The sequence below is a fragment of the Oceanotoga teriensis genome (assembly GCF_003148465.1).
GTDB classification, from domain to species: domain Bacteria; phylum Thermotogota; class Thermotogae; order Petrotogales; family Petrotogaceae; genus Oceanotoga; species Oceanotoga teriensis.
Genome location: NZ_QGGI01000021.1, coordinates 1 through 41,028, shown reverse-complemented (window position 1 = coordinate 41,028; position 41,028 = coordinate 1). Strand labels below are relative to the sequence as shown.

The following is a 41,028-nucleotide window of genomic DNA, read 5'->3' as shown; positions in this document are numbered from 1 at the left end:
TTGCTATATCTACTCCCACTACTAATGTTTTTTCATCCACTTGTTTTATTTTATTATTTTGTGTATAATTCATTTAGGTTCCTCCTTTGTAAAATATTTGATGGATTCTTGTTACACTTTTATTTTACGGGGAGGTTCCTTTTTTTTCAACCTCTTTCTTTTTTTATTTCAGGAATGCTCCTTAAATGAAAAAACTCCTGTCCATTTAAATATAGACAGGAGTCATTAGCATTTTAATTGCGGTTAAAGGCGAACTCCATCACCTAAAATATATTCATTTAAAAGAATTATAGTATAAATTGATTGAAACAATATTAAGATATATTAAAAATTATCCTTCTACTGGTGCTTCAAACTGACTCTTATAAAGATCTGCATAAAAACCATCTCTTTCAAGAAGTTCTTTATGATTTCCCTGTTCAACAATATCACCATGATTCATTACAAGAATTAAATCTGCATCTCTTATAGTAGAAAGCCTATGAGCAATTATAAAACTAGTTCTATTCTTCATGAGATTTATCATAGCTTTTTGTATTTGAACTTCTGTTCTGGTATCTACAGAACTTGTCGCTTCATCAAGTATCAATATTTTTGGATTTGCAAGTATAGCCCTTGCAATTGTTATCAACTGTTTTTGTCCTTGAGATATATTTGAAGCTTCTTCATTTAAAACCATATCATATCCATCTGGTAAAGCATGAACAAAGCCATCGACATGAGCAGCTTTAGATGCCTCATAAACTTCTTCATCAGTTGCATTCAAATTACCATATCTTATATTATCTTTTATAGATGCATTATAAAGCCATGTATCTTGTAGAACCATTCCAAAATAAGATCTCAAATCTTTTCTTGTAAAATCTTTTATATTATTATTATCTATCAAAATTTCTCCACTATTTATATCATAAAAACGCATCAACAACTTCACCATAGTAGTCTTACCTGCACCAGTAGGACCTACTATAGCTATTTTTTGACCAGCCTTAATATTTGCAGAAAAATTATTTATTATTATTTTATCTGAATCATATCCAAAATGTACATTTTTAAATTCAACATTTCCTTCTATAGTTTCAGGCTTAACTGGGTTTAAAGTATCCAAACTTTCTTCTTCTTCTTCAAGAAATTCAAAAACTCTTTCTGCCGCAGCTGCTGTTTGCTGAAATATATTAGAAATATTAGCGAGCTGTGCTATTGGTTGTGTGAAAGATCTTACATATTGTATAAAAGCTTGAATATCTCCAACTTCGATCATTCTTTTTGCTGCAAGCCAACCTCCTAAAACACTTATTCCAACATAACCTATATTACCAACAAAATTCATTATAGGCATCATCATTCCAGATAAAAACTGTGATTTCCATGCTGCACCATAAAGTTTTTGATTAAACTTATCAAAATCTTTTATACTTTCCTCTTCACCATTAAAAGCTTTCATAACAACATGTCCACCATACATTTCTTCAATATGTCCATTAACATTACCAAGATAATCTTGTTGTTGTTTAAAATATTTTTGAGAATATTTAACTACAAAAGCTATTAAAATCATAGAAATAGGAATTATTGCAAGAGCTACTAATGTCATCTGCCAACTTATAGAAAACATCATAAATAAAACACCTACAACAGTAGTTATAGAAGTAATCAATTGTGTAAGACTCTGATTAAGCGTTTGACTTATAGTATCAACATCATTGGTAACTCTTGATAATACCTCACCTTGATTTGTGTTATCAAAATATTTAAGCGGAAGTTTATTAATTTTTTTAGAGATTTGATCACGAAATCTATAACTTATATCCATAGAAACTCCAGACATTACCCATCCTTGGATATAACTAAAAATAGAACTTATTAAATAAATTCCAGCAAGCATAAGTAATATATTCCCTATATATACAAAATCAATACCACTACCAGTTCCAGTTATTTTAGTCATAATACCTTCAAAAAGTTTAGTAGTTACTTTACCAAGAATTTTAGGCCCTATTATCATAAATATAGCACTTGCCATCGCAAATATAAAAACTACAATAATCGAAACTTTATAATCACTCATATATTTTAAAAGCTTTTTCATAGTTCCTTTAAAATCTTTAGCCTTTTGACCACCTCTCATAACAGCAGGTCCATGTCCAAAGCCTTCATTATTACTCTTTTGTTTGTTTTTACTCATTACAATTCCTCCCTTGATAATTGGGATAAAGCTATTTCTTGATATGTTTTACAACTCTCCATCAACTCTTTATGAGTCCCTTTTCCAACTATATTTCCTTCATCAAGGACAAGAATCTGATCTGCATTAACTATAGTAGAAATACGCTGTGCCACTATTATAAAAGTACTATCAGAAGTTTCCTGTTTTAATTTTCTTCTCAACATAGAATCTGTTTTAAAATCTAAAGCTGAAAAACTATCATCAAAAATATATACTTTTGGTTTTTTGACTATAGCTCTTGCAATAGAAAGCCTTTGTTTTTGACCACCAGAAACATTAGATCCACCTTGTGAAATAGGTGATTGAAATTTCTCCTCTTTTTCATCTATAAACTCCATAGCTTGGGCTATCTCTGAAGCTTTTAAAATTTCTTCATGAGATGCATTTTTATCTGCATATTTCAAATTAGATTCTATCGTTCCACTAAATAATATACCTTTTTGAGGCACATAACCTATTTGATCTCTTAACTCTTTTTGATTGAGTTTTCTTATATCAACACCATCTAAAAGAATTTCTCCTGCAGTCACATCATAAAATCTTGGTATCATATTTATAAGTGTTGATTTCCCGGAACCTGTAGATCCAATTATAGCTGTAGTTTGACCTGGTTTTGCAATAAATGAAATATCTTTAAGCATGTTTTCTTCTGCACCAGGAAATTTGAAACAAACATTTTTAAATTCAATTTCTCCATCAACTTTATCTATATGAACAGGATTATCAATATCTTTTATCTCTGGTTCAACTTTTAAAACTTCATGTATACGATTTGCAGATACTGAAGCTCTTGGAATTAAAATAAACATAATAGACATCATCAAAAATGAAAATATAATTTGCATAGCATATTGCATAAATGCCATCATATCTCCAACTTGCATACTTGATTCTGCAATCTGATGTGCTCCAACCCAAACTATTAAAAGTGTTATTCCATTCATTATAAGCATCATAGCTGGCATCATAACAACCATCAATCTATTTACAAAAAGATTAGTCTTTGTAACATCTTTATTGGCTTTATCAAATCTATTTTCTTCAAAGTTTTGAGTATTAAATGCCCTTATAACCATCAATCCAGAAAGATTCTCACGAGTAACTAAGTTTAATTTATCTATGAGCTTTTGAATCCTTTTAAATTTAGGAAGTGCAACTGAAAATACTATCATAATAAGTCCAAGAAGTATTATAACTGCAAGAGCTATTATCCATGACATAGATGTACTCTTGTCTAAAGCTCTTATTATTCCTCCAACACCCATTATAGGAGCATAAAATATCATCCTTATCATCATCACAATAACTAATTGTATCTGAGTTATATCATTTGTCGTTCTTGTAATAAGTGATGCTGTTGAAAATTTTACAAATTCAGAATTAGAAAAATTCTCTACTTTTGTAAAAACATCTCTTCTTATGTCTCTTGCCGAACCAGCACCTATTCTTGCTGCTAAAAGTCCAACCATCACAGTACTTGCAGCGCTTAAAAAAGCTATTAATAACATATATAACCCCGTTTTAGTTATATATGAACTCTGTATCTTATCAGTATCAATACCAATAGCCATATATTCTTCTTTAACAGCAGCTACACCCATTTGATTTATCATACTTGTACCCATAGCTTCTATTTGTTTATCAACATTTTCCATCATTTTAATTCTTTGATTTTCTGGTAAAGTTTTAATAATATTAAATATATCTATATTAGCTGGGATCTTCATACCATTGAGTTCCATAAATCCATTTTTAGCTTCAGTTTTTGCTTTTTGAATACCTGAAACAGTTATAAAAGCTTTTCCTATTATTATATTCAATTCGCTTTTTAATTCTTCATCAATATCTTTCAATAAATATATATCCTCATCTTTCAACGCTGGATAATCTTTAAGATATTCAACATCATCAGAAGATATCAATTCATAACTATTTATAACTTTTTCACTCTGTTCATTAGTCATAAACAATTTGATTTTTTCAAAAGAACTTTGTCTAATAACTTCTGGAACAGAGTCAATAATTCCTCCTTGTTGAATTCCAGTGTTAACTATTCTAGACATATAATCTGGTAAAGCGAGTTCACTCATAGCCTGCACAAAAAGTAATGCGATAGCAACTAATAAAAATACTGTATACGGTTTTAAATACTTTAATAGTTTTATCATTCTTTGCTCTCCTCAGTATTGATTTCAATTATCTTTTCCAATTTTTTTAATCCTTTTAAGATAAATTTCAAATCTTTTTCCTCAACATTTTCAAAGATCTCTGAGAATCTTCCTTCTATTTTTTTGTAATGTGTATTAGAATTCTTCTTAAAATCTTCAGTAATACTTACCTTTACAACCCTCCTATCTTTTTCATCTCTATTTCTTTCTACTATTTTCTGTTTTTCAAGTCTATCAACTATCCCAGAAACAGTACTATTAGAAAGTTCCATATATTCACTTAAATCACTTATTTTACATTCTCCTTTTTGAAACAAATAACCAATTAACATCCCTTGAGGTCTCGTTAAATTTATTTCTTCAAATTCATTTTTCATATTTTTATGAAATAAATCCATTATCCTTTTCATCTGTTTTAAAATTAAAATCCCCTTAGATTTTTCATCCATAAATATTCTCCTTTGAAATATATTTCGCTCCCTAACATTTCGCTTACTAATATTTCGTGTACGAAATACATTTTACTCTCCCTATGTTTACAAAATATATAAATTTAGTTTCTGTTTTTTAACAATCAATTTTGTTTTTTATATTATACTATTAATATAGTATATACTGTATATACAATTATAAATTAGAGGTGAGAAAATGACTCTTGATAAAGTAATAGATGAAAGTATAAGTTCAGGAAAAAGAAAATTATTATTATTTATAACTTCTTTGGGATGGGCTTATGTTGCCGCAGGTGTTATGATAATGCCTTTCGCTCAACCAATGGTAATGACAGAATGGAATTTAAGTAGAAACTTTGCAGCCTCTTTGAGCAGTTCCGGATTTATCGGAATGTTTTTAGGAGCTTTAATAGCTGGACTCCTTTCAGATAAATTTGGTAGAAAAATAACTTCAATACTTTTTCTAACTATTGCGACTCTTTTTTCATTTGCAAATGGATTTGCAACAACTCCATTTAATTTTATAATGTTTAGAGTAATATCAGGATTCGGACTTGGAGGACTTTTACCGGTTTTAAATACTTATTTAACAGAATTTTTAAATGTTGGCATAAGGGGAAAATATCTAGTATTACTCGAAGCAAGTTGGGCTTTTGGTAGTATATATATGGCCATAATACATATGATATTTGGAAGATATTTAGGTTGGAATTATGATTTTATATTTATGGGAATAGGATTATTGCCTTTAATATTATTATTATTCGTTCCAGAATCTCCAAAATACCTATTAATAAAAGATAAAAAAGAAGAATTTAAAAAACTTTTTAAATATGATTTAAAAGATATATCATTCAAAAAGCAAGAAAAATCTTCTTTAAAAAATATACTATCCAAAAAATACTATAAAAGAACAATACTCGTTTGGCTTCAATGGTTTACTATGAGTTTCGGATATTATGGAATATTTATTTGGATAAAAGGCATTCTTTTCAATAAAGGTATAGACTTTGTAAAAGCTGATTGGTATACTTTTTATATGTATATAGCTCAGCTTCCTGGTTATCTACTTGCAGCATATTTTATAGAAAAAATTGGTAGACGTAAAAGTGTATTATTCTTTATGATAGGAACTGGAATTTCAAGTATAGCTTTTGCTTATAGTTCCCAGAACACAATTGTATTATTGATGAGTTTAATAGTTTCAATATTTACACTTGGTGCTTGGGGATTAACATATGCATATACTCCGGAATTATATCCAACTCAATATAGAGGCACAGCAAATGGTACTTCAAGTGCAGTGACAAGATTCTCAGGTTTTATAGCTCCTTATTACACAGCATTTTTTCTTGAAAAAAATATAATTTTTTCTGGTATTATAGGAATAGCAATATTATTTATAATAACAGGATTTTTAAATTTTATATTTTTACCTGAGACAAAGAATGTGGAGGTTAATTAGTTGAACAAAGAAAAAAGACTTGAAAAGATAATAGAAATATTAAACAGATCACCAAAACCTATTTCTGGTAGCAATCTTGCAGATATGTTTGAAGTGACAAGACAAGTCATTGTAAAAGACATAGCAATTTTAAAAGCTGCGGGAAAAGATATCAAATCCAATTCAAGAGGATATTATATAAGCACAAAAAATAGAATAATAAGAACCATTGCTGTAAAACATACCTTTGAAGAAATAGGTTCTGAACTTTTAACAATAGTAGAAAATGGTGGAAAAGTTCTTGATGTGAGTGTTGAACATCCAATATATGGAGAAATAACTGCAACATTAGATGTTGAAGATAAAATGGATGTAGACTTCTTTTTAAAAAAAATAAATAATGCAAAGCCACTATCTTCATTAAACTATGGAATTCATCTACATAAGATAGAAGTAGATGATGAAAAACAATATAAAAAAATAATAACTGAATTAAATAAAAAAGGATTTCTTCTATAATATGAAGAAATCCTTTTTAAAAATCTTTACCCCTGAATTGTAAAAATTAAAGTTATAAAATTATAAATAGAATGTAGTCCATACATTTTTAAAAAATTTTTTTCTGTAAAATAAATTTGACCATTAATATATGCAAGATTAATAACCAATATGCCATAATAACCTTTATTCACAATAAAATGAATCATAATAAAAATTAAAGTTTGAAAAGAATTCAAAAGTATAAAATGAAATTCTTCATTTACTTTGATACTTTCAAACAATATCACTCTAAAAATTAACTCTTCAATAAAAGGCACTAAAAAAACTATCAATAGAAACTCAAAAAACTTATATTTAATATAATTAAGACTAAAACTTTTATATTCATAACAAGCACTAAATATTAATAATACAAAAAAAAATATTATATATCTTGTATTTTCTTTATAATGCTTATTATTCCATTTAAACAATTCAATATAATTTTTATCTTTAAGCATATAAAAAATTGTAAAACATAACATAATGATCAAATAAAATATATTGTTCAAATAAATCGACATAAAAACAGAAATAATATAAAATGACAAATATAAATAATTTATAGAAAACTTCATAATAAAAACCTTTCTAATCTATATTTTCTTTAAAATTTTTTGTATTTCATCAAGACCTAAATCTTTAGAATAATCATAAGCCGTTTTTCCTTTAAAATCCTTTATATTTTTAACTGCTCCTTCTGCTAACAAAGATTCAACAAAATATTTATTATTACATAAGACAGCATATATCAAAGCAGTTTTACCATCATTATCTCTAATATTAAGATCACCCTTTTCTTTGATATAATTAAAACATGATTTATTATTAGATAAAACCGATGCTATTAAAGGAGTTATTCCATATTTATTTTTAAAATTTATATCAAAATTATATTTTTCCAATGTTTTTAAAATTTTTGCGTCGTTAAGATTCAATATATATATTATAAATATATTATTACCACTATTATCCAACTTTTTAGGATTCAATCCTTCTTCTACAAGATAATCAAAAACTTCTTGGTCTAAAACATAAAATAATAAATTTTTACCATCTAAACTTTCATTTTTTATATTTAATTTCTCATCATATTTTAAAAATTTTTTTAATGTATTTAAATTCATTATTCTTATATTAGATGCCAAAAAAGATATATTAAAATCAGTCCTCCAATAAGTTTGTTTAGTATTAATATTATTTTTTATAAAAAAATCAACAATTTCATCATAATTGTTATTATTGTTAGCAGAAAGATAAAATGTACTATATTCATTATCGGTATTATTAAATTTCAATACAATTTTCTGATTTAAATTTGCTCCATTATCAACTAAAAATTGCATAATTTTAATTCTATCTTCGGTTAAATTTTTTGTTGAATTTATAAAAGGAGTCTCAAAAAGATCTACTTTTCCTTCAAGATTTATTTTATATTTATAGTTTATATTTATTTTATATTTATTATCAAAATAAAATTTTTCAATTTCATCATAATTTGAAACTTTGCACATATTATAAAATTTAATGCTCATATCATCTCTTTTTGCATAACTTAATATATAAATACCAACAAAAAAAATTAATAAAATTGTTATTTTTAATTGTTTTTTATTACTCAATATTACACCTTCCTTTTATAAAGTTATTATATAAAATTATTTCAGAAAACTCTATTTCTTTATTTATAAATATTAATACATTAATACAACACAAATTTTATATCTTTTTACCTATTTTACACATAAAAGTTAAAATTTGAATTACTTTTATATTATTTAAAAGTAATTTTACATTTAATATTTAATCATTCGATTTTATTTAATCTTTTGTTTTTTAAATATCTGATTTAATTATAAATTAAAAATATCTCTATATTTTTTAGGTGTAACACCATACATTTTTCGAAATAAGCCAGTAAAATGGCCAGTATTAGAATAACCAACCATACTCGAAATCTTTTTAATACTATAATTCGAATTATTTAATAATAATAAAGCTCTATTGAACTTTAACATTTGAAAATATTTATAATAAGTCGCACCATAAATTTTTTTAAATGCCATTTGAAATCTATTTTTACTCATATTAGATATTTCTGCCATATCTTCTATTGAAGGATAAGCATTCAAATTATTTTTCATATAATTTAAAACATTCTCTAAATATTTTTTATCTTCAGGAGTTATTTTTACACTTAATTTATTAATGTTATTTTTTTCTTCATATATTTGGGTAGATATGGAAAGTAATTCGAGTATTTTACTTTCTATGTATATTTTTTTTGACAATCCTTTAGCTTTACAGCTTTTTATTTGTTGAAATAAAAAATTAATTTCTGGTAGAAAAGGATTCAAAGAAACAAATCTCATTATTGATTTCACATTTTCAAAATCTTTTTCAAATTTATCTTTTAAAAATTTATCATAATAATCTTCAGTTAAGATTATTTTAGTAAATTTAACTGGTTCATATTTTTTACAATAAACAGAAACTTTTTTACTATTATTTATATATGAAAAAATTCCAAACCCTACATTTATACTATCCTTATTTTCTTCTTTTAATATACTTGAATCACTTTCAAATTGAGAAATTTCAACATAATCTTCTTGTATTTCAGAAATTTTTTCAAAATTTTTTTTAGGAATATAATTTGCATTAATAACCATAAAATTATTTAACAAATATATTTTCAAATAACCTTCTCCACATTTAGTTATCATCTTATAATAAAAGTCATCTTTCATAGACAATTCAGGAACTAATATAAACATTCTTGAATCAATAAAATCTTTATAATAATCTATTATATTTTTAAAAATATAAATCACTCCTTTTTAAATTTTTGGAATATTATGATATTAAAAAGTAATTTTGTGACTATAAATAATACTATAATGATATTATACGATAAAAAGGAGCGTTTATAATATGAATAATAAAAAAATAGAATTAATAAAAAATGGAAACATTTTAAAAGGTCTTTTTATTCTCGGAATTCCAATGATAATTTCAATGATGGTTTCAGCACTTTATAATGTTATAGATACGTATTTTGTATCTGGTTTAGGTACTATAAATGTTGCATCGGTTTCTATAGCTTTTCCAATATCTCTTATATTTTCTGGAATTGGTTTAACTTTTGGAACAGGTGGTGGATCTTATATCTCAAGACTTATTGGACAAAAAAAATATAAGAAAGCCAACGAAGTTTCTTCTATATCATTTTTTAGTTGCATATTTACTAGTTTTTTATTTATAATAATATTTTTTATATTTCTCGATAAAATATTAGTTTTAATCGGAGCTAATCAAGAAATTTTACCAATTGCAAAAAATTATACAAAAATATTTTTAATAAGTATGATATTCACTTCTTTAAATATTACTCTTGGCAATATTGCAGTTTCTCAAGGCGGGGCAAGTATTTCTTTAATTGCTATGCTATCAGGATCTATTCTAAACATAATATTAGATCCTTTACTTATATATAATCTTGATTTAAAAGTAATTGGGGCTGGAATTGCTACATTAATATCTCAAATAATAACCTCTATTATATATTCAATTTTTTTTATATCAAAAAAAAGTATCATAAAAATTCAAATTAAAAATTTTAAATTTGATATCAAAATATATTCAGAAATAATAAAAATTGGAATATCTATGTTTTTATTACAATTATTGACAAGTATTTCTATGAGTTTAATATCTAAAAAATCTTCAATATATGGCTCACAAGCAATTGCAGCAATGGGAATAGTTTTAAGAATTAATACACTTGGAATGAATATTATTTTTGGTTTTATGAAAGGTATGCAACCAATGGCTGGTTTTAATTATGGTGCAAAAAACTATAAAAGATTGAAAAGTATAATAAAACATAGTATAATTTCAACCACCATATTTTGTATGATATGGACAATATTTATAATATTATTTTCAAACTCTATACTATCTTATTTTTCAAACGATTGTGAAGTATTAAAAATCGGAATTAAAGCATTAAAAATAAATACTTTATTATTTTTCACACTCGGATTTCAATTCACTTACTCAACACTTTTTATATCTATTGGAAAAGGATTTCAAGGTTTAATATTAAATATTTTAAGGCAAGGCATTTTTTTTATTCCTTTGATTTTAATTCTTCCAAATATTTTTGGTTTAAATGGAATAATATTTTCTCAACCAATAGCTGATTTTTTTGCAACACTTATAACATTTTTCTATGCATTTAAATTAAAAAAAACAATCAAATAATTATATTAAAAAAACAGAGACAATAAATTATATTTATTGTCTCTGTTTTCCTTCAAATCAAAGTTTAACATTGAATTATTATCCAAAAAATATTACACTAAAAACAAAGCTAATATTTTGATCACCAACTCTCTTAAAAGATTATTTAAATTATATAAACTCTTTTAGCTTAAGTCTAACATTTTTGGCATTATCAAAATGAATAGCTTTTATTCCAATTTCAGATGCACTTTGAACATTTTCTTCATAATCATCTATAAAAAAAACATCTTTAGCTTCTATATTTTCCTCATTTAGAATATATTTAAAAAATTCTTTATCTGGTTTTACAAGATGAATTATATGAGAAGCATAAACATAATCAAAAACATCATAATCTCCATTATTTTTATGTATATTATAATGAGCTTGCAGTGTATTAGTTCCACATATTACTCTATAATTTTTCTTAAGATCTTTTATCAAATTTATAGTATCTTTTTTTAAAATTGGTTTAAAAAATTTTCCCCATATATTACCTTTATTTTCAAGTTTTGCAATATCACAAAATTCTATCCAAAAATTTTCTTCTGATATTTTACCAGCCATTATAAGATTAAAAAGCTCATGAAATTTTTTATCCTTAAAAAAACTTTCATCTTTTCCAAAAAATTCTGCAATTTTAGGCCTAACATTAAAATTATCTACAACAACTCCGCCCATATCAAAAATAAAAAGTTTCAAAATGATCACCTCTAAAATATATTTTATTTTCTTGAAGAGTGCAAATTTGCACCACTCAAAAAATATTTAGATAAAGTAAAGAATAAAATAAACATTGGTATGCTTGCTATCGCAGCAACTGCCATCATAGCCCCTTCATCTGTATTCATTTCTGCTGTAAATTTTACTATATAAAGAGGTATTGTTTTCATTTCTTCACTTTGTATTACAAGTAAAGGCCATAACATATTATCCCATTGAGCTCTAAAAGTCAATATTCCAAGTGTTGCAATTACAGGTAGACTATTTGGAAAAACAATCTTCCAAAATATTTTAAATTCATTCGCTCCATCTATTCTTGCTGCATCTAAAAGTTCATCTGGAAATGTAATTAAAAATTGTCTCATCATAAATATTCCAAAAGCATTTGTTAAAAAAGGTACTATTAATCCCATATAAGTATTTTGAAGATTTAATTTTGTTATTACTAAGTATAAAGGAACCATTATAGCTTCAAAAGGAATCATCATTGTAGCCATTATACATATAAAAACTATATTTCTCCCTTTAAATGGAAATTTTGCAAGACCATATCCAGCAATTGCAGATAAAAATATAGTAGATATAGTTACTACAGTAGAAACTATAATTGAATTCAAAATATTTCTTATATATATATAATTACCAGAATTTCCAGCAATTGCTTTTTGATAATTTTGAAAATAAAATTCTTCCGGAATCCAACTAAAAGGCATTCTTAATATTTGATTTGATTTCATGAATGAAGCACTAAACATAAATATTATTGGAGCAATTATTATTATTGCAAAAACAATTAAAAATATCCATATTAAAGTATCTGATAGTTTTTCGCCAAAATTATTTTTTTTATAATTCATATAATCACCTCAATTAAAATCCACATCATCATTTTTTGAAATTTTAAATTGTATTATAGTTAAAATAAGCATCAACAAAAAAAGAACTATACTCATAGCAGATGCTTTACCAATAGAATGGTCTCTTATTGCAGTATTATAAATATTCAAAGTAATCACATTTATTGGTTCTGTAGGTGCTCCAGATTGAGTAAATAAATACTGTGTACTAAAAGTTTTAAGACATTGAAGCATTGACATGATAGAAACCAATACCGTTGTAGATTTTAATAAAGGTAATGTTATATATTTAAAATCTTGATAAGATGTTGCTCCATCAATTTTAGCCGCTTCATGAACACTTTGAGGTATACTTGCAAGTCCTGATATAAAGATTATTGTAAAATACCCTATATACTTCCAAAAGTATACTATTATAGTAGCAAGCTGTACCATTCCTCCTGATGAGAGCCATCTCCAATCTTTACCACTTGAACCTGTTATAAAATTTATAAATTGATTTGCAAGACCCCTTGGTTCAAATATCATCAACCATATAACTGCCGCTGTAACTGATGACAAAACAGCAGGTGAATAAAAAGCCATTTCAAAAAATTTTTGAAACTTTTTTCTTGACATTATGAAAGTAGCAAGCAATAAACTTATTATAACTATGGGAACAAAAGTACCAATAGTAAAAATTATTGTTGCTCTAAAAGAATTCCAAAAATCTGGAGAAGAAAATATATATTTATAATTATCAAATCCAACAAACTTAGGAGGTCTTAAAGATAATAAATTTTTTTTAAAAAAACTTGTATATGCTGCATTTATTATGGGATAAAAGCTAAACAGTGCAAAAAAAATCAAAGATGGAAATACAAAAATCCATCCCCATTTGGCTTTTTTCTTTTCAATTCCATAAACCCTATTTTTCATGATCTTTCCCCCTATTATTTAAATGATGCCATCTAATTAAATTAGACAGCATCTTAAATTTTTAATAAATCATATCTAATCCTTCTTTATAAGATTCTTCAACTTTTCTTTTTAATATCTCTAAGGCTTCTTTTGATGTTTTTGTTCCAAACATAACAGATTGAACGGCTTCTTCCATATGTTTTTGTATTTTCGCTGAATTAGCTTGATAAAAAACAACTTCAGCCTTTTCAAGATCTTTCAAAAAAACATCTGAATATGGATAAGATTTAAAGAGGAATGATTCTAATAATTCTTTTTTTGGTTGAATAATAGCAACTTTTTCAAGATATTCTTCTGGATGACTCAACATAAAAGAAACAAATTTCCACGCCATCTCTTGATTTTTTTTAGGTTTTTGGGAGTTAACCATATAATAATGACCATAATATTTTGCAGGAACATCTTTTTTTGCATTTTCAAATTTTGGGAATGGTACTACCATCCATTCTTTACTATTATAAAAATCAGGATTTTCTGCTTTTATTCTTGCTATTTGATAAAGTCCACTTGAACACATAGCTATATCATTATTGTCTTTATTAAAGACTTTTCTTGCTGCAGTACTCGTTGGCGAACCCAAATTTAATCCCGATGGACCAAATTCAGCCATATAATCTAAAAATTTTAACCATGCTTCATCATTAACTATTACTTCTTTTCCATCGTCACTTATAAGCTTTCCACCTAACTGTTCAACCAAAGGAAGCATTTCTACAAGATAATAAGGATATCTAAAATCAAAGCCTCTTCTTTTAACTATTTCTCCATCTTTTATAGCTATTTTTTGAGATAAATTGACAATATCTTCCCACGTTTTTGGATAATCTTTTTCTGGATCAAGACCTGCATCTCTAAAAACTTTCTTATTTATAAAAATACACCAATTAGTTATTTCAAGAGGTAATCCATAAACTTCATCATCAAAAGTAACAGGATCGAGCATTCCTTCCATATAAGAATTTAAAAGATCATCTTTGTTTTTATATCCAGCAGCTTTATAATCAACGGGAGAAACTCTACCATTAACTATATATGCATATTCGTCTTCGATTGACATATTAAATATATCTGGTCCTTGCTTTGCAGCAAAAGCTGTTAAAATTAATTCTTGAATTTTAGTAGAAGAATATTCAACTCTTTTTATTTCAACATCAGGATAAATCTTTTGAAACTCTTCTATATACCTTAACTCAATTTCTTTTCTATTAGGATCTTCATGTGTCCAAAACATTAGTTCTATTTTTTTTGAAAATCCCATAACTGATAATAAAAATACAAATAATAGTATAATAAAAAACTTCTTTTTCATAACTATCCCTCCCAAGTGATTTATAATAAAGAATCATATTGATTAAATATATTATAGTACTATATTTCTTTATTGTTAAATCTTCAAACTCAATATTAATATGTTTTAAAGGTATATACGCTTATTTAATTATCAAAATCTTAAATAAAGTCATTATTTTAACATTTTTTTATTAATAAAAAAACAAGCAGATAATGAATCTGCTTGTTTTTTGTTTATTTTGTTTATTTTTGTTTTATTATTCTCGTATAAGTTGCAACAGTTAAAAAATAGAAAATTATATATATTACCGAATATGAAATTGAAGTTATCAAATAAGGTTTTACAAGTGATAATCCCAACAATTGAGATAATTTACTTATTGCAACGGTGCTATGTATAAGTCCAATTATAAGCGGACTCAAAAAAATAGTAAGTATTTGAGAAGATATAGATTTTTTTATATCTTTAAAACTTATTCCTATATTAGATATTATTTTATATCTCATCTTATCTTCATTGGCTTCATTTAACTGTTTAAAATAAATTATACTTCCCGTACTCAATAAAAAAACCAAACCTAAAAATGTTCCACTAAATATTAAAACTCCATTACTCTCCATTGTACCCTTATAAGGTCTGTAATAATCAACAAATTTGATATTATTATTCTTCGTAAATTCTACAAGCTCATTTGTTAATTTTTCACTATTAGTTTGATCTGATATATCATAAGAAGATGTTTTTATTATTTTAGAACTATCTTTAAGATTTTCGTACATATTATCTTTTACCACTAAAACTCTATCGGCAAATGAAGCACTTATAATAAATTTTTTATAAGGATCTTCAATTATTTTTAAATTTATATTTCTATCATTAGGCATCAAAGTTACATCAGTATCTTTAAAAGAAAAATCTCCGAATCCAATATAATAACCATCAAATAAAATAGTATCTTTATCATTCTTCAAATTTATTTTTGGAAAATGTTTTATATCAGCTATTTTATTATAATCACTTTGTTTTATAAGCTGTACATCACTTTTATTTTGAAAGAAGAAAAAACCACTTGAATTTTTAGGATTAAATTTTGCTTCTAATTTTAATATTTCCAATCCTTCTACACTATTTAAAATCTTATGATTATTATCTTTTATTATATTTTTTAAATCATTTTGTACATTTTCATTTTTATAATCTACAGTGAATGAAAATGGAGAAGCTATTTTTGCAGCCGTATCTGACATATAAACAAAGCTAAAAACAGTTCCTATAGCCGTTATAGTAACAGCACTTAAAAGAGCTAATGTTGCAAGAGTTACTGCATTGGTTTTTACTCTGTAGAGTACTTGGCTCGTACTTATTATATTAGTACCTTTATAAAATTTATTCTTATTTTTCTTATTTCTCTTAAGAAACCAAATTAAACTCGACCTAAAAAAGATATATGTACCCAAAATTGCAAGAAATAAAGAACCAAAAAAAGCTGACATAAATTCTAATTTAACCCCAGCATTTATAGCCACATAATAACATAAAGCTAATATTAAAATACCTAAAAAAGTGAAAAACAATGAAGGGTTCGGCTCTTTTTGTTTTTTTGAATCTGCTTTAAAAAGATCTATAAGTTTAAATCTATATATTAATGAATAAGAATGTATAGATGCTATGAAAATAAATATTAAAAATACTATAGTAGTTTGAATTATTGCCTTTGGTACTATTTCAAATTTTATATAAACAAAAGTCCCCATCATATTTAAAAGAATCATAGAAAAAAGTTTTGACAAAAGAGTTCCTAACAGTATTCCAAATATAAGTGCGAGTATTCCCATAACTATATTCTCATAAAATAACATCCTTGCTATCTGTCTTTTTCTCAATCCAAATAAAGAATATAATCCAACTTCTTTTTTACGTTTTTTAGTAAAAAATGAATTAGAATACCATATAAATATAGCTGAAAAAATAGCTAAAATAACTGCTGATGATTGAAAAGAATAAAAAACTGTTGCCGATGCAGCAGAAGCAGTCGCCACTTGCTGATTATACTGTAAAGAAACGAAAGTATAGTATATAACTATACTAAAAATCATTGAAAAGAAATACACAAAATAATTATAAAAATTCTTCTTTATATTTTTTATGGCTATGTCAAATAATGTCATTTGATTCACCGCCAATTACTGAAAGAACATCTAGAATCTTATGAAAAAACTCTTTTCTTGTACCTCCTCTTACAAGTTCTGTAAAGATCTGTCCATCTTTTATAAACAAAATTCTTTTACAATAACTTGCAGCAAAAGCATCATGCGTAACAACTAATATAGTAGATTTATTATTATTGTTTAAATCTGTAAAACATTCTAAAAGTTCAGAAGAAGATTTTGAATCTAAAGCTCCAGTAGGTTCATCTGCAAGTATAAGACTTGGATTATTTATTATAGCTCTCGCTGACGCAGTTCTTTGTTTCTGACCTCCAGAAATCTCCCAAGGATACTTATTCAATATATTATCTATACCAAGAATTTTAGAAATTCTTATTAATCTTTGATCTATTTCTTTAGGTGAAACTTTTGAAAGTGCCAAAGGTAATATTATATTTTCTTTTACAGTCATAGTATCTAATAGATTAAAGTCTTGAAATATAAAACCTAAATTATCTCTTCTAAAAGAAGTTAATTTATCTTCCTTCATATTTATTATATTTGTTCCATTAATTACTACTCTTCCAGAAGTTGGTTTATCTATAGTTGAAATTATATTCAATAAAGTAGTCTTACCAGCACCTGATGGTCCCATGATCCCTGTAAATTCACCTTCTTCTATCTCAATATTTATATCCTGTAAAGCAACATAAGAAACTCCTCTCGAGCCATATACTTTCTTTAAATTTTCTGTTTTTAATACTGTAGACATTAAATAAACACTCCCTTTTTTATTTTATTCTAATATAATTTTAATCTTTAAAAAATTTTTTAGCTATTTAACTTCATTACATAAAAAATTCAAAACTTACTTTTTTGTCACATTATTAATTATATTTAAAAAATTAAAAATATTTTACTATTTTATATTTTTTAATTTATACGACTATTTAAAAGATTTATATTTCTATTTAAAAATATTCAAAAATAAACACTTTATTACTACATTGACAAAAAATTAAAAAAAGTTTTATAATATAAATACATAATAAAAGTATTTTATAAAGTATAAAATAAAGTATAAAATAAAGGTGGTGAATCTTATGGAAGGTAAAATGAAAGTCGCTGTAATGCTTGGAATAGGTAAAATGGGATTTGAAGAACGTGATATTCCTAAAGTCAAAGACAATGAAGCTTTAATAAAACTTGAATATATCGGTGTTTGTGGTAGTGATTTACATTATTACGAAACGGGAGCTATTGGTGATTACGTAGTTAATCCACCATTTGTTCTTGGACATGAGCCTGGAGGAATTGTCGTAGAAATTGGTAAGAATGTAAAGAACTTAAAAATTGGAGATCGTGTTGCATTAGAACCTGGAAAAACCTGTGGTCATTGTGAATTTTGTAAATCAGGAAAATATAATTTATGTCCAGAAGTTCAATTCTTTGCTACTCCACCTGTTGATGGCGTATTTCAGGAATATGTTGCCCATGAAGCTGATCTATGTTTTAAATTGCCAGAAAATGTAAGTACTATGGAAGGTGCTTTAATTGAACCTTTAGCTGTTGGTTTTCATGCAGCAATACAAGGAAATGCAAAAATAGGTCAAACTGCTGTTGTTATGGGTGCTGGATGTATTGGATTAGTAACAATGATGTCATTAAAAGCTATGGGTGTGTCAAAAGTATATGTTGTAGATTTAATGGAAAAACGTCTAAAAAAAGCACTTGAATTGGGTGCAGATAGAGTTATCAACGGAAGTAATTCTAATGTTGCAGAAGAAATAGGAAAATTAACAGGAAAAAAAGGCTGTGATTTAGTAATTGAAACTACTGGTTCAGAAATAGCAGCCTCACAAGCTATAGATATCACCAAAAAAGGTGCAACAATAGTATTTGTTGGTTATAGTAAAAATGGTGAAATGACTTTACCAATGAGTATTGCCATAAATAAAGAATTAACATTTAAGACTGTATTCCGTTATCGCCATATATATCCATTAGCTATAAATGCTGTTTCTACAGGAAGAGTAAATTTAAAAGGTATAGTAACAAATACTTATAATCTCGATGAAATACAAGAAGCTATGGATTATAGTATAAGCAACAAAGCCGATATAGTAAAAACAGTTATACGAGTTTCTGAAGAAAAATAATTATTATATTTAACATTCAAAACACCTTCGGAATTATACTTCATAAAAGTTTCGAAGGTGTTTTTTAAAATATATATGTATTGGGTATAGTTTAGAACACAAATATAGGATATTATGGGGAGGATTAGATGATGAGCAAAGAAACTAACATTAAAGTACCTTTTATCAGTAAATTTGCTTATGGTATGGGAGATGTAGGATGTAATTTTAGTTGGATGTTTGTAGGAAATTTTCTCATGATATTTTATACTGATGTATTTGGAATAGATATGAAAGCTGTAGCTGGTCTTATGTTATTTTCAAGATTTTGGGATGCAATAAATGATCCAATAATAGGAAGTCTTACAGATAAAACAAATACTCGTTGGGGTAGATACAGACCTTGGCTCTTGTTTGGAGCTCCTTTAACTTCTTTAGTATTAATTTTAACCTTTTGGGCTCATCCAAATTGGCAATCAACATCAAAAATTGTATATATGGCTATAACATATTGTGTGTTAGTTTTAGGATATACCAGTGTTAATATACCTTACGGAACTCTATGTGGTGCTATGACACAGGATATTGAAGAGCGTGCAAAAATAAATACATTTCGTTCAGTCAGTGCCATGGCAGCTATTGGAATAATAAATATAATAACTGTTCCTTTGATAAACACATTCGGAAAAGGTGATGAAAAAAACGGTTATCTTCTTACGGCAATCTTATACGGTATTATATTTTCATTATGTCATATATTTTGTTTTGCCAAAACAAAAGAAGTTATAGAAATACCAAAAAAACAAAAAATTCCTTTAAAAGAACAATTAATAGCAATTAGTAAAAATAAACCTTATTTGATAGCTCTCATAGGACAATTTTTATTTGGTATAACTTTTTATGGAAGAAATGCCGATGCATTATACTATTTTACCTATGTTGAAGGTAATAAAGCATTATTTAGTATTTTTTCATTATATATCATTATTCCATCCATTATAGGTGCGGCTTGTTTTCCTATACTATTTAAAATGACTAATAATAAGGGAAGAGCAGCTTCTATATTTGCATTTTTTACGGGAATAAGTATGTTTTTAATGTATTTTTTTAATGTAAAAGATTCTCCTGTTCCATTTTATTTACTATCTTGTGTTTCACAATTCTTCTTTTCAGGTTTCAATACTGCTATTTATGCAATTGTTCCTGATTGTGTTGAATATGGTGAATGGAAAACAGGTCTCAGAAATGATGGATTTCAATATGCTTTTATATCCTTAGGTAATAAAATCGGAATGGCTGTAGGTACAGCTTTATTAGCTGCTATAATGGGAAAATATGGTTATATTGCAAATCAACCACAAAATGAAAATGTAATTTCTGTTATTAAACATTCGTTCACAACGGTTCCAGGAATTCTATGGATAATAACAGCATTAGCTTTATTTTTTTATAATTTAAATAGAACTTCTTATAATAAAATAATATATGAACTTAAAAATAAAAAAAACGAAAATTAAATTAACTTACCAGAATTAAATAAAATTATTTTGGAGGTGCTTTATGTTATACATAGGAATTGATCTTGGTACATCAGCGGTAAAACTTTTATTAATAGATGAAAAAGGAAATATACTTAAAACTGTTTCTAAAAAATATCCTTTATATATTTCAAATTCAAGTTGGTCAGAACAAAAACCAGAAGATTGGTATTTGAAAACAATTGAAGGAATTAAAGACTTAGTATCAAATTGTAAAAAAGAAGATATTTGTGGAATAAGTTTTGGTGGTCAAATGCATGGATTAGTTACTTTAGATGAAAAAGATAATATAATACGTCCTGCAATTTTATGGAATGATGGTAGATCTACACAAGAAACTGATTATTTAAATACCACAATTGGTAAAGAAAAAATATCTCAGTACACTGCAAATATTGCTTTTACAGGATTTACCGCTCCTAAAATACTTTGGATGAAAAAAAATGAACCAAAAAAATTCTCAAAGATATCTAAAATAATGCTCCCAAAAGATTATTTAGCTTATAAATTAAGTGGTAATCATTGTACAGATTATTCAGACGCTTCTGGAACTTTATTACTCGATGTAAAAAATAAATGTTGGTCAAAAGAAATGCTTAAAATATGTGATATAACAGAAGAACAATTGCCTAAAATATATGAAAGTTATGATATTGTTGGAATTCTAAAAAAAGAAATCGCAAAAGAATTAAACTTATCACCAAAAGTTAAAATAATTGCTGGTGCTGGAGACAATGCTGCAGCTGCAGTTGGAACTGGAACAGTTGGTGAAGGAATGTGTAACATATCTTTAGGTACTTCTGGAACAATTTTTATATCAAGAAAAACTTTTGAAGTTGACAAGAACAATGCTTTACATTCTTTTGCACATGCAGATGGATATTATCATCTAATGGGATGTATGCTCAGTGCAGCCTCATCAAATAAATGGTGGATGGATGAAATCTTAAAAACAAATGAATATTCAAATGAACAGATGAAGATTAAAAAACTTGGTGAAAATAATGTATTCTATTTGCCTTATTTAATGGGTGAACGTTCACCACATAATGATCCAAGAGCGAGAGCAACTTTTACAGGAATGACTATGAATACTACTCGTGAAGATATGATTCAAGCGGTTCTTGAAGGAGTAACATTTGGATTAAGAGATTCATTAGAAGTTGCAAAAAGTCTTGGTATGAAAATTCAAAGGACTAAAATTTGTGGAGGCGGTGCAAAGAGTCATTTATGGAAAAAAATTCTCTCAAATATAATGAATTTAAAATTAGATATTATAGAAAATGAAGAAGGACCTTCTTATGGTGCAGCTATTCTTGCTGCAGTTGGTTGTGGAGAATTTTCTTCTGTAGAAGAAACGAAGAATATAATAAAAATAATAGATACCGTAAACCCAAATAAAGAATTAGTAAATAAATACGAAGAAAAATATCAAAAATTTCACCAAATTTATCCTGAAATGAAAAACTTGTTTAAAATAATAACCTAATAATTTTTTTCATAAAACACCCATATATTACTCTATAAAATTAATTAGTTGCGATATAAAATTCAAAATGATATAATAAAGAAAACACTTTAATAAAGTATAGAGGTGTGTTTAATGAATAAAAATCAAATTACAAATATCGAAGTCAAAAAAAATAATCGAAATAGAATTTTCAGATATATTTGTAAAAAAGAAAAAACTTCAAACCCTGAAATTTCTTATGATTTAAAAATGAGTTTACCAACGGTAACTCAAAATACAAAAGAACTCATTGAAAAAGGCTTAATTCAAGAAGTTGGAGAACTTCAATCTACTGGTGGAAGAAGAGCAAAAGCATTATCAGTTATTTCAAACTCAAAATTAGCCATAGGTCTTGATATAACTAAAAATCATGTGGGAATTCTATTAACAAATCTTAAAGGTGAAATAATTAAATATGAACGATTTAATAATCCTTTTAAAGATGAAGATAATTACTACATTGAAATTAATAAAAAAATAAAAGATTTTTTATCTGAAATCGTTAAAAACGACAAAAATATTCTTGGTATGGGAATATCATTTCCTGGAATCATAAACTTAGAAAAAGAAATGGTCTCATATTCACATATGTTAGGTTTAAAAGCATTGCCTTTCAATTCTATAAGCAAATTCTTCTCATATCCATGTTATTTTATAAATGATGCGAATGCTGGAGCATATGCTGAAGGGATCAATAAAGAACAAAAAGATGAATTTTTCTATTTATCTTTAAGTAATACAGTAGGTGGAGCTATTTTTAATTCAAATGAATTAATTTATGGAAAAAATTATAGATCTGGAGAAGTTGGACATATGACAATTGTACCAAATGGAATTAATTGCTATTGTGGAAAATCTGGATGTTTGGATGCATACTGTTCAGCTAAACGTCTTTCAGATATAACAGATGGTAATTTAGACCTTTTCTTCAAACGATTGGAAAATAATGATAAAAATATAAAAGAAGTTTGGGATGATTATACTACATATTTATCAATAGCAATCAATAATATCAATATGATATTAGACTGTGATGTAATAATAGGTGGATATGTTGGAAGCTTTATAGAACCTCATATAGATAGTATTAAAAAAAAGGTTGCAAAAAGAAATACATTTTCAGATGACAGTTCTTTTATAAAAAATTGCAGTTATAAAGTTGCTACTGCTGCTTTAGGGGCTGCTTTAAATGTCATAGAAAAATTTATAAAACAAGTATAAAAAAGATTCCAAATTTTTTGGAATCTTTTTTATTTAAAATTATAATAATCATTTAATCTTGGAAAATGAATCATTATTTTTGTATAATTACCAAATTTAGATTCTACTGTTATTTTATGTCCAAGTTTATTCAAAAGTTTTTTAGATAAATAAAGTCCCATACCTGTAGATTTAGAATAATTCCTTCCATTATAACCTGTAAATCCTCTATCAAAAATTCGTTTAATATCTTCTTTTTTTATACCTACTCCATCATCTTCTATAATAAGTATTTTTTCAAATTCAGAATTCAAAGAATAAAATTTTATGCTTCCATTCTTATCAGTATACTTAAGAGAATTACTAACTATTTGATTTAAAACAAAATCAAGCCATTTTTTATCTGTCTTTACATCATAATCTAAATTACTAATATCAACAGAAATCTTTTTAGAAATAAATGTTTTTGCGTTTTTTTTGATTATATCTTTTATAATCTTTTCAATATTTACATCAGATATAAAATAATCCTTAGAAAAATCATCTGATTTTGAATAATAAAGAACCTGCTCTATATAATTTTCTATTCTTTCAATCTCTTCAAATATACTTTTTGATTTATCATTTACAACATCATTTTCAAGTGTAAGTTTTATTATTGAAATAGGTATTTTAATTTCATGAACCCATGTAGCTATAAACTCATCATAGTCTCTTTTCTCTTTATAAAGAGCATCATATTTTAAATAATTTAAATAATTCAAATGAGATATTAAATCATTTATAATTATTTCTTCATTTGATTGTGGTTCCGGTAAAGCTGTTATTATATCTCCAGTATACTCATCAAGTTCTTTTAACATATCAAAATATCTCTTCTTGAAAGAAAATTCTACAAGAAGATAAATAATCATCAAAATAAATGATAAAATATCTAAATACAATATATTACCTGAATGTATTCTACTATTAGGATCTAACAACATTATTAAATTAATTATTATCATTAAAACAACAAAAAAAGTTAAAAATAACTTTTTATCTTTTAAATATTCTTCAAAATTCATGATAAAATATACCCCTGCCCTTTTTTAGTTTTTATAACATCTTTTATACCATATTCTTCAAGTTTTTTTCTCAATCTATTTATATTAACAGTTAAAGTATTATCATCTACAAAACTTTCATCTTCCCATAAAACACGCATTATATCATCTCTTAAGACTATTTTATTATTATTTTTTATTAAAACATATAAAATTTTATATTCATTTTTAGTAAGTTCAATTTTTTCATCTTTATAAATTAAAATATTATCTTTCATATCTAAAACAATTCCATTATATTCAATGACATTAGTCTGAGTATCATGATATGAATAAGTTCTTCTAAGTAAAGCATTAATTTTAGCTATTAAAATTTCTGTAGATAAAGGTTTTTGAATAAAATCATCTCCTCCCATATTTATAGCCATTATTATATCCATATTTGAATTTCTTGAAGAGATAAATATCACAGGAACTTTAGATATTTCTCTTATTTTGGAACACCAATAAAAGCCATCAAATGCAGGAAGATTTATATCAAGTAATACTAGATTAGGATCATAATTTATAAATTCATTTATAATATTTGAAAAATCTTCTACCTCTTTAGTTATAAAGTTCCATTTTTCAAGATTTTGAGATAAAAGAGCACTTAATTTTTTATCATCCTCAATTATAAAAATTTTAAACATAAACTACACCTCCATATATTAAACAATACTATTATATAACAAAAATAAGTCATGAATACTCATGACTTATTCTATTGGATAATAAATATAAATAACAGAATCATCTTCATCATTCTTATAATCTTTACCATAATACTCAAAATCACCATCAGTATTGACTTTACTACAAAGACCTATTTTATCTTTATTTATGAACTCCTTATATTTTTTAATTTCTAAATAAAATTTTGTCCATAAATCAGAAATTTCATTATTTTCATTTTTTCCAAAGTATCTAAACCCTAAAACATTAAAACTTTCTAATTTCACAAATTTTGGTGACATATTCATAAAATCAAACCTCCTCATAAATTATATTAATATTATACAAAAATATACAAATTTATTCTTGATATTTTTTGCTATTATTATATTTAAAAATTTTATTTTAATAATAAATTATCTTTAAAGTATCAAAAAATTTATTGACAATATTCATTTTTTATGATATAATTGAATTATATAAATAAAAATACCGGCTTAAAAAGCCGGATTTTTTTTATTTATAATAATTTTGTGAATTTCAAGACTTAAAGAAATACAGAAAATATATTACAAATGAATTATAGTGATTGTAGATATAATATAATATGAAATGAAATAAAATAACCTACACAGCTTAAGCCGTGTAGGTTATTTTAATATAATTATATTAAAGAATTTATATTTTTACATTTAAAAATTATAATATTAATATAAAAATTTATAATAAAATAGCAATTACAATCAAGATTTAAAAATTGCAAAATGATATTATTATTATAAATGAGGTGAAAAATGAGTAAAAAAATGAATACTATAAAAAAAATTCAGGTATATATTGAAAAAAATTTAAATTCAAATATCACATTAAAAAATATTTCAGAAATTTCCGGATATTCTCCTTGGCATACAGAAAGATTATTTAAAGAAATCATAGGTAAAAATCTCTTTTGTTATATAAGAGATCTCAGACTTTCTAAAGCTGCCTTAAAACTAAGAGACAATAAAATAAAAGTTATAGACATTGCTTTTGATTTTGTCTTTGATTCTCCGGAAGGATTTACACGTGCATTTTCAAAAAAATTTGGAATTTCTCCTAAAAAATACAGTAAAAAACCTGAACCTATTGAACTCTTTATCCCTTATTTAGCTTATGAAAAAAAATCTAAAAATAAAGGAGAGATTAATATGGAAAAAGACGTAAAAGCTATTTTTGTACAGATTATTGAAAGACCTGAAAGAAAAGCTTTAATATTAAGAGGAAAAAAAGCAAAAAAATATTTTGAATACTGTGAAGAAGTTGGATGTGATGTATGGGGTGTACTCACAAGTGTAAAAGAAGCTTTATACGAACCTATTGGAATGTGGCTTCCTGACAATATGATAAAAGAAGGAACTTCAAAGTATGTTCAAGGAGTTGAAGTTCCTTTGAATTATAATAATAAAATACCAGAAGGTTATGAACTCATAACTCTAAAACCCTGCAAAATGATGGTTTTTCAAGGAGAACCATATGAAGATGAAAATTTCAATGAAGCTGTATCTGAAGTAATGGAAAAAATAGATAAATTTGATCCAGAAATATACGGATACAAATGGAATTATGAATCAGATCCTTCATTTCAACTCGCACCAATGGGATATCGTGGCTATATTGAAGCAAGACCTGTAAAAGAAAAAAATAAATCTTAAAAAACAAAAAAGATCTCTTTTTAATTCATTTATAAAGAGGTCTTTTTCAATATATTTAAAATAATATTAATCTCAAACATGATCAATACTTGATGATATTAAATTAAATTAAGTTATAATATAATTAATAACTATGAAAAGAGGGATTAAAAATGGAAAAAAACAACTATATGCAGTCCATAATGAACATATATTCAAAATTAAAAGGGGCTGAAAAAAGAGTTGCAGACTATATACTAAAAAATCCTTTTGAAATAATTCATATGACCATAACTGAACTCTCTGAAAAATGCAAATGTGGCGAAGCTACGGTATTCAGGCTCAGTAAAAAACTTGGTTATACAGGATTTCAACAATTAAAAATCAGCATAGCAAGTGAAAATGTTGAACCAATAAAAAATGTACATTGGGAAATAAAAAAAGATGATGATATAACTATAATAAAACAAAAAGTATTTAATTCAACAATAAACTCATTGAAAGAAACTTTAAATCTAAATGATTCTAAAAATTTAAATGAAGCTATAAAAATACTTTCTGAATCTAATAAAAAAGTATTCTATGGTATGGGAGGTTCATCTGCTATAGCTCTCGATGCCTATCATAAATTTTTAAAAATAGACAAAGATTGCATATATCATTCCGATTCTCATTTTCAAGCAATGCTAAGTGCATCTTTAAATGAAAAAGATTGTATTTTAGCGATTTCAAATACAGGAAGTAATAAAGAATTAATAGAAAACCTAAAAATTGCAAAAGAAAATAATACAAAAATAATATCAATTACTTCAAATATAAAATCCCCAATTGCAAAGGTCTCAGATATAATATTAATCGCTTATGGTAAAGAAAATGATTTCAAAAGCGAAGCTTCAGAATCAAGAATAAGTGCTTTGACCCTTATAGACACTATTTTTGTTGGAAGTTGCCTTAAGAAAAAAGATGATTATTTTTGTAATTTAGAAAAAATAAGAAACTCAATATCAAAAAAAAGATTTTAAAAAATGACTTTACAAAGTCATTTTTTTATTACTAATAAACTACAAAAATATATCTTTAATTTCTTTTATTAAATTTAATCTATTTATTAAATCACAAACGTTTAATTAATATTTTTGTAACCAAAAAAGATTACAAAGGAAATATTTTGTACTTATAATATGTTTTGTACACGTAAAAATATATTATATAGGGGGTAATTCTATGAAAAAAAGTATTTTTGTAATATTAGTTTTAACTTTGGGGATTTTATTTGTTAGTTGTACAAAACCAGCAGAATCTGAAAGTTCAGCTGCTGAAAAACAGTTTAACAATGTTATAAAAGATTTACAAAATAAATTACCTGGTTCAGAATTCTGTGACAAATATGTTTATATGGAAAATTTAACTGAAGAAGAAAAAAATACTGGCAAAAACGAACTTTCCCTTATATTGGGTTTTCTATACAGTACTTCAGATATAAAAAGTTATAAAGTTGAAAATATAAAAATATCTTCTAAACCAGCTGATGCTCCTGCAAAAATAGAAAAAATAGCTACTGCAAACATTACAATAACTTTAGAAAGTAAAACTGATCCCGTGGAAACCGAAACTGAAACTTCAGAAGAAAATTTAATTTATATTAATGGAAAATGGTATGGAGTATACTTATACAAAGAAGGAACTGAAGTAAAATCTTATCCAGAAATGTCATAAAAATAAAAAAAAAGAGACAATCATTTCGATTGTCTCTCATTTTTTTATTATCCAACTATTTTTTTTACTAAAATAGACTTCCAAATTTTTTCCTATAACGGGAAGTTCTTTCTCAATTATATTATATTCATTTACATGTAAAAGTTTTCCATTTTTAAGTCTTATATCCAATTCTATATTTGAACCTAAAAAAACATATTTATCTATTATACCTGAAATATAATTTTCTCTATTTTCTTTTTTTGTATTTATCCCTTCTGGTCTCAAAACTATATAAACTTCATCATCTTTTTTCAATTCTTTATCAGAATAACCTATAAATTCTTCATTGAGTTCTTTATTAAAAACTTTAATATAATCCTCACCTATATAGCTTATTTTACCTTCCAAAAAATTTACATTTCCTATAAAATCCGCAACAAATTTATTTTGAGGTTTAGAATATATTTCATATGGAGAACCAATTTGCATTATTTTTCCTTTATCCATTATAACTATCAAATCTGATATACTCATAGCTTCTATCTGATCATGAGTCACATATATACTTGTTATATTCAATTCTTTTTGTATTCTTCTTATTTCAAGTCTCATACTTTCTCTAAGTTTCGCATCAAGATTTGAAAGAGGTTCATCAAATAATAAAACTTTAGGCTCCATAACTAAAGATCTTGCGAGAGCTACTCTTTGTTGTTGACCACCCGAAATTTGATCTGGTCTTCTTTTTTCCATACCACTTAACCCAGTTAATTCTATTATTTTATCAGCTTTTTCTTTTATTCTTTTTTTACTAAATTTCTTTAGTTTTAATCCAAATTCTATGTTCTCTCTAACATTCATATGAGGAAATAATGCATAACTTTGAAACATCATAGATATATCTCTTTTATTTGGTGGATCATTTGTTATATCTTTTTCATCCAATATTATATTTCCAGCTGAAGGATTTTCAAATCCAGATACCATTCTTAATGTAGTTGTTTTACCACAACCAGATGGGCCAAGAAATGTAACAAGTTGTCCCTCTTTTATATCAAGATTAAAATTATCAACAGCTATATTTTCTACTCCATCACTTTTAAAAATTTTTTTTAAATTTTTCAAATTTAATGACATAAACTCACCTCTGACTATTATTTACGAGTGATATTTTATTTTTTAAAAATAATTTTAATATTCCCATAAATACAAATATTATTATTATCAAAATTACAGAAAAAGCACATGCTTCTGAAAGTCTTCCAGAATCACTCTGAGAAAGAATTTGCACAGTCATAAGATTCCAATTTGCTGAGACTAAAAATATAGCCGCACTTATGGCTGTCATAGATCTAACAAAAGAATAAACCATCGCTGAAAAAAAAGCAGGAATTATTAGAGGTAAAGTTATTTTAGAAAAAACAGTTTTATCATCTGCCCCTAAAGTATATGCCGCTTCTTCAATTGCAGGATCAACTTGACCTAAAAGAGCCATTCCAGATTGAATTCCAACAGGAACATATCTAAAAACAAAGTTTATTACAAGTATTATAAAAGTTCCAGTCAATAATATTGGTTTTGAGTTAAAGGCCAATATATAGCCTATACCTATTACAGTACCTGGAACTGCAAAATTCAATAATGATGTAAATTCCATAGTTCTTTTTAAAGGAAATGTTTTTCTGACTATTAAAAAAGCGATTATCATACCGAGCAATGCCGATATAGGTGTAGATGTAAGAGCTATTATCAATGTATCTATTATAGATTGTCCACCAACATCAAAAACATATTTAAAATTATCAAATGTAAATTGATTATTCATTCCCCAAACTTTTGTAAATGCTCCCCAAAAAATAGTTACATATATTAAAAGTATAAAAAGAGAAATTATAACTATAATTGTAAATAATACCCATTTTGTTATAGGACCAACACTTTTTATAGTTGAAGTATTTGGTTTTCCAGTAACTGTTATGTATTTTTTCTTTCCTATCCAATATTTTTGAACTACAAAAGCTATTATGGAAGGAATTAAAAGCCATACAGCTAATGCTGCTCCAGTCTTCAAATCAAACATTCCCGTTATTTGAAGATAGGCTTGAACAGATAACACGGGAAATCTTGAACCTGCAAGTATTAATGGATTTCCAAAATCAGCCAACGATTCTATAAAGAGTATTAACATAGTACTTGCTATTCCAGGAACTGATAGAGGAAGAATTACCTTAAAAAATACTTGTTTTCTATTGGCTTTTAAATTAAAAGCTGCATCTTCAAGAGTTGGAGAAATAGTAGATATCACCCCATCAAGAGTTATAAAAGCAACGGGGAAAAATGAAACTATTTGAGCTATCATAAGTCCCCATAACCCATAAACTGGAAAATTTCTTATACCAAAAATTTTTGCTGTTATAAGGCCATTAAATCCGAATAACATTATTATTGCTAAAGCTCCAATAAATGGTGGAAAAACCATTGGTATAACTGCTATAGTTTTAAAAAGCTTTTTAAATGGTATATCTGTTCTATTCAAAGTATAAGCAAATAAAAATCCTAATATCGTACCTATAATAGCTGTTAGAGAAGCTATTAATATTGAATTAAAAAATCCTTTTTTCATATAATTGTTTCCAAATACATCTTTATAAATTTCTAAAGATATATTACCCTCTGAATTTGTAAAACTAACTTGTAAAACTCTAATCAATGGATAAATAATAAAAAGTGCTATTAAACTAAATATAATAATTATTAATATCATTATTATGGGATTTTTGAAAAGTTTTTTTGCTTTATTTTTATTTTCTTCACTGAACATATAAAACCTCCTAAATAAAACGAAAGGGGGATTTTTCCCCCTTAAATAATTATTTTACAGGAAGAACTTCATTTACCCAATCATCTATTATTCTCTTTTTATTTTCTGCTGCCCATTTTTCATCTACACTTATCAACTTTATTGTTGATAATGGTTGTAAAGTTCCAAAATCAACATCTTTTCTAACTGGATAAAAATATGTTTTTTCATCGACTATCGCTTGTTGACCTTGTTTTGACAATATCCAATCAACAAGTTTTTTTGATTCATCAATATTCTTTGTTCCTTTAACTATTGAAAGACAAGCTGACTCATAAGGAACTCCTTTTGCAGGAAATACTACATCAACTGGATATCCTTGTTCTTTAAATTGGAAAAAGGCAGGAGTGAATTGAATACCTATACCGGCCTGACCAACACCTACTGTTTTAGATGGACCTGTTCCTGATTGTGTATATGATTGAACATTAGGAGCTATTTGTTTTAAATATTCCATAGCACCTTTTTCTCCATATATACTTATAAGACCTGTTATTAAAGAATAAGCAGTTCCAGATGATTGTGGATTAGGATACTGTATCATATTTTGATATTCTGATTTTGATAAATCTTCCCATGTTTTAGGTATATCTGCTTTTATCTGTTCCATAACACTCAAATTTACTCCTATTCCTATTGGATTCATATAAAAAGCATGATAATATCCTTCTTTATCATAAAAAGTACTTTCTATAGCTTGAAATTGAGATTTATAAGATATTGTCAAGTCTCTTTCTTTTGCTATTATATGATTTGACATTGGAGCCCCAAACCATATATCTGCTTGTGGATTATTTTTTTCTGCTTCAAGTCTTGCTAAAGCTGGTCCTGATGATAAAAATATATACTTTACTTTTATACCAGTATCTTTAGAAAACTTTGTAAGTATTTTTCTTGCATTAGCTTCATCAACACTCGTATAAACTATTAATTCACCAAAAAACATAATTCCAACAAGAATAAAAGTTAAAACTGATAATAATTTTTTCATACTATCCCTCCCTATTTTTAAATAAATTCATATATATTTTATAGTAGAAAAAACATATAATATTTTCTAAAAAGTATTAAAATTGTATCAAAATACAAAAATGTAATTTCAAATTAATAAAAAAGAAGTATAACAAAATAAAAAAGATATTATTTCTTTTAAACAGAAATAATATCTTCTATTTGCATTTAATCAATTTCAATAATGGATTTTTCATAATATTTCATGAGATTACTCTTAAAATTTATTATAAAAGTATTCTTTTCATTTCCATAATAAAGATCTTCAATCTTTAAATCTTCATCTAGAATAAAATTTTTATACTCTTCATTCAAAAATATAAATTTTCCTTTTATAGCATTTTCACCAATTTTACTTATAGTACTTTCTGTATAATATGGAAGTTTTTTTATTTTATTCCATGAGTTTATTATAAACTCTGAATCAACTATATCTATTCTTTTATCATTATACTTAAAAGATATTTTATAAGGTATTTGTTCAAAAATCATATTACTCTCAAAATTTTTTTCTGTATTTTTGGGAAAATATGGTTTATTATACCAATTTGATATACCCTTTGACCCTAAATATACTATAAAAAAAACTATTAAAATATAAATTATCAAAAATATATAATTTTTTATATTTTTCATATTGATTCACTACTTTCAAACTTTAGAATTACTTTTGTATATTCATTTTCAACACTCTCAATTTTTATATCTCCATTTTGTTTTTTCATTATATCTTTCACAATACTCAAACCAAGTCCTGTACTTTTTATTTCTTTAGACCCTGAATAAAATGGCTCAAAAATTTTATCTATATTCTTTTCATCTATACCTTTACCATTATCTTTTATCTCAATTATCTTATATTCTCTATCAATTAAAATTCTGAACTCCAAAGTACTACAATTACTATGTTTAATGGAATTATCTATTATATTTAAAAAACATTCATAAGTTTTTTCATAATCGCATCTAACAATCGTATCCTCAAATTGTTTGATTATATTTATAGAAAATTTTTCTATTCTTGGTCTTAAAGTGTTTAAAGCATCTTCCAGTATTTTTTTTATGCTATGATTTTTTAACACTACATGTATAGAATTTTTATTCAATTTTGAAATATAAAGCATTTCTTCTACTAGAATTAAAAGTCTTTTTCCCTGATTATTTATATACTCCAAAGATTTTTCTATATCTTTTGAATCTTTTAATTTTGGTAAAATTTCTGAATATCCTATTATAGATGTTAATGGTGTTTTTAATTCATGGGCAATATTATCTACAAATCTTTTTTGTTTATCTTTTTCATCTTTTAGATTTCTTATATATTTATTTATATTTTCAGACATTTTATTAAATGAATTTGTTAACTCTTCTATTTCATCTCCAGTATTTATATTTATTGTAGAGTTAAAGTCTCCTTCTGAAATTTTTTCTGCCTCATCTTTTAATTTTTTTAATGGATTTAATATTTTAAAAGAATAAATATAACTCATAAAAAATACCGCTATAAAAGACAAAATACCAGTTATTATAAATATTAAATTATTTTTAGCAATTATTTCAAATTCACTTATTAATGGATAAATATATCTTATACAGCCTATTACTTCATTATCATAAAAAATTGGTGCTGAGAAAAATAATAATTTTATTCCATCATCATTTTTTATTATATAAGTTTTTTTACCATTTACAGCATAGTGAACATCCTGATAAACATAATATTTTTTATTCGGTAAAGTTTGACTCATCATTTCTTTTCTATTATTATATATTTCAATCTGTATATCAAGTTTTGAATGCATATATTCGCTTATAATAGGACTTTTTTCTTTTAAATAATCATAAATATTTAATCCATCAAAACCCTTTATCGTTTCGTCTATATAATACTTATATTCATCAACTCTTTTATCAACAAATTCAACAGACTTATTAAGTATACTTTCATAAAGTACATTCATCATAACAAAATATATTATCAAAAAAACTATCAAAAATATCATAATATTTTGTATTATGAGTTTAAATCTAAGATTTAAAGTCATTTTACACCTCAAATTTATATCCTATTCCATAAAGACTTATTATCTTTTCTCCATAAATCCCCATCTTTTTTCTAACTCTTTGAATCAACATATCTACAGCTCTCGTATCAACTGGTATTTCATATCCCCATATTTTTTCGAGTAAAACTTCTCTTGAAAATACTCTATTGGGATTATTCGCAAATAAATTTAAAATTTCAAACTCTTTTTTTGTAAAATAAATTTCTTTTTTATCTATGAGTATAATCCTTTTAGAAATATCTATTTCAAGATAATTTGGCAATATATTCGCTTCTTTTTCTTTTTTCATTCTCTTCTCTATAGCCTTTATTCTAAGTATTAATTCACGACTATCAAAAGGTTTTGTTATATAGTCATCAGCACCTAAATGCAATCCTATTAATTTATCATTTATTTGATTTTTTGCAGTCAACATTATTATGGGAGTATCTTTATCTATGCTTCTTATTTCTTTTAAAATAGAAAAACCATCTGTATCGGGTAACATTATATCAAGTATCAAGAAATCTGGTCTTTCAGATTCAAAAATTTCAATTCCTTTCTTTCCATTATCAGCAACTAAAACATTATAATCTTCAAGCATCAAATTCATTCTTATCAAATCTAATATACTTTCTTCATCATCTATAACAAGAATTTTCATAATTTCACCTTCTATTTAATTCATTCTATTCATTTGTTCCTTTACTCTAAATTTAGTTATATCTTCTATTAGATCATAAGGAATTGGTTTACCATATGAAAACTTTATAGTTCCTTTAGATGTTTTAAACCCCTCTAATTTATCTTTAAAGTATTCAACTGCTTCAGGACCTGGATATATACCCAAATGTTTTTGATTAGCTGCAAAATGTATCAAATTACCTTGAAGATAAAAAGTAGGTATACCATAACTTATTTTTTCAATACTTTCTGGAGCTGCTCTTTTTATAGTATTCCTAACTTTTTGAAGTATAGCTTGTATCTCCCGCGGATATTGATTTATATATTCCTCAACAGTTTTAAACATTAAATCCCCCTCCTTTTTACAAATTCCTTTATTTAATAATATCATAAAAAATTAACTCTTATAATTATTGAATATTATTTAATTAAATGATATTATATATAATAAGATTATTAAATTCATTAATAATCCAAATCATACAAAAAGGAAGGGTTTTATGTCAAAAAACTTTAGTACAATGGAACCGGTATTATTGTTGGAGGTTTAACAACAATAATAAACCTCCAACATTTATTCTAAAAAATCATATTAGATAAATTGGAGGAAAAATAAAAATGAAAATAAATATTAGAAAAGAAACAATTAAAGATTATAAAAAAGTTGAAACTGTTGCAAGAGAAGCATTTTGGAACTTATACTTTCCAGGTTGTTGTGAGCATTATATAATACATAAAATGAGAAATCATCCCGATTTTATAGAAGATCTTTCTTTTATAATAGAAGTTGATGATGAAATCATTGGTGGAATTTTTTTTGCCAAAGCAAAAATTATATCAAATAATAAAGAATATGATGCTATTAATTTTGGTCCTGTATTCATACACCCAAAATATCATAGGATGGGTATTGGTAGAAAATTAATAACTCATTCTATTGAATTAGCTAAAAAAATGGGACATCGTGCTATTTTAATTTTAGGAAATCCCAAACATTATGAAACTTATGGGTTCTTAGGTGGAAAACATTATAATATTTCAATGCCTGATGGAAAGTTTTATAAAGGTTTATTAGTTCTACCTCTATATGAAAATGCTCTCAAAAATATTTCTGGATATGTTTCATTTTCAGAGGTATTCGAAATAAATGATGATGAAGTTGATTCTTTTGATAAAAACTTTGATTATAAAGAAAAAAAATATCAAGAAAGTCAAAAAGAATTTGAAAAGACAAGTACTATGCTCGATGATTGATCAAACTTTAATCAATTAAATTTTTATAATAAAAAATAAACGGATGCATGACTATTGTTTTTTAATAAGTCATGCATCTTTTTTATCATTTATTTTCAATTATAGAATGTCCACCAAATTCATTTCTTAAAGAGGCTATTAATTTTCCAGAATATGTATCTTCTTGTTTAGATCTATGCCTAACCATAACAGATGCTGTAATAACTGGTGCTGGTATTCCCATTTCTAAAGCTGTTTGAGCTGTCCAAAGTCCTTCACCATTTGCATCTATCACACCTTTTATTGTATCTAAATTCTTATCTTTATTAAACACATTTTTTGTCAATTCCATAAGCCAACCTCTTATAACAGAACCATGATTCCAAAGATCTGCAAGAGATTCCATATCATAATCAAAATCACTTTTTTCAAGTATTTCAAATCCTTCTCCAATGGCTTGAAGCATTCCATATTCTATACCATTATGTATCATTTTCGAAAAATGACCGCTACCAGATTTTCCAGTATATAAATAACCATTTTCAATAGATATATCTTTAAAAATTCTTTCAACCTTTTTAAACGTTGATTCTTTTCCTCCGATCATGGCACAAATTCCATTTAAAGCTCCATCTTGTCCACCGCTTATTCCAGCATCTAAGTAATCAATATCTATATTTTGAAAATTTTCAAATCTTCTCATAGAATCTTTATAATTAGAATTCCCAGCTTCTATTATTATATCTTTTTTATCGAGATAATTTTTTAATTCATTTAATACATCTTCCGTTGGATTTCCAGAAGGAACCATTATCCATAAAATTCTATTTTCTTTAAGTTTTTTGCATAAATTTTTTAAAGATATGCAACCTATAGCCCCTACTTTTTCTGACATTCTTATTCTTTGAGAATCTTTGTCAAATGTATAAACTTCATAACCTTTGTTTATCATATTTTTTGTTAGATTTAGTCCCATTTTTCCAAGACCGACAAGACCTATTTTCATATTTTTCCTCCTATTTCATCAAATAAATATATCTAATATCAAAGCAACACTCAAACCAACTAAACCTATTATAGTTTCCATAACAGTCCATGATCTCAATGTATCTTTTTCATTTATACCAAAATATCTATTAACAAGCCAAAATCCACTATCATTAACATGAGATAGAGCAGTTGATCCAGAAGCTATCGCAATAACTATTAAAGCTGGCTCTACACTAAAATTTGAAAGCATAGGTGCAACAATTCCACCTGCAGTCATCATAGCAACAGTAGCAGATCCTGCAGCTACTCTAACTATTAAAGCTATTATAAATGCCAATAAAATGGGACTCAAATTCAAAGAAGATACTGATTGGGCTAATACATCACCAACTCCACTATCTATGAGAATCTGTTTAAAGACTCCTCCAGCTCCAGTTATTAATATAATAAGACCTGAAGAATTTAAAGCTGATGTTGAAACCTTATTTATATCTTCTTTTGATAATCCTCTAAACCGCCCCAGAACTATAAAAGAAAGGATTGTAGCCACTGTAAGTGCTGTAAATGGATGACCTATGAATTTCAACAATTTTGCAAAAAATGTATTAGGATCTAAAAATGTACTTGAAATAGTATTTAAAACTATCAATACTAAAGGTATTAATATTAAAGGTATTAATATTAAAGAAAAAATAGTAGAAAAACTCGGTAAATCTTTTTCATCTATTTCTTTTTCAATACCTTCCATCATATAATCTGGAACACCAACATTTATTTTTTTACCTATATACTTACCAAAAACAGGTCCAGCAAGTATCGCAGAAGGAATTCCAGCAATTATACCAAATAATATCACCTTACCAAGATCGGCATTCACAAGTTGTGCTACCGCAACTGGACCTGGTGTTGGTGGAACAAAAGCATGAGTAACTGCTAATCCTGCAAGTAAAGGTATTCCATAATGAAGTACAGATTTTTTAGTCTCTCTTGCCAAAGAATAAACAATAGGCACTATCAATATAAATCCTACATCAAAAAACACCGGTATTGCAACAATAAATCCAGTCAATGCAAGTGCATAACTTGCCTTTTCTTTTCCAAATTTATTTATGAGTGTTCTTGCTAGTCTCTGTGTCCCGCCAGAAACTTCAAGCATTTTACCAAACATAGATCCAAGACCAACAACCACAGCTATAAATCCAAGTGTTCCACCCATACCATTTGTCATAGAAGTTATGACTTTATCAAGAGGCATTCCAGAAAATATACCGACTCCCATACTAACAATTAACAAAGAAATAAAAGCTTGAACTTTAAGTTTTATAACCATGAATAAAAGAACAATAACTCCAACGACCATAACAATCCCCAAATAAGCTGCCATAGACATCAATATCCCCCCATATTCTCTATATTTTTTTATTAAATTTATAAAGTAAGTTTATACCTTCTTTATATAATTCAAATCTCTTTTTATAAAATTCATGTTTTTCTGAATTAAAACAATATTTTTTTATCTCAGATATATCAAAAGAAAAATCATTTAAATCTTTTATTTCTCCAACAGCCTTTTTACCAAGAATAATTGCTCCTAAAGCAGAACTTTCATGTGTTTCATACAGATTTAATTCTATTCCAGATATATCAGAAAAAGTTTTTATCCATTCTTCACTTTGAAAAATACCACCATTTAAATTTATCTTTTTTATACCATTAGATAATGAACTAATAGAATTTAAAACATCTTTTATACTAAAACATATTCCCTCTACACAAGCTTTTAAAAAATGATCTTTAGTATGATTGTTTTTTATACCAAGAAAAGATCCTTTAAGTGATGAATCCCAATAAGGTGCTCTTTCTCCAAATATAAAAGGTATAAAAATTAAGCCATCAGAACCTTCTTTCACAGATTTTAAACGATTATCGAGATCTTTATAATCTTTATCATCTGAAAATAATTTTTGAATTATCCATTCATAAGCTATTCCACCGTTATTAATAGCTCCGCCTATAATATATAAATTTTCATCTAAATAATAACAAAATGTTTTCCCCTGTTCATCAGTATAAGCTTGATCACAAGAAGTTCTTATAGCTCCACTTGTTCCTATGGTAACTGATGCAACATTTTTATTTATCGAATTAGAGCCTAAATTAGCTAAACATCCATCACTTGCACCCACTATAAAATCAACATTTTTAATATTTTCAAGTTCTTTATAATCAGAATTTATTCCTTTCAATATATGAGTAGTTGGAACAACCTCAGATAAATTAGATTTATCTATACCTATTTCATTAATTATTTCTTCAGACCATTTCAAAGTTCTTATATCAAATAACCCAGTTGCAGATGCTATAGAATAATCTGTTATATATTTTCCAAATAATTTAAAAAATATATAATCTTTTATAGAAATAAATTTTTTAGTTTTCATAAATAAATTTTTTTTATTTCTTTTAAACCATAAAATTTTATAAAAAGGTGACATTGGATGTGCTGGCGTTCCTGAAATAGCATAAAATTTATGAGCCTTATAATTAGTTTTATACTCATCTGTTATACTTTCACTTCTGCGATCAGCCCAAATTATACAATTAGAAATAACTTCATCATTATCATCAATCAGTATTAAACTATGCATCATGGCACTAAATGAAATAAATTTTAAATTTTTTTCATTTAAATCATATTTTTCTTTTAAATTTTTAATAACATTCAATACCCCATAAAATATTGTTTCTGGATCTTGTTCTTGAAATCTATCATCTTTATTTTTTATTATTTTGTATCCAAAACTTTTAATATCTATTAAATTATTCTTTTCATCAAATAAAACAGCTTTTGTATTCGTCGTTCCTATATCCACTCCCATATAATACATAATATTTTACATCTCCTTTTGAAAATAATTTCTATTTTAATTATAAAAAACATAAAATAACATAAAAAACGAAAATAATTTTCATATTTTTATTTTATAATGATATTTTAATAAAGTAAAGTTCCATATAAAATGATTAAATAGATTTATTTATAAATAATTTATTTTTTTAAAGATTATTATCAATAAATTGGACTTTTTAAAGATTTTATATTTTATAAAACACTTAATGTAATTTTTTGAATTCAAATCGTTACATAAACCATTTGACTTTTTGTTTCAAAACATATATAATTTTAATGTAATATTTAAAAACTGATATTTGTAAATGACATCTCAGTTTATTTTGGAGGTACTATCTTGAAAGGTACAGTTAAATGGTTTGATTCAAAAAAAGGTTATGGTTTCATTACTACAGAAAACGGAGACGATGTATTCGTACATTTCTCAGCAATTACAATGGATGGTTTTAAGAACTTAGAAGAAAATCAAAAAGTTGAATTCGATGTAGTTGACGGAGCAAAAGGTCCTCAGACTGCTAACGTTAGATTAGTTTAACCATAATTACCCATTAGGGTTTCAACGAAAATGAGAGTCGTTTAAAACGACTCTCATTTTGTTTTTATATTTTAAATAATTTAATTTTTTGAATCAAATCTTCAGATATTTTAATGAGATTTTCAGAGTTAGAATTAACACTTTCAGCAGTT

General features: G+C 25.8%; 37 protein-coding genes and 1 riboswitch. Of the genes, 12 read left to right on the top strand and 25 right to left on the bottom strand.

The window, feature by feature from the left end:
* Window positions 1-209: 209 nt before the first annotated feature.
* A riboswitch (Fluoride riboswitch) is annotated at window positions 210-273 on the bottom strand.
* Window positions 274-331: 58 nt separating this feature from the next.
* Genes C7380_RS11655 through C7380_RS11645 form a run of 3 tightly spaced genes read right to left on the bottom strand, consistent with a single transcriptional unit; the run spans window position 332 to window position 4,844 of the window.
* On the bottom strand, window positions 332-2,185 hold the full coding sequence (locus C7380_RS11655; protein ID WP_109606130.1) for an ABC transporter ATP-binding protein: 1,854 nt from the start codon (window positions 2,183-2,185) through the stop codon (window positions 332-334).
* Complete coding sequence (locus tag C7380_RS11650; RefSeq protein WP_109606128.1) at window positions 2,185-4,395, bottom strand: ABC transporter ATP-binding protein; 2,211 nt, start codon at window positions 4,393-4,395, stop codon at window positions 2,185-2,187. The genes C7380_RS11655 and C7380_RS11650 overlap by 1 nt, the downstream gene beginning before the upstream one ends.
* The gene (locus C7380_RS11645) at window positions 4,392-4,844 is read right to left on the bottom strand and encodes a MarR family winged helix-turn-helix transcriptional regulator (protein WP_109606126.1); all 453 of its coding nucleotides are present in this window, start codon (window positions 4,842-4,844) and stop codon (window positions 4,392-4,394) included. Before C7380_RS11645 ends, C7380_RS11650 begins: the two co-directional genes overlap by 4 nt.
* Before the next feature lie 199 nt (window positions 4,845-5,043).
* Here C7380_RS11645 and C7380_RS11640 point away from each other — a divergent pair, with 199 nt between their 5' ends.
* The gene (locus C7380_RS11640; protein WP_109606124.1) at window positions 5,044-6,312 is read left to right on the top strand and encodes an MFS transporter; all 1,269 of its coding nucleotides are present in this window, start codon (window positions 5,044-5,046) and stop codon (window positions 6,310-6,312) included.
* Complete coding sequence (locus C7380_RS11635; protein ID WP_206050602.1) at window positions 6,313-6,810, top strand: transcription repressor NadR; 498 nt, start codon at window positions 6,313-6,315, stop codon at window positions 6,808-6,810.
* A 26-nt stretch (window positions 6,811-6,836) separates the two neighbouring features.
* Here C7380_RS11635 and C7380_RS13870 read toward each other — a convergent pair whose 3' ends face one another.
* The 3 genes from C7380_RS13870 to C7380_RS11620 form a co-directional block, all read right to left on the bottom strand.
* Window positions 6,837-7,292, bottom strand: coding sequence for a CPBP family glutamic-type intramembrane protease (locus C7380_RS13870; RefSeq protein WP_158274896.1), 456 nt, complete (start codon window positions 7,290-7,292; stop codon window positions 6,837-6,839).
* 135 nt (window positions 7,293-7,427) lie between these two features.
* Window positions 7,428-8,453 (bottom strand): ankyrin repeat domain-containing protein, encoded by a 1,026-nt coding sequence (locus C7380_RS11625; protein WP_109606120.1) that lies wholly within the window; start codon window positions 8,451-8,453, stop codon window positions 7,428-7,430.
* Window positions 8,454-8,684: 231 nt separating this feature from the next.
* Window positions 8,685-9,665 carry a helix-turn-helix domain-containing protein gene (locus C7380_RS11620; RefSeq protein ID WP_109606119.1) on the bottom strand — a complete coding sequence of 327 codons (981 nt, stop codon included), beginning with the start codon at window positions 9,663-9,665 and terminating at the stop codon, window positions 8,685-8,687.
* A gap of 100 nt (window positions 9,666-9,765) precedes the next feature.
* Between C7380_RS11620 and C7380_RS11615 the strand changes: the two genes are divergently transcribed.
* Entirely contained in the window at window positions 9,766-11,097 is a 1,332-nt protein-coding gene (locus C7380_RS11615) for an MATE family efflux transporter (protein WP_109606117.1), read from the top strand.
* A 150-nt stretch (window positions 11,098-11,247) separates the two neighbouring features.
* Here C7380_RS11615 and C7380_RS11610 read toward each other — a convergent pair whose 3' ends face one another.
* From C7380_RS11610 to C7380_RS11585, 6 genes are all read right to left on the bottom strand, one after another.
* Window positions 11,248-11,820, bottom strand: a complete 573-nt coding sequence (locus C7380_RS11610) for an HAD family hydrolase (RefSeq protein WP_109606114.1) — start codon at window positions 11,818-11,820, stop codon at window positions 11,248-11,250.
* Window positions 11,821-11,843: 23 nt separating this feature from the next.
* Complete coding sequence (locus tag C7380_RS11605; protein ID WP_109606113.1) at window positions 11,844-12,698, bottom strand: carbohydrate ABC transporter permease; 855 nt, start codon at window positions 12,696-12,698, stop codon at window positions 11,844-11,846.
* 9 nt (window positions 12,699-12,707) lie between these two features.
* Entirely contained in the window at window positions 12,708-13,616 is a 909-nt protein-coding gene (locus tag C7380_RS11600; protein WP_109606111.1) for a carbohydrate ABC transporter permease, read from the bottom strand.
* Between the two features lie 61 nt (window positions 13,617-13,677).
* On the bottom strand, window positions 13,678-14,967 hold the full coding sequence (locus tag C7380_RS11595) for an extracellular solute-binding protein (RefSeq protein ID WP_109606109.1): 1,290 nt from the start codon (window positions 14,965-14,967) through the stop codon (window positions 13,678-13,680).
* A 224-nt stretch (window positions 14,968-15,191) separates the two neighbouring features.
* Window positions 15,192-17,117 (bottom strand): ABC transporter permease, encoded by a 1,926-nt coding sequence (locus C7380_RS11590; RefSeq protein WP_109606107.1) that lies wholly within the window; start codon window positions 17,115-17,117, stop codon window positions 15,192-15,194.
* Window positions 17,104-17,868 carry an ABC transporter ATP-binding protein gene (locus C7380_RS11585; protein ID WP_109606105.1) on the bottom strand — a complete coding sequence of 255 codons (765 nt, stop codon included), beginning with the start codon at window positions 17,866-17,868 and terminating at the stop codon, window positions 17,104-17,106. Before C7380_RS11585 ends, C7380_RS11590 begins: the two co-directional genes overlap by 14 nt.
* 331 nt (window positions 17,869-18,199) lie before the next feature.
* Here C7380_RS11585 and C7380_RS11580 point away from each other — a divergent pair, with 331 nt between their 5' ends.
* From C7380_RS11580 to C7380_RS11565, 4 genes are all read left to right on the top strand, one after another.
* On the top strand, window positions 18,200-19,255 hold the full coding sequence (locus C7380_RS11580) for an NAD(P)-dependent alcohol dehydrogenase (RefSeq protein WP_109606103.1): 1,056 nt from the start codon (window positions 18,200-18,202) through the stop codon (window positions 19,253-19,255).
* 128 nt (window positions 19,256-19,383) lie between these two features.
* The gene (locus C7380_RS11575) at window positions 19,384-20,751 is read left to right on the top strand and encodes an MFS transporter (RefSeq protein ID WP_109606101.1); all 1,368 of its coding nucleotides are present in this window, start codon (window positions 19,384-19,386) and stop codon (window positions 20,749-20,751) included.
* A gap of 43 nt (window positions 20,752-20,794) precedes the next feature.
* Window positions 20,795-22,261, top strand: coding sequence for a xylulokinase (gene xylB / locus C7380_RS11570; RefSeq protein ID WP_109606099.1), 1,467 nt, complete (start codon window positions 20,795-20,797; stop codon window positions 22,259-22,261).
* Between the two features lie 114 nt (window positions 22,262-22,375).
* Window positions 22,376-23,503, top strand: a complete 1,128-nt coding sequence (locus C7380_RS11565) for an ROK family transcriptional regulator (protein ID WP_109606097.1) — start codon at window positions 22,376-22,378, stop codon at window positions 23,501-23,503.
* A 29-nt stretch (window positions 23,504-23,532) separates the two neighbouring features.
* Here the strand turns inward: C7380_RS11565 and C7380_RS11560 are convergent, their stop codons facing one another.
* From C7380_RS11560 to C7380_RS11550, 3 genes are all read right to left on the bottom strand, one after another.
* Window positions 23,533-24,549, bottom strand: a complete 1,017-nt coding sequence (locus C7380_RS11560) for a sensor histidine kinase (protein WP_109606095.1) — start codon at window positions 24,547-24,549, stop codon at window positions 23,533-23,535.
* A complete protein-coding gene (locus C7380_RS11555; protein WP_109606093.1) occupies window positions 24,546-25,220 on the bottom strand; it encodes a response regulator transcription factor in 675 nt (224 codons plus the stop codon). Before C7380_RS11555 ends, C7380_RS11560 begins: the two co-directional genes overlap by 4 nt.
* A 66-nt stretch (window positions 25,221-25,286) precedes the next feature.
* Window positions 25,287-25,550 (bottom strand): GyrI-like domain-containing protein, encoded by a 264-nt coding sequence (locus C7380_RS11550; RefSeq protein WP_158274894.1) that lies wholly within the window; start codon window positions 25,548-25,550, stop codon window positions 25,287-25,289.
* 486 nt (window positions 25,551-26,036) lie between these two features.
* On the opposite strand from C7380_RS11550, the gene C7380_RS11545 reads away from it, so the two are divergent.
* From C7380_RS11545 to C7380_RS11535, 3 genes are all read left to right on the top strand, one after another.
* Window positions 26,037-26,933 (top strand): helix-turn-helix domain-containing protein, encoded by an 897-nt coding sequence (locus C7380_RS11545; protein ID WP_109606084.1) that lies wholly within the window; start codon window positions 26,037-26,039, stop codon window positions 26,931-26,933.
* 152 nt (window positions 26,934-27,085) lie between these two features.
* Entirely contained in the window at window positions 27,086-27,934 is an 849-nt protein-coding gene (locus tag C7380_RS11540; RefSeq protein ID WP_109606082.1) for a MurR/RpiR family transcriptional regulator, read from the top strand.
* Window positions 27,935-28,136: 202 nt separating this feature from the next.
* On the top strand, window positions 28,137-28,628 hold the full coding sequence (locus C7380_RS11535) for a hypothetical protein (RefSeq protein ID WP_109606080.1): 492 nt from the start codon (window positions 28,137-28,139) through the stop codon (window positions 28,626-28,628).
* Between the two features lie 36 nt (window positions 28,629-28,664).
* Here C7380_RS11535 and C7380_RS11530 read toward each other — a convergent pair whose 3' ends face one another.
* The 7 genes from C7380_RS11530 to C7380_RS11500 form a co-directional block, all read right to left on the bottom strand.
* Complete coding sequence (locus C7380_RS11530) at window positions 28,665-29,744, bottom strand: ABC transporter ATP-binding protein (protein WP_109606078.1); 1,080 nt, start codon at window positions 29,742-29,744, stop codon at window positions 28,665-28,667.
* A 4-nt stretch (window positions 29,745-29,748) separates the two neighbouring features.
* A complete protein-coding gene (locus tag C7380_RS11525; RefSeq protein WP_109606076.1) occupies window positions 29,749-31,428 on the bottom strand; it encodes an ABC transporter permease in 1,680 nt (559 codons plus the stop codon).
* 49 nt (window positions 31,429-31,477) lie between these two features.
* Entirely contained in the window at window positions 31,478-32,458 is a 981-nt protein-coding gene (locus C7380_RS11520; RefSeq protein WP_109606074.1) for an ABC transporter substrate-binding protein, read from the bottom strand.
* Window positions 32,459-32,646: 188 nt separating this feature from the next.
* Complete coding sequence (locus tag C7380_RS11515; RefSeq protein WP_109606072.1) at window positions 32,647-33,114, bottom strand: DUF3919 family protein; 468 nt, start codon at window positions 33,112-33,114, stop codon at window positions 32,647-32,649.
* A complete protein-coding gene (locus tag C7380_RS11510; protein ID WP_109606071.1) occupies window positions 33,111-34,523 on the bottom strand; it encodes a sensor histidine kinase in 1,413 nt (470 codons plus the stop codon). Before C7380_RS11510 ends, C7380_RS11515 begins: the two co-directional genes overlap by 4 nt.
* Window position 34,524: 1 nt before the next feature.
* Window positions 34,525-35,187 carry a response regulator transcription factor gene (locus C7380_RS11505; protein WP_109606069.1) on the bottom strand — a complete coding sequence of 221 codons (663 nt, stop codon included), beginning with the start codon at window positions 35,185-35,187 and terminating at the stop codon, window positions 34,525-34,527.
* Window positions 35,188-35,202: 15 nt separating this feature from the next.
* The gene (locus C7380_RS11500; protein ID WP_109606067.1) at window positions 35,203-35,553 is read right to left on the bottom strand and encodes an iron chaperone; all 351 of its coding nucleotides are present in this window, start codon (window positions 35,551-35,553) and stop codon (window positions 35,203-35,205) included.
* Between the two features lie 272 nt (window positions 35,554-35,825).
* Between C7380_RS11500 and C7380_RS11495 the strand changes: the two genes are divergently transcribed.
* Entirely contained in the window at window positions 35,826-36,461 is a 636-nt protein-coding gene (locus C7380_RS11495; protein WP_109606065.1) for a GNAT family N-acetyltransferase, read from the top strand.
* An 85-nt stretch (window positions 36,462-36,546) separates the two neighbouring features.
* On the opposite strand, the gene gnd is transcribed toward C7380_RS11495, so the two are convergent.
* Genes gnd through C7380_RS11480 form a run of 3 tightly spaced genes read right to left on the bottom strand, consistent with a single transcriptional unit; the run spans window position 36,547 to window position 40,318 of the window.
* Entirely contained in the window at window positions 36,547-37,446 is a 900-nt protein-coding gene (gene gnd / locus C7380_RS11490) for a phosphogluconate dehydrogenase (NAD(+)-dependent, decarboxylating) (protein ID WP_109606063.1), read from the bottom strand.
* 18 nt (window positions 37,447-37,464) lie between these two features.
* Window positions 37,465-38,820, bottom strand: coding sequence for a GntP family permease (locus tag C7380_RS11485; RefSeq protein WP_109606061.1), 1,356 nt, complete (start codon window positions 38,818-38,820; stop codon window positions 37,465-37,467).
* 19 nt (window positions 38,821-38,839) lie between these two features.
* Window positions 38,840-40,318, bottom strand: coding sequence for a gluconokinase (locus C7380_RS11480; protein WP_109606059.1), 1,479 nt, complete (start codon window positions 40,316-40,318; stop codon window positions 38,840-38,842).
* Between the two features lie 360 nt (window positions 40,319-40,678).
* Here C7380_RS11480 and C7380_RS11475 point away from each other — a divergent pair, with 360 nt between their 5' ends.
* Entirely contained in the window at window positions 40,679-40,876 is a 198-nt protein-coding gene (locus tag C7380_RS11475) for a cold shock domain-containing protein (RefSeq protein ID WP_109606057.1), read from the top strand.
* Window positions 40,877-41,028 lie beyond the last annotated feature (152 nt).

Coding starts and splice junctions, on each gene's coding strand:
- C7380_RS11615 (WP_109606117.1), top strand. CDS start 9,766: ATGAATAATAAAAAAATAGAATTAATAAAAAATGGAAACATTTTAAAA.
- C7380_RS11535 (WP_109606080.1), top strand. CDS start 28,137: ATGAAAAAAAGTATTTTTGTAATATTAGTTTTAACTTTGGGGATTTTA.
- C7380_RS11480 (WP_109606059.1), bottom strand. CDS start 40,318: ATGTATTATATGGGAGTGGATATAGGAACGACGAATACAAAAGCTGTT.
- gnd (WP_109606063.1), bottom strand. CDS start 37,446: ATGAAAATAGGTCTTGTCGGTCTTGGAAAAATGGGACTAAATCTAACA.
- C7380_RS11545 (WP_109606084.1), top strand. CDS start 26,037: ATGAGTAAAAAAATGAATACTATAAAAAAAATTCAGGTATATATTGAA.
- C7380_RS11550 (WP_158274894.1), bottom strand. CDS start 25,550: ATGAATATGTCACCAAAATTTGTGAAATTAGAAAGTTTTAATGTTTTA.
- C7380_RS11520 (WP_109606074.1), bottom strand. CDS start 32,458: ATGAAAAAATTATTATCAGTTTTAACTTTTATTCTTGTTGGAATTATG.
- C7380_RS11645 (WP_109606126.1), bottom strand. CDS start 4,844: ATGGATGAAAAATCTAAGGGGATTTTAATTTTAAAACAGATGAAAAGG.
- C7380_RS13870 (WP_158274896.1), bottom strand. CDS start 7,292: ATGCTTAAAGATAAAAATTATATTGAATTGTTTAAATGGAATAATAAG.
- C7380_RS11595 (WP_109606109.1), bottom strand. CDS start 14,967: ATGAAAAAGAAGTTTTTTATTATACTATTATTTGTATTTTTATTATCA.
- C7380_RS11580 (WP_109606103.1), top strand. CDS start 18,200: ATGGAAGGTAAAATGAAAGTCGCTGTAATGCTTGGAATAGGTAAAATG.
- C7380_RS11590 (WP_109606107.1), bottom strand. CDS start 17,117: ATGACATTATTTGACATAGCCATAAAAAATATAAAGAAGAATTTTTAT.
- C7380_RS11500 (WP_109606067.1), bottom strand. CDS start 35,553: ATGTTTAAAACTGTTGAGGAATATATAAATCAATATCCGCGGGAGATA.
- C7380_RS11640 (WP_109606124.1), top strand. CDS start 5,044: ATGACTCTTGATAAAGTAATAGATGAAAGTATAAGTTCAGGAAAAAGA.
- C7380_RS11575 (WP_109606101.1), top strand. CDS start 19,384: ATGATGAGCAAAGAAACTAACATTAAAGTACCTTTTATCAGTAAATTT.
- xylB (WP_109606099.1), top strand. CDS start 20,795: ATGTTATACATAGGAATTGATCTTGGTACATCAGCGGTAAAACTTTTA.
- C7380_RS11495 (WP_109606065.1), top strand. CDS start 35,826: ATGAAAATAAATATTAGAAAAGAAACAATTAAAGATTATAAAAAAGTT.
- C7380_RS11565 (WP_109606097.1), top strand. CDS start 22,376: ATGAATAAAAATCAAATTACAAATATCGAAGTCAAAAAAAATAATCGA.
- C7380_RS11485 (WP_109606061.1), bottom strand. CDS start 38,820: ATGTCTATGGCAGCTTATTTGGGGATTGTTATGGTCGTTGGAGTTATT.
- C7380_RS11505 (WP_109606069.1), bottom strand. CDS start 35,187: ATGAAAATTCTTGTTATAGATGATGAAGAAAGTATATTAGATTTGATA.
- C7380_RS11515 (WP_109606072.1), bottom strand. CDS start 33,114: ATGAAAAATATAAAAAATTATATATTTTTGATAATTTATATTTTAATA.
- C7380_RS11530 (WP_109606078.1), bottom strand. CDS start 29,744: ATGTCATTAAATTTGAAAAATTTAAAAAAAATTTTTAAAAGTGATGGA.
- C7380_RS11555 (WP_109606093.1), bottom strand. CDS start 25,220: ATGTTTAAAATTTTTATAATTGAGGATGATAAAAAATTAAGTGCTCTT.
- C7380_RS11605 (WP_109606113.1), bottom strand. CDS start 12,698: ATGAATTATAAAAAAAATAATTTTGGCGAAAAACTATCAGATACTTTA.
- C7380_RS11540 (WP_109606082.1), top strand. CDS start 27,086: ATGGAAAAAAACAACTATATGCAGTCCATAATGAACATATATTCAAAA.
- C7380_RS11650 (WP_109606128.1), bottom strand. CDS start 4,395: ATGATAAAACTATTAAAGTATTTAAAACCGTATACAGTATTTTTATTA.
- C7380_RS11585 (WP_109606105.1), bottom strand. CDS start 17,868: ATGTCTACAGTATTAAAAACAGAAAATTTAAAGAAAGTATATGGCTCG.
- C7380_RS11525 (WP_109606076.1), bottom strand. CDS start 31,428: ATGTTCAGTGAAGAAAATAAAAATAAAGCAAAAAAACTTTTCAAAAAT.
- C7380_RS11510 (WP_109606071.1), bottom strand. CDS start 34,523: ATGACTTTAAATCTTAGATTTAAACTCATAATACAAAATATTATGATA.
- C7380_RS11560 (WP_109606095.1), bottom strand. CDS start 24,549: ATGAATTTTGAAGAATATTTAAAAGATAAAAAGTTATTTTTAACTTTT.
- C7380_RS11655 (WP_109606130.1), bottom strand. CDS start 2,185: ATGAGTAAAAACAAACAAAAGAGTAATAATGAAGGCTTTGGACATGGA.
- C7380_RS11600 (WP_109606111.1), bottom strand. CDS start 13,616: ATGAAAAATAGGGTTTATGGAATTGAAAAGAAAAAAGCCAAATGGGGA.